Annotated in this window: 58 protein-coding genes, 1 pseudogene and 1 riboswitch (2 of these 60 running past the window's edge); of the genes and pseudogenes, 29 read left to right on the forward strand and 30 right to left on the reverse strand. The window is 61.0% G+C overall.

Features of this window, described 5'->3' with window-relative positions:
- From ftsY to rpoH, 4 genes are all read left to right on the forward strand, one after another.
- A protein-coding gene (gene ftsY, locus AC3WQN_RS04360; protein WP_103398802.1) for a signal recognition particle-docking protein FtsY crosses the window boundary here: on the forward strand, positions 1-37 show its 3' portion. It extends 1,571 nt beyond the left edge of the window; 37 of the gene's 1,608 nt are visible here — the last part of the coding sequence; its start codon lies beyond the left edge, outside the window; its stop codon occupies positions 35-37.
- Positions 37-708, forward strand: a complete 672-nt coding sequence (gene ftsE / locus AC3WQN_RS04365) for a cell division ATP-binding protein FtsE (RefSeq protein ID WP_103398803.1) — start codon at positions 37-39, stop codon at positions 706-708. The genes ftsY and ftsE overlap by 1 nt, the downstream gene beginning before the upstream one ends.
- Positions 705-1,727 (forward strand): permease-like cell division protein FtsX, encoded by a 1,023-nt coding sequence (gene ftsX, locus AC3WQN_RS04370; protein ID WP_103398804.1) that lies wholly within the window; start codon positions 705-707, stop codon positions 1,725-1,727. Before ftsE ends, ftsX begins: the two co-directional genes overlap by 4 nt.
- Before the next feature lie 112 nt (positions 1,728-1,839).
- Entirely contained in the window at positions 1,840-2,694 is an 855-nt protein-coding gene (gene rpoH / locus AC3WQN_RS04375; RefSeq protein ID WP_095146057.1) for an RNA polymerase sigma factor RpoH, read from the forward strand.
- A gap of 180 nt (positions 2,695-2,874) precedes the next feature.
- Here rpoH and mtgA read toward each other — a convergent pair whose 3' ends face one another.
- The gene (mtgA, locus tag AC3WQN_RS04380; RefSeq protein WP_103398861.1) at positions 2,875-3,597 is read right to left on the reverse strand and encodes a monofunctional biosynthetic peptidoglycan transglycosylase; all 723 of its coding nucleotides are present in this window, start codon (positions 3,595-3,597) and stop codon (positions 2,875-2,877) included.
- Between the two features lie 75 nt (positions 3,598-3,672).
- On the opposite strand from mtgA, the gene AC3WQN_RS04385 reads away from it, so the two are divergent.
- From AC3WQN_RS04385 to trmB, 4 genes are all read left to right on the forward strand, one after another.
- A complete protein-coding gene (locus tag AC3WQN_RS04385) occupies positions 3,673-4,044 on the forward strand; it encodes a DUF423 domain-containing protein (RefSeq protein ID WP_095081545.1) in 372 nt (123 codons plus the stop codon).
- Between the two features lie 90 nt (positions 4,045-4,134).
- Positions 4,135-4,335 (forward strand): sulfur carrier protein ThiS, encoded by a 201-nt coding sequence (gene thiS, locus AC3WQN_RS04390; RefSeq protein WP_050562648.1) that lies wholly within the window; start codon positions 4,135-4,137, stop codon positions 4,333-4,335.
- Positions 4,336-4,547: 212 nt separating this feature from the next.
- Positions 4,548-5,342: a thiazole synthase gene (locus AC3WQN_RS04395; protein ID WP_008019974.1), complete on the forward strand. Its 795-nt coding sequence runs from the start codon at positions 4,548-4,550 to the stop codon at positions 5,340-5,342.
- 9 nt (positions 5,343-5,351) lie between these two features.
- Positions 5,352-6,077, forward strand: a complete 726-nt coding sequence (gene trmB, locus AC3WQN_RS04400; RefSeq protein ID WP_095146062.1) for a tRNA (guanosine(46)-N7)-methyltransferase TrmB — start codon at positions 5,352-5,354, stop codon at positions 6,075-6,077.
- A 146-nt stretch (positions 6,078-6,223) separates the two neighbouring features.
- Here the strand turns inward: trmB and AC3WQN_RS04405 are convergent, their stop codons facing one another.
- The 10 genes from AC3WQN_RS04405 to AC3WQN_RS04450 form a co-directional block, all read right to left on the reverse strand.
- A complete protein-coding gene (locus tag AC3WQN_RS04405; RefSeq protein ID WP_103398805.1) occupies positions 6,224-6,547 on the reverse strand; it encodes a DUF3392 family protein in 324 nt (107 codons plus the stop codon).
- A gap of 9 nt (positions 6,548-6,556) precedes the next feature.
- Positions 6,557-7,762 (reverse strand): radical SAM family heme chaperone HemW, encoded by a 1,206-nt coding sequence (gene hemW / locus AC3WQN_RS04410; RefSeq protein WP_103398806.1) that lies wholly within the window; start codon positions 7,760-7,762, stop codon positions 6,557-6,559.
- On the reverse strand, positions 7,759-8,355 hold the full coding sequence (gene rdgB, locus AC3WQN_RS04415; protein WP_095081538.1) for an RdgB/HAM1 family non-canonical purine NTP pyrophosphatase: 597 nt from the start codon (positions 8,353-8,355) through the stop codon (positions 7,759-7,761). Before rdgB ends, hemW begins: the two co-directional genes overlap by 4 nt.
- Positions 8,352-8,786, reverse strand: coding sequence for a DUF4426 domain-containing protein (locus AC3WQN_RS04420; protein ID WP_103398807.1), 435 nt, complete (start codon positions 8,784-8,786; stop codon positions 8,352-8,354). The genes rdgB and AC3WQN_RS04420 overlap by 4 nt, the downstream gene beginning before the upstream one ends.
- 25 nt (positions 8,787-8,811) lie before the next feature.
- Positions 8,812-9,432: a methionine biosynthesis protein MetW gene (gene metW, locus AC3WQN_RS04425; RefSeq protein WP_095081535.1), complete on the reverse strand. Its 621-nt coding sequence runs from the start codon at positions 9,430-9,432 to the stop codon at positions 8,812-8,814.
- A gap of 7 nt (positions 9,433-9,439) precedes the next feature.
- A complete protein-coding gene (metX, locus tag AC3WQN_RS04430; RefSeq protein WP_103398808.1) occupies positions 9,440-10,579 on the reverse strand; it encodes a homoserine O-succinyltransferase MetX in 1,140 nt (379 codons plus the stop codon).
- A 230-nt stretch (positions 10,580-10,809) separates the two neighbouring features.
- Entirely contained in the window at positions 10,810-11,103 is a 294-nt protein-coding gene (locus AC3WQN_RS04435; protein ID WP_103398809.1) for a DUF167 domain-containing protein, read from the reverse strand.
- The gene (locus tag AC3WQN_RS04440; RefSeq protein WP_095146073.1) at positions 11,103-11,690 is read right to left on the reverse strand and encodes a YggT family protein; all 588 of its coding nucleotides are present in this window, start codon (positions 11,688-11,690) and stop codon (positions 11,103-11,105) included. Before AC3WQN_RS04440 ends, AC3WQN_RS04435 begins: the two co-directional genes overlap by 1 nt.
- 24 nt (positions 11,691-11,714) lie before the next feature.
- Positions 11,715-12,533 (reverse strand): pyrroline-5-carboxylate reductase, encoded by an 819-nt coding sequence (proC, locus tag AC3WQN_RS04445; RefSeq protein WP_103398810.1) that lies wholly within the window; start codon positions 12,531-12,533, stop codon positions 11,715-11,717.
- A 34-nt stretch (positions 12,534-12,567) separates the two neighbouring features.
- Positions 12,568-13,266 carry a YggS family pyridoxal phosphate-dependent enzyme gene (locus AC3WQN_RS04450; protein WP_103398811.1) on the reverse strand — a complete coding sequence of 233 codons (699 nt, stop codon included), beginning with the start codon at positions 13,264-13,266 and terminating at the stop codon, positions 12,568-12,570.
- Between the two features lie 56 nt (positions 13,267-13,322).
- Here AC3WQN_RS04450 and AC3WQN_RS04455 point away from each other — a divergent pair, with 56 nt between their 5' ends.
- Positions 13,323-14,357 (forward strand): type IV pilus twitching motility protein PilT, encoded by a 1,035-nt coding sequence (locus AC3WQN_RS04455; protein WP_103398812.1) that lies wholly within the window; start codon positions 13,323-13,325, stop codon positions 14,355-14,357.
- Positions 14,358-14,483: 126 nt separating this feature from the next.
- Here the strand turns inward: AC3WQN_RS04455 and AC3WQN_RS04460 are convergent, their stop codons facing one another.
- Positions 14,484-15,101: a C40 family peptidase gene (locus AC3WQN_RS04460; RefSeq protein WP_103398813.1), complete on the reverse strand. Its 618-nt coding sequence runs from the start codon at positions 15,099-15,101 to the stop codon at positions 14,484-14,486.
- A gap of 249 nt (positions 15,102-15,350) precedes the next feature.
- Here AC3WQN_RS04460 and AC3WQN_RS04465 point away from each other — a divergent pair, with 249 nt between their 5' ends.
- Positions 15,351-15,770 (forward strand): NINE protein, encoded by a 420-nt coding sequence (locus AC3WQN_RS04465; protein ID WP_095081518.1) that lies wholly within the window; start codon positions 15,351-15,353, stop codon positions 15,768-15,770.
- A gap of 141 nt (positions 15,771-15,911) precedes the next feature.
- Here the strand turns inward: AC3WQN_RS04465 and AC3WQN_RS04470 are convergent, their stop codons facing one another.
- The 7 genes from AC3WQN_RS04470 to gshB form a co-directional block, all read right to left on the reverse strand.
- Positions 15,912-17,183, reverse strand: a complete 1,272-nt coding sequence (locus AC3WQN_RS04470) for a dihydroorotase (RefSeq protein WP_103398814.1) — start codon at positions 17,181-17,183, stop codon at positions 15,912-15,914.
- Entirely contained in the window at positions 17,180-18,184 is a 1,005-nt protein-coding gene (locus AC3WQN_RS04475) for an aspartate carbamoyltransferase catalytic subunit (protein ID WP_095146083.1), read from the reverse strand. Before AC3WQN_RS04475 ends, AC3WQN_RS04470 begins: the two co-directional genes overlap by 4 nt.
- Before the next feature lie 26 nt (positions 18,185-18,210).
- Positions 18,211-18,714 carry a bifunctional pyr operon transcriptional regulator/uracil phosphoribosyltransferase PyrR gene (pyrR, locus tag AC3WQN_RS04480; RefSeq protein ID WP_103398815.1) on the reverse strand — a complete coding sequence of 168 codons (504 nt, stop codon included), beginning with the start codon at positions 18,712-18,714 and terminating at the stop codon, positions 18,211-18,213.
- Positions 18,715-18,794: 80 nt separating this feature from the next.
- Entirely contained in the window at positions 18,795-19,232 is a 438-nt protein-coding gene (gene ruvX, locus AC3WQN_RS04485) for a Holliday junction resolvase RuvX (protein WP_103398816.1), read from the reverse strand.
- Positions 19,232-19,801, reverse strand: a complete 570-nt coding sequence (locus AC3WQN_RS04490) for a YqgE/AlgH family protein (RefSeq protein WP_103398817.1) — start codon at positions 19,799-19,801, stop codon at positions 19,232-19,234. Before AC3WQN_RS04490 ends, ruvX begins: the two co-directional genes overlap by 1 nt.
- A 100-nt stretch (positions 19,802-19,901) precedes the next feature.
- Positions 19,902-20,801: an energy transducer TonB gene (locus AC3WQN_RS04495; RefSeq protein WP_103398818.1), complete on the reverse strand. Its 900-nt coding sequence runs from the start codon at positions 20,799-20,801 to the stop codon at positions 19,902-19,904.
- A gap of 237 nt (positions 20,802-21,038) precedes the next feature.
- On the reverse strand, positions 21,039-21,992 hold the full coding sequence (gene gshB / locus AC3WQN_RS04500) for a glutathione synthase (protein WP_103398819.1): 954 nt from the start codon (positions 21,990-21,992) through the stop codon (positions 21,039-21,041).
- Between the two features lie 261 nt (positions 21,993-22,253).
- On the opposite strand from gshB, the gene pilG reads away from it, so the two are divergent.
- From pilG to trhA, 10 genes and pseudogenes are all read left to right on the forward strand, one after another.
- Positions 22,254-22,658, forward strand: a complete 405-nt coding sequence (pilG, locus tag AC3WQN_RS04505) for a twitching motility response regulator PilG (RefSeq protein ID WP_095081507.1) — start codon at positions 22,254-22,256, stop codon at positions 22,656-22,658.
- 58 nt (positions 22,659-22,716) lie between these two features.
- On the forward strand, positions 22,717-23,082 hold the full coding sequence (gene pilH / locus AC3WQN_RS04510; protein ID WP_095081505.1) for a twitching motility response regulator PilH: 366 nt from the start codon (positions 22,717-22,719) through the stop codon (positions 23,080-23,082).
- Between the two features lie 10 nt (positions 23,083-23,092).
- A complete protein-coding gene (locus tag AC3WQN_RS04515; protein WP_103398820.1) occupies positions 23,093-23,632 on the forward strand; it encodes a chemotaxis protein CheW in 540 nt (179 codons plus the stop codon).
- Positions 23,633-23,688: 56 nt separating this feature from the next.
- A complete protein-coding gene (locus AC3WQN_RS04520; protein WP_103398821.1) occupies positions 23,689-25,749 on the forward strand; it encodes a methyl-accepting chemotaxis protein in 2,061 nt (686 codons plus the stop codon).
- 38 nt (positions 25,750-25,787) lie between these two features.
- Entirely contained in the window at positions 25,788-31,691 is a 5,904-nt protein-coding gene (locus AC3WQN_RS04525) for a hybrid sensor histidine kinase/response regulator (RefSeq protein WP_103398822.1), read from the forward strand.
- Entirely contained in the window at positions 31,684-32,139 is a 456-nt protein-coding gene (locus AC3WQN_RS04530; RefSeq protein ID WP_103398823.1) for a chemotaxis protein CheW, read from the forward strand. The genes AC3WQN_RS04525 and AC3WQN_RS04530 overlap by 8 nt, the downstream gene beginning before the upstream one ends.
- Before the next feature lie 207 nt (positions 32,140-32,346).
- Positions 32,347-33,456, forward strand: a complete 1,110-nt coding sequence (locus tag AC3WQN_RS04535) for an RHS repeat-associated core domain-containing protein (RefSeq protein ID WP_103398824.1) — start codon at positions 32,347-32,349, stop codon at positions 33,454-33,456.
- Between the two features lie 90 nt (positions 33,457-33,546).
- Positions 33,547-33,811 (forward strand): annotated as a pseudogene (locus AC3WQN_RS04540) (chemotaxis protein CheW); the annotation flags it as partial.
- On the forward strand, positions 33,792-33,959 hold the full coding sequence (locus tag AC3WQN_RS04545; RefSeq protein ID WP_158248594.1) for a hypothetical protein: 168 nt from the start codon (positions 33,792-33,794) through the stop codon (positions 33,957-33,959). The pseudogene AC3WQN_RS04540 and the gene AC3WQN_RS04545, both read left to right, overlap by 20 nt.
- 198 nt (positions 33,960-34,157) lie before the next feature.
- Positions 34,158-34,775 carry a PAQR family membrane homeostasis protein TrhA gene (gene trhA / locus AC3WQN_RS04550; RefSeq protein WP_103398825.1) on the forward strand — a complete coding sequence of 206 codons (618 nt, stop codon included), beginning with the start codon at positions 34,158-34,160 and terminating at the stop codon, positions 34,773-34,775.
- A gap of 35 nt (positions 34,776-34,810) precedes the next feature.
- Here the strand turns inward: trhA and AC3WQN_RS04555 are convergent, their stop codons facing one another.
- On the reverse strand, positions 34,811-35,725 hold the full coding sequence (locus tag AC3WQN_RS04555; protein ID WP_103398826.1) for a LysR family transcriptional regulator: 915 nt from the start codon (positions 35,723-35,725) through the stop codon (positions 34,811-34,813).
- Between the two features lie 107 nt (positions 35,726-35,832).
- Between AC3WQN_RS04555 and AC3WQN_RS04560 the strand changes: the two genes are divergently transcribed.
- The 3 genes from AC3WQN_RS04560 to AC3WQN_RS04570 are packed head-to-tail and all read left to right on the forward strand — an operon-like array spanning position 35,833 to position 38,386.
- Positions 35,833-37,074, forward strand: coding sequence for a D-amino acid dehydrogenase (locus AC3WQN_RS04560; protein ID WP_103398827.1), 1,242 nt, complete (start codon positions 35,833-35,835; stop codon positions 37,072-37,074).
- A gap of 28 nt (positions 37,075-37,102) precedes the next feature.
- On the forward strand, positions 37,103-37,453 hold the full coding sequence (locus AC3WQN_RS04565; protein WP_103398828.1) for a RidA family protein: 351 nt from the start codon (positions 37,103-37,105) through the stop codon (positions 37,451-37,453).
- 30 nt (positions 37,454-37,483) lie between these two features.
- Entirely contained in the window at positions 37,484-38,386 is a 903-nt protein-coding gene (locus AC3WQN_RS04570; RefSeq protein WP_103398829.1) for a transporter substrate-binding domain-containing protein, read from the forward strand.
- A 31-nt stretch (positions 38,387-38,417) separates the two neighbouring features.
- Here AC3WQN_RS04570 and AC3WQN_RS04575 read toward each other — a convergent pair whose 3' ends face one another.
- A complete protein-coding gene (locus tag AC3WQN_RS04575; RefSeq protein WP_103398830.1) occupies positions 38,418-39,137 on the reverse strand; it encodes a 16S rRNA (uracil(1498)-N(3))-methyltransferase in 720 nt (239 codons plus the stop codon).
- Positions 39,138-39,345: 208 nt separating this feature from the next.
- Entirely contained in the window at positions 39,346-40,752 is a 1,407-nt protein-coding gene (locus tag AC3WQN_RS04580; RefSeq protein ID WP_103398831.1) for an adenosylmethionine--8-amino-7-oxononanoate transaminase, read from the reverse strand.
- A 301-nt stretch (positions 40,753-41,053) separates the two neighbouring features.
- Here AC3WQN_RS04580 and AC3WQN_RS04585 point away from each other — a divergent pair, with 301 nt between their 5' ends.
- Both AC3WQN_RS04585 and AC3WQN_RS04590 read left to right on the forward strand, forming a co-directional pair.
- Positions 41,054-41,605: a cytochrome b gene (locus tag AC3WQN_RS04585; RefSeq protein ID WP_103398832.1), complete on the forward strand. Its 552-nt coding sequence runs from the start codon at positions 41,054-41,056 to the stop codon at positions 41,603-41,605.
- A 31-nt stretch (positions 41,606-41,636) separates the two neighbouring features.
- The gene (locus AC3WQN_RS04590; protein WP_103398833.1) at positions 41,637-42,233 is read left to right on the forward strand and encodes a YceI family protein; all 597 of its coding nucleotides are present in this window, start codon (positions 41,637-41,639) and stop codon (positions 42,231-42,233) included.
- Between the two features lie 68 nt (positions 42,234-42,301).
- Here the strand turns inward: AC3WQN_RS04590 and rhlE2 are convergent, their stop codons facing one another.
- From rhlE2 to ahcY, 5 genes are all read right to left on the reverse strand, one after another.
- On the reverse strand, positions 42,302-44,161 hold the full coding sequence (rhlE2, locus tag AC3WQN_RS04595) for an RNA helicase RhlE2 (RefSeq protein ID WP_103398834.1): 1,860 nt from the start codon (positions 44,159-44,161) through the stop codon (positions 42,302-42,304).
- A 227-nt stretch (positions 44,162-44,388) separates the two neighbouring features.
- Positions 44,389-45,204 (reverse strand): substrate-binding periplasmic protein, encoded by an 816-nt coding sequence (locus AC3WQN_RS04600; protein ID WP_103398835.1) that lies wholly within the window; start codon positions 45,202-45,204, stop codon positions 44,389-44,391.
- 33 nt (positions 45,205-45,237) lie between these two features.
- Positions 45,238-46,332: a hypothetical protein gene (locus AC3WQN_RS04605; protein WP_103398836.1), complete on the reverse strand. Its 1,095-nt coding sequence runs from the start codon at positions 46,330-46,332 to the stop codon at positions 45,238-45,240.
- 85 nt (positions 46,333-46,417) lie between these two features.
- Complete coding sequence (gene metF, locus AC3WQN_RS04610) at positions 46,418-47,263, reverse strand: methylenetetrahydrofolate reductase [NAD(P)H] (RefSeq protein WP_095081480.1); 846 nt, start codon at positions 47,261-47,263, stop codon at positions 46,418-46,420.
- A 158-nt stretch (positions 47,264-47,421) separates the two neighbouring features.
- Positions 47,422-48,831: an adenosylhomocysteinase gene (gene ahcY / locus AC3WQN_RS04615; protein WP_103398837.1), complete on the reverse strand. Its 1,410-nt coding sequence runs from the start codon at positions 48,829-48,831 to the stop codon at positions 47,422-47,424.
- A gap of 22 nt (positions 48,832-48,853) precedes the next feature.
- Positions 48,854-48,956: riboswitch (S-adenosyl-L-homocysteine riboswitch) on the reverse strand.
- Positions 48,957-49,153: 197 nt separating this feature from the next.
- Between ahcY and AC3WQN_RS04620 the strand changes: the two genes are divergently transcribed.
- Positions 49,154-49,558, forward strand: coding sequence for an acyl-CoA thioesterase (locus AC3WQN_RS04620; protein ID WP_020295316.1), 405 nt, complete (start codon positions 49,154-49,156; stop codon positions 49,556-49,558).
- 75 nt (positions 49,559-49,633) lie between these two features.
- Here the strand turns inward: AC3WQN_RS04620 and AC3WQN_RS04625 are convergent, their stop codons facing one another.
- Positions 49,634-50,803, reverse strand: a complete 1,170-nt coding sequence (locus AC3WQN_RS04625; protein ID WP_103398838.1) for an MFS transporter — start codon at positions 50,801-50,803, stop codon at positions 49,634-49,636.
- 195 nt (positions 50,804-50,998) lie between these two features.
- Between AC3WQN_RS04625 and AC3WQN_RS04630 the strand changes: the two genes are divergently transcribed.
- Together AC3WQN_RS04630 and AC3WQN_RS04635 are read left to right on the forward strand one after the other, a co-directional pair.
- The gene (locus AC3WQN_RS04630; protein WP_103398839.1) at positions 50,999-51,832 is read left to right on the forward strand and encodes an EamA family transporter; all 834 of its coding nucleotides are present in this window, start codon (positions 50,999-51,001) and stop codon (positions 51,830-51,832) included.
- A 35-nt stretch (positions 51,833-51,867) separates the two neighbouring features.
- The gene (locus tag AC3WQN_RS04635; RefSeq protein ID WP_103398840.1) at positions 51,868-52,251 is read left to right on the forward strand and encodes an MAPEG family protein; all 384 of its coding nucleotides are present in this window, start codon (positions 51,868-51,870) and stop codon (positions 52,249-52,251) included.
- Between the two features lie 77 nt (positions 52,252-52,328).
- Here AC3WQN_RS04635 and mltA read toward each other — a convergent pair whose 3' ends face one another.
- Positions 52,329-53,501 carry a murein transglycosylase A gene (mltA, locus tag AC3WQN_RS04640; RefSeq protein WP_103398841.1) on the reverse strand — a complete coding sequence of 391 codons (1,173 nt, stop codon included), beginning with the start codon at positions 53,499-53,501 and terminating at the stop codon, positions 52,329-52,331.
- Between the two features lie 127 nt (positions 53,502-53,628).
- On the opposite strand from mltA, the gene AC3WQN_RS04645 reads away from it, so the two are divergent.
- A complete protein-coding gene (locus AC3WQN_RS04645) occupies positions 53,629-54,078 on the forward strand; it encodes a c-type cytochrome (RefSeq protein WP_103398842.1) in 450 nt (149 codons plus the stop codon).
- A 78-nt stretch (positions 54,079-54,156) separates the two neighbouring features.
- On the opposite strand, the gene AC3WQN_RS04650 is transcribed toward AC3WQN_RS04645, so the two are convergent.
- Positions 54,157-54,465, reverse strand: the 3' portion of a protein-coding gene (locus AC3WQN_RS04650; protein WP_103398843.1) for a DUF1090 domain-containing protein. The gene runs 87 nt beyond the window's last position; only the last 309 of its 396 coding nucleotides appear in the window; its start codon lies beyond the right edge, outside the window; it ends in the stop codon at positions 54,157-54,159.

Here is a 54,465-nt window from a genome sequence, read left to right on the forward strand (position 1 = left end):
CTTTGTCCAGGCACTGTTTGCCGAGCGGGAGCGTTAATGATTCGTTTCGAACAGGTCGGTAAGCGCTACCCGAACGGTCACGTCGGCTTGCATGAGCTGAGCTTTCGAGTCCGTCGTGGCGAGTTTTTGTTTGTAACCGGTCACTCCGGGGCCGGTAAAAGTACCCTGTTGCGGCTGTTGCTGGCCATGGAACGCCCAACCTCAGGCAAGCTGCTGCTGGCCGGGCAGGACCTGTCGACCATCAGCAACGCGCAGATCCCGTTCCTGCGTCGGCAGATCGGCGTGGTGTTCCAGAACCACCAGTTGCTGTTCGATCGCACGGTGTTCAACAACGTCGCCTTGCCGCTGCAGATTCTGGGCTTGTCCAAGGCAGAGGTCGCCAAGCGCGTGGATTCGGCCCTGGAGCGTGTGGCGTTGTCGGACAAGACCGACCTGTACCCGGGTGACCTGTCTACCGGTCAGCAACAGCGTGTCGGCATCGCCCGTGCCATCGTCCATCGCCCGGCCCTGCTGCTGGCGGACGAACCGACCGGTAACCTCGACCCGCGGCTGGCGGCGGAAATCATGGGTGTCTTTGAAGACATCAATCGTCTGGGCACCAGTGTGCTGATCGCCAGTCACGACCTGGCGCTGATTGCCCGCATGCGTCATCGCATGCTGACCTTGCAACGTGGCCGATTGATCGGCGACGGGGAGGCCGCGGTATGAGTGCTACCCGCAGTCCGAAGGTTTCCGAGCGAGTGGCCCCGAAGGCCGCCGATCCGCAACCGCAAAAGAATAACCGCGACGAAGACGATGGCCCGGACTTCAAGACCTTGCTGCATGCCTGGATTGAAAGCCATCGCGCCAGTCTGCTCGACAGCCTGCGCCGCCTGGGCAAGCAGCCGATTGGCAGCTTCTTCACCTGCCTGGTGATGGCGGTTGCCCTGAGTTTGCCGATGGGCCTGTCACTTTTGCTGAATAATGTCGAGCGCCTGGGCGGCTCCTGGCAGCGTGCGGCGCAAATCTCGCTGTACCTGCAACTCGATGCCAGCGCCAGCGAAGGCGAGCAACTGCGCGAGCAGATCAATGCCCTGCCAGGCGTGGCCGAGGCCGAGTACATCGGTCGCGAGCAGGCGCTGGAAGAATTCCAGCAGCAGTCGGGTCTGGGTGAAGCGCTCAAGGAATTGCCGGAAAACCCGCTGCCTGGCGTGGTGCTGGTGACGCCGAAGGAGGTCGACAAAGCGGCGCTTGAAGCATTAAGACAAAGACTTTCCGAGATGCCAAAGGTACAACAGGCACAACTTGATCTAGTCTGGGTCGAGCGTTTGGCGGCGATACTCAAGCTGGGCGAGCGGTTTGTCTTCGGTCTGACCGTGTTGCTGGTTTCTGCATTACTTTTGGTGATAGGCAATACCATTCGTCTTCATATTGAAAACCGCCGCACCGAGATAGAAGTGATTAAACTGGTCGGCGGCACTGACAGCTATGTGCGCAGGCCTTTTCTGTACATGGGGGCGCTGTATGGCTTCGGCGCGGGGATCCTTTCCTGGGGTGTCCTGGCATTCGGCCTCAACTGGCTGAATGACGCGGTAACAGGGTTGGCTGGCCTGTACGGCAGTAATTTCGCACTGGCCGGGGTGCCGGTAGCCGATGGTCTGTCTCTCTTGCTAGGTGCGGTGTTGTTGGGGTATATCGGTGCGTGGATTGCGGTGGCACGCCATTTGAGAGAGCTTGCCCCGAAGTAGTGTCTTTTTGCTTGTATGTCCTTTCAGCGTGTAGGGGAACTTGTCCTTCGGTTTCCGGTCAATTTTCGCAGTGCTGAACTGCACGAGTTATGTGAGTCGGAGGTTTTTTCGTATGACCACTTCTTTGCAACCTGCTTATGCTCTGGTCCCAGGCGCGAACCTGGAGGCTTATGTGCACACGGTGAACAGCATTCCATTGCTGACACCGGAGCAGGAGCGTGAACTGGCCGAGAGTCTCTACTATGAGCAGGATTTGGGGGCGGCTCGGCAGATGGTGCTCGCCCACCTGCGTTTTGTTGTACATATTGCCCGCAGCTATTCCGGCTACGGCCTGGCCCAGGCTGACCTGATCCAGGAAGGCAACGTTGGCCTGATGAAAGCGGTCAAGCGCTTCAACCCGGAGATGGGTGTGCGCCTGGTGTCTTTTGCCGTGCACTGGATCAAGGCGGAGATCCACGAATTCATCCTGCGCAACTGGCGCATCGTGAAAGTCGCAACCACCAAGGCCCAGCGCAAACTGTTCTTCAACCTGCGCAGCCAGAAAAAACGCCTGGCATGGCTGAACAACGATGAAGTCCATCGCGTGGCTGAAAGCCTCGGCGTGGAGCCGCGGGAAGTGCGCGAGATGGAAAGCCGGCTGACCGGCCACGACATGGCGTTTGACCCGGCTGCCGAAGCGGATGACGACAGCGCATTCCAGTCGCCGGCCAACTATCTGGAAGACCACCGGTACGACCCGGCGCGTCAACTGGAAGACGCCGACTGGAGCGACAACTCCACCAGCAACCTGCATGAGGCGCTGGACGTGCTGGACGACCGCAGCCGCGACATTCTCTACCAGCGCTGGCTGGCCGAAGAGAAAGCCACGCTGCACGACCTGGCGCAGAAGTACAACGTGTCGGCCGAGCGTATCCGTCAGCTTGAAAAGAGCGCGATGAACAAGCTCAAGCTGTCGATTGCCGCGTAACGTTCCTGCCGGCAATAAAAAACGCCCCAATCACTGATCGGGGCGTTTTCGTTTGTGGTATCTGATCGTTCTCACACTCTGCGTGGTAACGCATCTGGTGACGCTCCGCGTCACAGCTCGACGCAGAGCGTCGAAGGCGGCTTTCCCACGCAGAGCGTGGGAATGATCAGCCGGAAGGACTTATTGAGACCACGGTGCCCGGCGCGAGTCGTTGAGCCCCAGCAGGTAACTGTCCCCACCCAGTTGACTCATCTGCCGCCGAATCCAGCCGGCACGGCGTGCGACATAGCTGCTCGGATGGCTGGCGCTCCAGACCCGTGGGTTAGGCAGTACCGCGGCCAGCAGGCTGGCTTGCTGGCGGTTCAGTGAGCGGGCGCTGACGCCAAAGTGATGCCGTGCGGCCGCTTCGGCGCCAAACACGCCCTCATCCCACTCCACGCTGTTGAGGTACACCTCGAGAATCCGCTGCTTGGGCCAGAAGATTTCGATCAGTGCGGTAAACCAGGCTTCCAGGCCCTTGCGCAGCCAGCTGCGACCCGACCACAGGAACAGGTTCTTGGACACTTGCTGGCTCAGGGTGCTGGCGCCGCGGATCGAACCGCCGCGTTCGTTGTGGGCAAAGGCGGCCTGTATGGCGCCAAAGTCAAAGCCCCAGTGTTCGGGAAACTTCTGGTCTTCGCCGGCCATGACCGCGACCTTCAGGTCGTCGGAGATATTTTCCCACGGCTCCCAGTCACGTTGCAGGTCAATGGGCTCGCCGTCGAACCAGGATTCGATCTTGCGCTCGACCATCAGCGTGGTCCCCGGTGGCGGGACAAAGCGGAACACCAGCACCAGCAATACGCTGCCGCCCACGAACCAGAGCAGGACTTTCGCGAAGCGTTGGAGAAATATACGCAGCATAGATGATGGCTTGGCCGAACCCGTCGAGCCGGCCATTATACAGACCCTGCCCAATGAATCTGACTGGAGTTCCTCATGCTGCGTGGCTTTTTGATGTTGGCCGCTTTCTTCGGTTTTACCGGCGTCGCCCTGGGTGCATTTGCCGCCCATGGCCTCAAGGGCCGCCTGAGCAGCGAATACCTGGCGATCTTTCATACCGGTGTCACCTATCAGTTGGTACACACCCTGGCGTTGCTGGGTGTCGCACTGCTGGCCACGCAGATTCCCGGACGGTTGATCACCTGGGCGGGCGTCTCGTTTGCCCTCGGAATCCTGTTGTTTTCCGGCAGCCTGTACCTGTTGACGCTTACGGGTGTCGGCAAGCTGGGCATCGTCACGCCCTTCGGTGGCCTGGCCTTCCTGGCTGGCTGGGTTTGCCTGGGGCTTGCCGCCTGGCGCCTGGGCTGACTTGCGAGTCCATTTCAAGACGAATGGCTTGGGTCGGCCTGACTGATCGGGCTAGAATGCTGGCCCCTAAAAATGATGGCGGCATCCGGCATGCGCATTCAGTTGAACGGCGAATCCTTTGAACTGCCCGACGGTGAAACCGTTGCGGCCCTGCTGACCCGTCTGGACCTGACCGGACGCCGGGTGGCGGTCGAACTCAACCTGGATATCGTCCCGCGCAGTCAGCATGCAGACACCGCGTTGAACGACGGCGACAACGTCGAAGTGGTGCACGCCATCGGCGGCGGCTAGCCGCCAAACACTGTGAAAACTGCTGCGTGCTGGGCGCCTTCGGCGCACGCAAGAAATACTGCGTTAAAAACAGGCTCGGAATGCTCATTTACAACCCGTAAACTCCGCTTCCTCGCCTGTTTTTGCCTTGTCTTTCCTTCGCTCGCGACGTTTTCACAGCGTTTGGTTTATAAGGAATTCTGCAAGAACCTCACCCCTACAGAGGATTTCCCATGAGCATCGTTCGCAGCGACAAGCCTTTCGTCCTGGCCGGTCGTACTTACCAGTCGCGTTTGCTGGTCGGTACCGGCAAGTACCGTGACATGGAAGAAACCCGCCAGGCCATCGAAGCCTCGGGTGCCGAGATCGTCACCTTCGCCGTGCGCCGCACCAACCTTGGCCAGATCGAGGGCGAGCCGAACCTGCTCGAAGTGCTGTCGCCGGATCGCTACACCTTCCTGCCGAACACCGCCGGTTGCTATGACGCCATCGAAGCCGTGCGCACCTGCCGCCTGGCCCGTGAGCTGCTCGATGGCCATAATCTGGTGAAGCTGGAAGTGCTGGCTGACCAGAAAACCCTGTTCCCCAACGTGATCGAAACCCTCAAGGCCGCCGAAACGCTGGTCAAGGAAGGCTTCGACGTGATGGTCTACACCAGCGATGATCCGATCATCGCCCGTCAATTGGCGGAAATCGGCTGTATCGCGGTGATGCCGCTGGCCGGTTTGATTGGCTCCGGTCTGGGCATCTGCAATCCGTACAACCTGCAGATCATCCTGGAAGAAGCCAAGATTCCGGTGCTGGTGGATGCCGGCGTCGGTACTGCTTCCGACGCCACCATCGCCATGGAACTGGGTTGTGATGCCGTGCTGATGAACTCGGCCATTGCCCACGCCCAGCAACCGGTCATGATGGCTGAAGCCATGAAACACGCCATTGTGGCAGGTCGCCTGGCCTACCTCGCCGGGCGTATGCCGAAAAAACTCTATGCCAGCGCCTCCTCGCCGCTGGATGGTCTGATCAAGTAAGAGCCATTGATGACTGAATCGAACGACACGCCAATCCAGACGGAAGAAGGCGAAGAGCGCCAACACCGCCGCATCAAGAGTTTCGTGATGCGCGCCGGGCGCATGACCGAAGGCCAGCAAAAAGGCCTGGAGCAGGGCACGCCGCTGTTCGTCCTGCCACTGGCCGATGCGCCGGTGGATTTTGACCAGGTGTTCGGTCGCTCGGCACCGCGCTCGCTGGAAATCGGCTTCGGCATGGGCCATTCGCTGCTGGAAATGGCCGCGGCTTCGCCGGACCAGGACTTCATTGGCGTTGAAGTACACCGTCCGGGTGTCGGCGCGCTGCTCAATGGCGTGCTGACACAAGGCCTGACCAACCTGCGGGTCTACGATTGCGATGCGATCGAAGTGCTCAACCGTTGCGTGGCGGACAACAGCCTGGATCGCCTGATGCTGTTTTTCCCGGACCCGTGGCACAAGAGCCGTCACCACAAGCGTCGTATCGTTCAGGCGTCGTTCGCTGAGCTGGTGCGCAGCAAGTTGAAGGTTGGCGGTGTGCTGCACATGGCCACTGACTGGGAACCGTACGCCGAGTACATGCTGGAAGTGATGAACGTTGCGCCGGGTTATCGCAACCTGGCCGAAGACGGCAAGTGCGTACCGCGCCCGGCCGAACGCCCGATCACCAAGTTCGAACGCCGTGGCGAGCGTCTTGGGCATGGCGTGTGGGATTTGAAGTTCGAAAAGCAGTCGTAAGCTACACGCAATACAAAATGTGGGAGCGGGCTTGCTCGCGAAGGCGGTCTAACAGTTAACAGAGATGTTGAATGTTATGGCCTCATCGCGAGCAAGTCGGATCGCCGCACCGCCGCTCCCACATTTGTTTCGTGTGTACTCAAGAGTCAGCGGCGGTCAGCGACCACGCCAATCAACACCAGCACCACCAGCAACACCGGTGCCAGGCTGTAGTTGTTGAACTGACTCAAGCCCTTGACGATCAAGGGCGTGGCGTAGATCAGGGCCGCACCGCTGCCGATCACGCACAGCAGGGCCATCATCGGCACGCGCAAGGCGCCCGCGATGTTGCCCAGGCGTTGCTCGACCCAGCCTTTGAAGTCCGCGCCAAACAGCACCAGCAAACACCCCACCAATGCCAGAGCGATTTCTGACAGATTTCCGCGACTCCAGTGAGACACGGTGGCGAGTAGGTCGAGTACCAAATCCATTCGATTTCCTTATGTCAGAAAGTTCTGCAACAAGTCATTGAGGAACAGTTGTCCGCGCATCGTCGCCGCCAGACGTGACGGTTCGACCTGCAACAAGCCACTTTGTTCGGCCTCTCGCCGGCCTTCGGCAAGGCTTTCCAGGGTCAGCCCGGTGCGCTCCGGATACAGTCGCGCCTCCACGCCCTCGGTCAGGCGCAGGGCGTTCATCAGGAACTCGAACGGCAACTCGTCATTGGTCAGGGCTTTCTCGCCCGCCTGGAAGCTCTTGGCCGGGTTGAGGTAGTCCTTGGGCAGGCGAGTCTTCCAGGTGCGCACGATGCGCCCGTCCGGATGGCTAAGCTTGCCGTGGGCGCCGGCGCCAATACCGATGAAGTCGCCGAAACTCCAGTAGTTGAGGTTGTGCCGCGCCGCTCGACCGGGTTGGGCGTAGGCCGAGACTTCGTACTGCGCGTAACCGTGTTCGGCCAACAGCGCCTGGCCAGCCTCCTGAATGTCCCACAGGGTGTCGTCTTCCGGCAGCGTCGGCGGCTGGTTCCAGAACACCGTGTTCGGTTCCAGTGTCAGCTGATACCAGGACAGGTGGGTCGGGTTCAGGGCGATGGCCTGGCGCAGGTCGCCCAGGGCGTCCTCCAGGGACTGGTCGGGCAAGCCGTGCATCAAGTCCAGGTTGAAGTTGTCGAACCCGGCCTGACGGGCCATGCCGGCGGCACGTACCGCTTCATCGCCGTTGTGGATTCGTCCCAGGGCCTTGAGTTTCTCTTGCTGGAAACTCTGGATACCGATCGACAAGCGATTGATGCCCAGCGCCCGATAGGCGACGAACTTCTCTTGTTCGAAGGTGCCCGGGTTGGCCTCCAGAGTGATTTCGATGTCGCTGGCGAACGGGATGCGTTGCTCCACGCCTTTGAGCAGTCGACCCAGCGCCTGGGCGCTGAACAGGCTGGGCGTGCCGCCGCCGAAGAAGATCGAGCTCAGCTCGCGGCCATACACGGCATGCAGGTCCTGGTCGAGGTCGGCCAGCAGGGCGTCGACGTACTCTTGTTCCGGCAGCACGGGGCTGGCGGTGTGGGAGTTGAAGTCGCAATAAGGGCATTTGCGTACGCACCACGGGATGTGGATGTACAGCGCCAGGGGCGGCAGTGTTGGCAGCGCGGTCCGTGACGAGGGTGCGGCGCCGCCGAAGATCAGCGGCGACGCGGTGGGGTCGTGGGTCATTTCAGGCTCAGGCGTTGGCGCAGCAATTCCATTGCGCGGGCGCGGTGGCTGAGCTGGTTCTTCTCGGTCGGGCCCAGTTCGGCGCTGGAGCAGTCGCGCTCCGGGACCCAGAACAGCGGGTCGTAGCCAAAGCCGTGTTCGCCGCTGGCCTGGGTCAGGATGCGCCCGTGCCACAGGCCTTCGCAGAGAATCGGCAGCGGGTCATCGGCGTGACGCACCAGCGCCAGCACACAGACGAACTGTGCGCCGCGCTCGGCTTCAGGCACATCCTTGAGCGCATCGAGCAGCTTGGCATTGTTGGCCGCATCGCCCTGGCCGTCGGCATAGCGCGCCGAGTAGATGCCCGGCGCGCCGCCGAGGAAATCCACCGCCAGCCCCGAGTCGTCGGCCAGCGCCGGCAAGCCGGAAATACGTGCCGCATTACGGGCCTTGAGGATGGCATTCTCGACGAACGACAGGCCGGTCTCTTCAGGTTCGACGCTGCTGAACTCGCCGATCGAGCGCAAATGCACCGAGTCGCCGAGCATGGCCTGGAGTTCCTTGAGTTTGCCGGCGTTGTGGCTGGCCAGTACGAGTTGCGTGAAGTTGATCATTGGCCAGGGAAGAGCTCTTGGTTGAAATTGATGGTGTTGATTTTGTCGCCGGTCTGCACCTTGATGTCAAAGGTGCGGGTTTCCTGCTGGTCCACCGGGTACTGAGCGATGTAGTAGACCGCGCCTTGTTCGGTGATTTGCTTGAACTTCAGCGTCACGCTCTGGCTGGTCAGGTCTTTCACGGTGCCGGTGACGCTGGCGATCATCGGCTTGCCGTCCTTGATCACCGAGACGTTGATCACGCCCTGGTTCTTGCTGCGGACCAGTTCGGCGCCTTTGGCGATGTCGGGTGTCAGGTAGGTGGAGTTGAAGGTGTTGTAGTGCACCGTCACGTCACCGAAGGTTTCCTGGCGTTCGCCTTTGATGACGTCGGCTGCCATGGCGCTGACGCTCAGGCAGGCTGTAACTAGAAAAAGAGCTAGACGACCCATGATCGTTCTCCTCGAAATGTCCGGATTAAACCGCTACCTGGTGATCCTGCAGGCCAGGACTGCTGACGCGGTAGATGCCAATCTCACCTAATAGATTAGGCCATAGCTTACTGGCCCACCCGTGGCGGTGTTGTTGATCGACGGCAAGCCGATCGATGACGCGGGCCTCTCGTTCGCGACACAGCGCTTCAAAGTCTTCGAACGTGCAGAAGTGGATGTTTGGCGTGTTGTACCAGGTGTACGGCAAAAACTCCGAAACCGGCATCCGGCCCTTGCTCGCCAGGTACCAGCGGCAGCGCCAGTGACCGAAGTTGGGGAAGGTGATGATGCACTGACGGCCGACCCGCAGCATCTCGTCGAGGATCTTGTCCGGGTAATGCACGGCTTGCAGGGCCTGGGTCATGACCACGATGTCGAAACTGTTGCTGGCAAAGTTGCCCAGGCCCTTGTCCAGGTCCTGTTCGATGACGTTGATGCCCTTGGCGATGCACTCGGCAATGTTGTCCGGGTCGTTTTCCAGGCCGTAGCCGGTGACTTGCTTGTGGTCGCGCAGCCAGGTCAGCAGCTCGCCATCACCGCAACCGAGGTCGAGCACGCGGCTGCCGGCGGGGATCCATTCCTGGATGATTTCCAGATCAGCTCTCATGGCTTTCTCACACCGTAATTCGGTTCATGTAGTTACTGAACGCCTGCAAGTAGCGCGGGATCGGAATCAGGAAGGCGTCGTGGCCTTGCGGAGCGTCGATCTCCAGGTAGCAAACGTCTTTCCTGGCCGCCATCAGCGCGTCCACCAGTTCCCGCGAGCGGGCCGGGGAGAAGCGCCAGTCGGTGGTGAAGGACATCACGCAGAAGCTGGCCTTGGCCCCGGCGAAGGTTTTCGCCAGGTTATCGTCGAAGTTCGCCGCCGGATCGAAGTAATCCAGCGCCTTGGTCATCAGCAGGTAGGTATTGGCGTCGAAACGCCCGGAGAACTCTTCGCCCTGATAACGCAGGTAGCTTTCGACCTGGAACTCGACACTGTGAAAGTCGTAGTTGAGCTTTTCACTCTTGAGGCCGCGGCCGAATTTTTCGCCCATGGAGTCGTCGGACAGGTAGGTGATATGCCCGACCATCCGCGCCAGCATCAGCCCGCGCTTGGGAATCACCCCGGCTTCCTGGAAGGAGCCGCCGTGGAATTCGGGGTCCGTGAGGATCGCCTGGCGCGCCACTTCGTTGAAGGCGATGTTTTGCGCCGACAATTTGGGGGCCGAGGCAATCGCCAGGCAGTGGCGGATACGATCGGGGTAGGTGATGCTCCATTGCATCGCCTGCATGCCGCCCAGGCTGCCACCGATGACGGCAGCCCATTGTGCGATGCCGATGCGGTCCGCCAGGCGCGCCTGGCTGTGGACCCAGTCTTCCACGGTCAGCACCGGGAAGTCGGCACCGAATGGCTTGCCGGTGTCCGGGTTGGTGCTGCTCGGGCCGGTGGAGCCGTTGCAGCCGCCGAGGTTGTTCAGGCTGACAACGAAGAACCTGTTGGTGTCGATCGGCTTGCCGGGGCCTATGCAGCTGTCCCACCAACCGGGCTTGCGGTCGTCAGGGCTGTGGAAACCCGCGGCGTGATGATGGCCGGACAGGGCGTGACAAATCAGCACGGCGTTGCTCGCCGTGGCGTTCAGCGTGCCGTAGGTTTCATAGATCAGGTCATAGGCTGGCAAGGAGCGGCCGCAGGCAAGGGCCAGGGGCTCGCTGAAGTGCGCCACCTGGGGCGTCACCAGGCCAACGGAATCGGCGGGAAAGGCAGTTGGCATCGACCCTGCTCTCGTTGAAATGAGGCGTAAGTCTAAAGACCGCTGTGGCCAGCGGCAAGCAAAGGCCGGGGCTGATTTTTTCTCGGTGTACCTGTGGCGAGGGAGCTTGCTCCCGCTGGGGTGCAAAGCGCCCCCAACAAAGCTAATGCGGTCATTCAGAATGAACTCGGCGATAGTTTTTAGGGCTGCTGCGCAACCCAGCGGGAGCAAGCTCCCTCGCCACATTGAGGTCAGGTCGGGCGCACCAGGTCCGGTAAATCCGGCAGCTTCTTCGGCGAGCAGATTCGCACCCGTTTCTGCCGGTTCAGCTCCCCGCTGATCAAGCTGACCTGGCTCTTGGACACCCCAAACGCCTTGGCCAGAAACGCCATCAGGTAGGCGTTGGCCTTGCCTTCAACCGGCGGGGCGGTGAGGCGGATCTTCAGGCGATCACCATGCAGCCCGGCGAAATCATCGCTACGGGCCGCAGGTTGCAGGTGGCACTCAAGGATCAGGTCATCGCCGTCCCAGCGAAAGTAGCTCATCAGATCAGCCCGAGCAGCCCCTGCGGCATGAGGGCATAGTACGCAAGGCGTGGGATCAGCCAGCTTTGCAGCAACTGGATCACGATAAACGCGAAGATCGGCGAGATGTCGAGACCGCCCAGGTTCGGCACGAGGCGGCGGAACGGGGCGAGTACCGGCTCAGTAATCTGCATGACCAGCTCTGCGCCAGGATTGTGGCTCCCTGGGGCTACCCAGGACAGAATCACACTGATGATCATCGCGTAGAACAGAATATTCAGAAACAGCGAGAAAATGGCGATCAGTGCCCAAGGCACTAAAAACAACCAGTCGATCTGGAAGCCTTTGAGCAGCAGGATGACCGCTATCAGCACCATCTGCACGATCAGCGCTAATACAAGTGACGACATGTCGAGCCCGAACATGCTCGGGATTACCCGGCGCAGGGGCTTGAGCAGCGGTTGAGTAGCTTTGACGGCGAACTGGCAGAGCGGGTTGTAAAAATTCGCCCGAACCAATTGCAGGATGAAGCGCAACATCACGATCAACAGGTACAGGCTGCCCAAGGTTTTAATTACGAAAATGGCAGCATCATTGAGTCCGAGCATTATTGATTCCTTTGTAAGAGCTGATTAGCGACCCAGTTGTTCGGCCATTTCGGCCGAGCGGTGTGCCGCAGCACCCAGTGCGCTTTCGACCAGCGCTTCGAAGCCGCCGGCCTGGAAAGTCTTGATTGCTGCTTCCGTGGTGCCCGCAGGCGAAGTCACGCGACGGCGCAGTTCGGCGGCATCGACGTCACTGGCAACCGCCATGTGGGCGGCACCCAGCGCGGTCTGCAAGGTCAGTCGGGCGGCGGTTTCCCGTGGCAGGCCGAGTTTCTCGCCGGCCGCGGTCATGGCTTCGATCAGCAGGAAGAAATACGCCGGGCCGCTACCGGATACGGCGGTGACCGCGTCCAGTTGCTGCTCTTCGTCGAGCCACAAGGCGATGCCGACCGCCGACAGCAGCTCTTCGGCTTGCTGGCGTTGCTCGGCGCTCACTTCGCCCGTGGCGTACAAACCACTCACGCCCTGGCGCAACAGCGCCGGGGTGTTGGGCATGCAGCGCACGATCGGCTGGGCGCCGAGCCAGCGGGTCATGCTGGCGCAGGTGATCCCGGCCGCAATCGACACCACCAGCTGATTCGGCGCAAGGCTTGGTCGCAGGGCTTCGCACACGGCTTTCATCGCCTGGGGCTTGACCGCCAGCACCACCACGTCAGCACCCTGGACGGCGTCAGCGTTGTCGGCAAATACGTCGATGCCGTGCTCGGCGTTCACCCGTGCGCGGGTTTCGGCGCCGGGATCGCTGGCGCGGATCCGGGCGGCATCCAGACCTTTGGCGCGCAGGCCACCAATCAGGCTGGCGGCCATGTTGCCGGCACCAATAAAGGCAATACGAGTCTTGCTCATGACAGGTCCTTATAGAGAGGTGAGTCAGCCACGGTCATGGCTGGCCATAATCGCGGGCACCAAACAGGGCCGTACCGATGCGGACCCAGGTAGCACCCTGGGCAATGGCCGACTCCAGGTCGTGGCTCATGCCCATGGACAGTGTATCGAGTGGCAGATTGAGGCGTTCTTGCAGGCTGTTGTTCAGTTCGCGAACGGCGGCAAAGGCCGCGTCCTGCTCGGCGCGATCATCAGTCGGCTCCGGGATCGCCATCAAACCGCGCAATCTCAGGTGCGGCAGGGCACTGATGGCGCTGGCCAGCTGCGGCAAGTCGGCGGGGGTGCAGCCAGACTTGCTGGCCTCGCCGCTGACGTTGACCTGAATACAGATGTTCAGGGGCGGCAGGTCGGCAGGGCGTTGTTCGGACAGGCGTTGTGCAATTTTCAAGCGATCCACGGAATGCACCCAAGCGAAGTTCTCGGCGATAGCGCGCGTCTTGTTCGATTGAATGGGGCCGATGAAGTGCCAGGACAAGGGCAGGTCAGTCAAATCCTGCTGCTTGCTTAGGGCTTCCTGCAGATAATTCTCGCCAAAGTCCCGCACGCCGGCGGCGAAGGCTTCGCGCACCGCCTCGCTGGGCTTGGTCTTGCTGACGGCCAGCAGCCGGACACTCTGTTCGACGCGGTGCGCGGCCTGTTCCGCCGCGCGGATGCGCGCAGCTACCTGTGAAATATTGTCTGCTATCGTGGACATTCAAGGGACGCCGGCAGTCTGAGGTTCGCGGCATTCTACTGGAATTGAGGGGTTCAATGGATATCACGGAACTGCTGGCGTTCACAGCCAGGCAGGGCGCATCGGACTTGCACCTGTCGACCGGGTTGCCTCCGATGATCCGGGTGGATGGCGATGTGCGGCGCATCAACCTGCCGGCCCAGGATGCAAGGCAGGTCAATGAACTGATCCGCGCCATCATGAGTCAACAGCAGCAGGCCGAGTTCGAGCAGGTGCTGGAGATCGACTTTGCCTTTGAGGCATTGGGTGTGGCGCGTTTTCGGGTCAATGCCTTCCATCAGCATCGCGGGCCCGGTGCGGTATTTCGCAGCATCCCGGAAAAAGTGCCGAGCCTGGACGAGCTTGGCATGGGGGATGTGTTTCGCCGTATTGCCGAACTGCCACGGGGATTGGTGCTGGTCACCGGGCCTACGGGGTCCGGCAAGTCGACCACCCTGGCCGCGATGATCGATCACCTGAACAGTCACCGGCATCAGCACATCCTGACCATCGAAGACCCGATCGAATTCGTCCACGAGCCGCGCAAATGCCTGATCAATCAGCGTGAGGTCCATCGTGATACCCGCAGTTTCAGTGCGGCGCTGCGCTCAGCCCTGCGAGAAGACCCGGACGTGATCCTGGTGGGCGAAATGCGTGACCCGGAAACCATTCGCCTGGCGCTCACGGCTGCCGAAACCGGGCACCTGGTGTTTGGCACGCTGCACACCACCTCGGCCGCCAAGACCATCGACCGGGTCGTGGATGTGTTTCCGGGCGCGGAGAAGGCCATGGTCCGTTCGATGCTCGCCGAGTCGTTGCAGGCGGTGATTTCCCAGGCGCTGATCAAGAAGGTCGGGGGTGGCCGGGTGGCGGCTCACGAAATCATGCTTGGCACCTCGGCGATCCGTAACCTGATCCGTGAAGACAAGGTGGCGCAGATGTACTCGTCGATTCAGACCAGCGGATCGTTGGGGATGCAGACCCTGGACATGAGCCTGAAGGCGCTGGTGAACAAAGGCCTGATCAGCCGCGAGCATGCGCGGGAAAAGGCGCGGTCACCGGAAGGTTTTTGAGCAGCGGGTGCGGATCTGTGGCGAGGGAGCTTGCTCCCGCTCGAGTGCGCAGCGCTCGTAGGTTTTTGGGGCCGCTTCGCGACCCAGCGGGAGCAAGCTCCCTCTCCACAATGATCTTGCGTTCAATTAGCGCTGGGCGATGCGCATGGTGTTCGGCTCTTTCGGCAGAACCCGCTTGGCAACCACGTAGTGGCTGTTCCAGTACGGTTTGTTCAAGGTGTCGATGGACACCGACTTGCCGCGACGTGGCGCATGGATGAAGCGGTCGTTGCCCAGGTAGATGGCAACGTGGTTCACCCGGCGGCTCTTGAGCTTGAAGAAAATCAGGTCGCCGGGTTTCAGGTCCTTGCGCTCGACTTTCAACCCGTGGCCGCTGGCCATGGCATTGGAGGTGCGTGGCAGATCTATCTCGGCGACGTCATTGAAGGCGTATTTCACCAGGCCGCTGCAATCAAAGCCTTTACTTGGGCTGCTGCCGCCCCAACGATAAGGCGTACCGAGCACGTTCACCGCGCGGCTCAATACATCGCTGCTCTGCTTGGGCGCCATGGGCGGAACCATGTTGGCCTTGCTCAGTTGAGTCGGGCTTTTTACCGAATGTTTGTTTTTGCTGGTAGCGGCAGAAACATGAGATTTAGGGGTGTAACCATTAACGCTCGGAAGACGTTGCTCACGATTGGTGGCGTGGGCGGCCAGTGGCAGTAATAGGCAAATGGTTAGCCATGTCTTGAAAAATGGACGCATTAGGCAGGGCTCGTATAAGTTAGCGCGCAACTTTATAACAGCTTTTTTGTCCGTTCCGAGGCCGCTGGTCGATTCAATCTGGCGGTCAAACGCGGTAAAGACGCGGCAAACTGACGCAATTGTCGGACAGAAGTCAGGTGTTACAAGGCCTGGACGGAAGTGACGGTAGCATTTGCCATACGTCGGTCGCCTGTAAAAAAGTCACAAAGAATTCAAGAATATTTATCTATCGCGTGCTTCGAGGTCTTTATGAACACCTATCAACAGCCTGCAATGCATCAAGATACGCACAGCAAGGTCATCGGTTACCTGCTGTGGATTTTCGGATTCACCGGCGCCCATCGCTTCTATTACGGCAAGCCCGTGACCGGGACGATCTGGTTTTTCACCTTCGGCTTGCTGGGGATTGGCTGGCTGATCGACTTGTTCCTGATCCCGGCCATGGATCGCGAAGCGGATCTGCGTTTTACCGCAGGGCCGATCGAATACAACGTTGCCTGGATTCTGCTGACATTTCTCGGCGTGTTCGGTTTGCACCGGATGTATCAGGGGAAATGGATCAGCGGATTGCTGTACTTGTTGACGGGTGGTTTGTTCTTGATTGGGGTGCTGTACGACTTCTGGACGTTGAATGACCAGGTCTCGATCCGCAACGCGCAGAGTCGTTAAGCAGGTGGAGTAGGAGCGAGCGTGCTCGCGATGGACGTTAACGATAACGCGTGTTTTCTGATTAAACGCGTTGCGCTTGAGTTCATCGCGAGCACGCTCGCTCCTACACGTTGCCCCCTCACTACTGGAGGGGGCAGCCCCTCAAGCCTGGTGGCTGATCCGGCCGTCCACCAGGGTATAGCGCACCACGCCCGGCAGGCTGTGGCCGATAAACGGGCAGTTTTCACCCTTCGACAGCCAGTTCTCGCCCGCCACGGTAGACGCGGCAGGGTCAAACACCACCAGGTCCGCCTGAGCACCCACCGCCAGCTTGCCCGCGGGCAGGCGCAGGGCCTCGGCCGGACCGGCGCTAAAGCGGGCGAGCAGGGTCGGCAGGTCGAGCAGGCCGTCTTCCACCAGGGTCAAGGCCAGCGGCAACAGCAGCTCAACACTGCTTATGCCTGGCTCGGTCGCACCGAACGGCGCCAGCTTGGCGTCGCGCTCGTGGGGTTGGTGATGGCTGGAGATCGCTTGCACCACCCCGGACTTCACTGCGGCACGCAGGCCATCGCGGTCAGCGCGGGTGCGCAGCGGCGGTTGCACGTGATACAGGCTGTTGAAGTCGATCAGCGCCTCATCGGTGAGGATCAACTGGTACAGCGCCACGTCGGCCGTCACCTTCAACCCCCGGGCCTGCGCCTGGGCAATCAGGGCCACGCCGCGAGCGCTGGTGAGCTGGCTGAAGTGCGCACGCACGCCGGTCTGCTCCACCAACAGCAGATCACGGGCCAGGGCCACGGTTTCAGCGGTTTCCGGAATCCCCGGCAAACCGAGGAAGCTGGCGGTCGGTCCTTCGTGAGCCAGGCCACCTTCGGCCAGGTCATGATCCTGAGAGTGGAAGATCACCGTCAGGTCGAAGGTGGCCGCGTATTCCAGCGCCCGGCACAGGGTGCGGGTGTTGCGGAAACTGTCCAGGCCGTTGCCGAACGCCACGCAGCCGGCATCGCGCAGGGCAATGAGTTCTGCAAGCTGTTCGCCATCCAGGCCTTTGCTCAGTGCGCCAATCGGGAACACCTTGGCGTTGCCGGCCTCGCGGGCGCGGTCGAGGATCAGTTCGGCCACGGCCGAGGTGTCCAGCACCGGCTTGGTCCGTGGCGGACAGCACAGGCTGGTGACCCCGCCAGCCGCCGCGGCACGGGTTTCACTGGCAATCGTGCCTTTGCGGCTGTAGCCCGGTTCGCGCAGGGCGACGTTCAGGTCGACCAGGCCGGGGGCGACCACCAGGCCTTGAGCCTCGATGGTTTGAGCCGCGACGAAACCGGCAGGCGCGGCGCCAATGGCGACGATCTTGCAGGCTTCGATGTGGATATCGCTGACTTGATCCAGGCCACTGCTTGGATCGATGACGCGGGCGCCGAGAATGCTGAGCTTCACTGGGCGTTCTCCTGCTCGAATTGGCGCTGGGCAGTTTGCCCGCTCATGGCCATGGACAACACGGCCATACGAATGGCGATCCCGTAGGTCACCTGATTGAGAATCACCGAGTGCGGACCATCGGCCACCGCCGATTCAATCTCCACCCCGCGGTTGATCGGCCCCGGGTGCATGACGATGCAATCCGGTTTGGCGCCGGCCAGGCGTGCAGTGGTCAGGCCGAACAGGCGGTAGAACTCGCCTTCGCTCGGCAACAGGCCACCGGTCATGCGTTCACGCTGCAGGCGCAGCATGATCACCACGTCGACGTCTTTCAGGCCTTCGGTCATGTCGGTGTAGACCTTCACGCCGTATTGCTCGATGCCGATCGGCAGCAGGGTTTTTGGCGCGATCACGCGGATGTCCGGGCAACCGAGGGTTTTCAGGGCCAGCATGTTCGAGCGGGCAACCCGCGAGTGCAGGATATCGCCGACGATGGCCACCGAGAGGTTTTCGAAGCTGCCTTTGTGCCGACGGATGGTGAGCATATCGAGCATGCCCTGGGTCGGGTGGGCATGACGGCCGTCACCACCGTTGATGATCGCCACTTGTGGGCAGACATGCTCGGCGATGAAGTGCGCGGCGCCGGAGTCGCCGTGCCGCACGACGAACATGTCAGCGGCCATGGCTTCCAGGTTGCGCAGGGTGTCGAGCAGGGTTTCGCCCTTGCTCGCCGACGAGGTCGACACGTTCAGGGTGATCACGTCCGCCGACAGCCGCTGGGCCGCCAGTTCGAAGGTGGTACGGGTGCGGGTGGAGTTTTCGAAGAACACGTTGCATACGGTCTTGCCGCGCAGCAACGGGACCTTCTTCACTGCCCGGGCGCCGACTTCAAGGAACGAGTCGGCGGTGTCGAGGATTTCCGTCAACAGCTCACGGCGCAGGCCGTCGAGCGAGAGGAAGTGGCGCAGCTGGCCCTGATCATTGAGCTGCAGCGGGCGCTTGGTGTCTGGAGGCGTCATCGCAATGGACTCTTTAAAAGGGCGAATTAAAGGGCGAGGTCTTGCAGTTCAAGCTTGAGTTCCGGCCCTGACAGCTTGACCCGTTCATGGGGCGGCAGGGTCAGCGTGGCGCCGACAACATCCGGGCTGATGGGCAGTTCACCGGCGTCCAGGTCCAGCAGGCAGACCAGGGTGACGCTGGCCGGGCGGCCGTAATCGAAGAGTTCGTTCAGGGCGGCGCGGATGGTCCGGCCGCTCATCAGCACGTCATCGATCAGCACCAGGTGCTGGCCCTCGATCTCGAACGGCAGCTCGGACGGGCGCACTTGGGGGTGCAGGCCGTTCTGGCTGAAGTCGTCACGGTAGAAGGAAACATCCAGGGTGCCCAATGGCGAATCGCTGCCAAGCGCTTCGAGCAAGGCCTGAGCGACCCACACGCCACCGGTGCGAATACCGATGTAGCGCGGTTCGCTGATGCTGCGATGTTCAAGGTGGGCCTTGAGGTCGATCGCCATCTGGCTGATCAGTTCGGCGGGATTGGGCAGGCTCATGGTTGCTCCTTCTTGGACCCGGGCCGGTACAGGCTGATGTGGCCCGGGTTGTAGCTAAGAGAGACGCTTGTCGCGGCTCTTCAGGATTCGAACAATGCGGTGTTTTCGTCGAGCCAGCCTTGCAGCAGCAGCGCGGCGGCGATGGCATCGACGGGGTTGTCGCGGTAGCTGCCTTTTTGTCCGCCGCGCACCAGGCGTTCGCCCTTGGCTTCGAAGGTGGTCAGGCGTTCATCGTGGGTATAAAAGGGCAGGTTGTAGCGGCCATTGAGGCGGCGGGCGAACTTCTCGGCCCGCAGGCACATGTCGCTGGGCGTACCGTCCATGTTCAGCGGCAGGCCGACCACCACGGCGTCGGGCTTCCATTCCTTGATCAGGGCTTCGACCTGACTCCAGTCGGGAATGCCGTTCTGTGCCTTCAAGGTGCACAGCTCGCGGGCCTGGCCGGTAATCACCTGGCCAACGGCAACGCCGATCTGCTTGGTACCGTAGTCAAAGCCGAGTATCAGACGCAGGGCCATCAGGCGTGTCCCGCCTGGCTGATCAGCAGGCTGAGGTTGACGCCCAGGTGCTTGGCCGCCGCTTCCAGGCGCAGTTCGCTGCTGGTATTGAACAGGATGTCGGCATCGAACGGGCAGGTCAGCCAGGCATTGTTGGCCAGTTCGGCCTCCAGCTGGCCGGCTTCCCAGCCTGCGTAGCCGAGGGCGATCAGGCTTTTGGCCGGGCCAACGCCGTCAGCGATGGCAAACAGCACATCCTGGGACGTCGACAACGCCAGGCCGTCGAGTTCGACGGTGGCCTGGTACGTCTGGCCGATGGGGTGCAGGACAAAACCGCGATCGGTCTGCACCGGGCCACCGGTGAAAATCGGTACGTGCTGGCACAGTACGGGGGGGGCGATGTTCGGGCGCAATTGCTCAAGGACGTCCGCCAGGGTCAGGTCCTGTGGACGGTTGATGATCAGACCCATGGCGCCATTGGCCGTGTGCTCGACGATGTAGGTCAAGGTATGCGCAAAGTTCGGGTCGGCCATGTGTGGCATGGCGATCAGGAAGTGATGCTTGAGGTAGCTGGGGCTGACGTTCTTCATGTGCGCTAGTGTGGCGTTGGAGGGGCAAACTGACAAGCTGGGGATGCGCAGGAAATGCCCAAAACCCGGCAATGACACCGATCCGATGTGGGGGCAGTGTTCAATTACTCGACAACCGGTCTCCACGGGCAAACTTCCACGTGCGGATGATTTCCAGCCGGTCGATGTCCGACAGATCGCCGGTAAAGGGGGCAAAGGGCGCCGCCAGGCGAACGATGCGCTGCGCCGCCTGATCCAGCAGCGGCTGGCCGGAGGACTCCAGCACCAGCACTTCGTACAGCGAACCGTCGCGATTGATCGAAACCATCAGGCGCAGATTGCCGTAGATCTGCTTGCGCCGTGCTTCGTCCGGGTAGTTCAGGTTGCCGATGCGTTCGACTTTCTTGCGCCATTCGTCCTTATACCAGGCGCCCTTGTCGCGCATGGTGGACGCGGCATTGAGGCGGTGGATGCGCGGGCGCTTGGCGTAGAGCTGTTGTTCGTTGACCAGTTCCGCTTCCAGGCTGGCGATGTCGCTGGACAGCTGCGCGCTGTCGAACGTCGGCGTCACTACCTTGGGGGACGGAGCGGTCTTGATTTCTTCTTTTTTGGTCGGCGCCTTTTTCGGTGCGGGCGCAACCGTGGTCACCGCCGCCTTGGGCGCGGCCTCCGGCACTTGAGGCTTGGGCACGGGCGGTGGCGTGACTTTTTGCACCTTGTTGTCCTGGAAGGGCGCGACCTCGGTGGTCTTGGGAATCGCCTTTTTATCCAGGGTGCCACTGCCTTGCTGATTCTCCTGGGCCAGGAAATCGGCTTTTTGCGGTTTGGTTTCGCTTTTGAAGGTGGCGAGGGTGATTTCCAGGGTTTTGCTGACCTGCTGGGGCTCGACCAGGGTGAAGCCAACGCCGAGCAGCAGGGCCAGGTGAATCAGCGCCGCGAGAAACAGGGTAAATCCAAGGCGATCGGCCGGGCGCACGCCGCGGTGGGCGAGTTCGGGTGGCAGATCGGATGGAAGGGTCATGGCAAGTGGCCTGTGTGGTTGGTTCTGTTAGTCAACTTCGGCGCCAGTGGCCCATATCCTGCGTTGCTGTTCCTCGCCATAGCGGGCTATGACTCGTCACAGCTCCTTGGCTCTGGGCTGCTGGCATCCGAATTTGAACTAACGAACTAACCGTACAGGCCACTAGAAAACCAACATCGCGTGTTTCACAGGCCGCGCATGATAACGCAATGTTGGTTGCCCCTTGGGTGTTCTGTATCAGCGGGCCTTGAGCTTCTGATCAATGGCCGCCATCAGCATCTCGCCGATGTTGGTGCCAAACGCATTGTCGATTTCGCGAATGCAGGTCGGGCTGGTGACGTTGATTTCGGTCAGGTGCTCGCCAATCACGTCGAGGCCGACGAACAGCAAGCCCTTTTCACGCAGGGTCGGGCCGACTTGTGCGGCGATCCAGCGATCCTTGTCGCTCAGCGGGCGGGCTTCGCCACGGCCACCAGCGGCCAGGTTGCCCCGGGTCTCGCCGGCAGCGGGAATCCGCGCCAGGCAATAATCCACAGGCTCGCCGTCGATCATCAGGATGCGCTTGTCGCCGTCCTTGATCGCCGGCAGGTAGGCTTGGCCCATGATCTGCTGAGTGCCCATCGCGGTCAGGGTTTCAAGGATCACTGACAGGTTCGGGTCGCCCGCGCGATGCCGGAAGATCGAGGTGCCCCCCATGCCGTCCAGCGGCTTGAGGATCACATCGCCATGCTGGGCGGCGAATTCGCGCAGCACGTCGGCACGACGGCTGACCACGGTCGGCGGCGTGCACTGCGGGAACAGCGTGGCGAACAGTTTTTCATTGCAGTCGCGCAGGCTCTGCGGTTTGTTGACCACCAGCACGCCCGCCCGCTCGGCTTGCTCGAGCAGGTAGGTGGAGTACACGAACTCCATGTCGAACGGCGGATCCTTACGCATCAGGATCACGTCCAGATCGCTCAGCAGTGCATCGGTCTCGGCTTCCAGCTCAAACCATTTTTCCGGGTTGGCGAAGACTTTCAGTGGACGCATGCGCGCGCGCGCTTCGCCTTCGCCCTGATACAGGTCGCGCTGCTCCATATAGAACAGCTCCCAGCCACGGGCCTGGGCCGCGAGCAGCATGGCCAGCGAACTGTCCTTCTTGTAGGCAATGTTGGCGATTGGGTCCATGACAATCCCGACGCGAACGCTCATGGGTTTTTCCTCGAAAATGGGGTGGCCCCTGATCTGGGGTAGAAACGGGGTTCAAAATGGCATGAAAAAGTGGCGTCAGAGTGGCGCTGAGTGTGTTCCCGGTCAAGGAAAAACCACCACGCCGGCCGGCCGATAGATTGGAGTGGGAGACTGTGCTAAAAAGACTGGCATGTCGCGCTGGCCCTTGAACATCAAGGGTTTCGGACCACCGGTCACCGGCTAACGGACAAACTGATTCGCAAAGGCGATGGTAGAGCAACTATGGCACAGCATCCCAACGCCCTGAAGGTCATGGTGATCGACGATTCGAAGACGATTCGCCGCACCGCTGAAACATTGCTGCGCAATGCCGGTTGCGAGGTGATTACCGCCATTGACGGTTTTGATGCCCTGGCCAAGATTGCCGATCACCATCCCGGGATCATTTTTGTCGACATCATGATGCCCCGCCTGGATGGCTATCAGACCTGCGCTTTAATTAAGAACAACAGTGCGTTCAAATCCACGCCAGTGATTATGCTGTCGTCCAAGGACGGTTTGTTCGACAAGGCCAAGGGGCGGATTGTCGGTTCCGATCAGTTTTTGACCAAGCCGTTCAGCAAGGAAGAACTGTTGAGCGCGATCCAGGCCCATGTACCGGGGTTTGCCGCCGATTTGCCGCAGTAGGACACGCACAGTGACGCTCGGCCAACGGGCCCTGCGTCGATAAAAAATGGGGAAGACCATGGCACGTATTCTGATCGTCGATGATTCGCCGACTGAAATGTACAAACTGACCGGCATGCTGGAAAAGCACGGTCACGAAGTGTTGAAAGCGGAAAATGGCGCCGACGGCGTGGCGCTGGCCCGTCAGGAAAAACCCGACGCGGTGTTGATGGACATCGTCATGCCCGGCCTCAACGGGTTCCAGGCGACTCGCCAGCTGACCAAGGACCCGGAAACCGGACACATTCCGGTGATCATCATCACCACCAAGGATCAGGAGACCGACAAGGTCTGGGGCACCCGCCAGGGCGCCAGGGATTACCTGACCAAGCCGGTGGACGAAGACACCCTGATCAAGACGCTGAACGCCGTACTGGCGGACTGACGGCTGAGCCATGGCCGAGTCGCTGACTGCCTTCGAGCTGTTGCTGCAGATCGACCAGCGCTGCCGCCTGCTGGCGGCTGACCTGCCGTCCCAACCCACCCGCAAGCACGGCTGGAGCGGGATCGGCTTTCGTCTGGGCGAGCGCTGGTACGTGGCCCCCATGGGGGAAGTCAGCGAGGTGTTGCATGAACCACGCTTTACCCAGTTGCCCGGGGTCAAGTCGTGGGTCAAGGGCGTGGCCAACCTGCGCGGGCGCTTGTTGCCGCTGATGGACCTGTGCGGGTTCTTCGGTGAGGAGTTGTCGGCCCAGCGCAAGCAGCGGCGGGTGCTGGTGGTGGAATACAACGAGGTGTTCGTCGGGTTGCTCGTCGACGAGGTGCTGGGCATGCAGCATTTCGATCAGGCACGGTTCGAGCCGGTTTCACCCAGTACACAAGAGGGGCCGGCGGGGATGTTCATCAAGGGCCGGTTCGAGCGCGAGCAACGCTGGCAAGTTTTCAGCCCGTTCGCCCTGGCGCAGTCACCACGATTCATGGACGTGGCCCTGTAATCCAGGTGGATTTGCTGGCAGGTTTCACAAGGGTGTGGGTCAACAGGCGAAGATCGATGATAAAACCAAACACAGGCACCTCTACCGAAGGGTCGCGCAGTCGCTCGCAAATCATTGCGCTGTTCATCGCGTTGATTGTGTTCATCGTGCTGTTGTTCGCCAACTTCGCCTACCTCAACACGCAGGCCTCCTACGACAAGCAATACATCGGCCATGCCGGCGAACTGCGGGTGCTGTCACAGCGCATCGCCAAGAATGCCACGGAAGCTGCCGCGGGCAAGGCCGCCGCGTTCAAGCTGCTCAGTGATGCGCGCAACGACTTTGCCCGACGCTGGGGGTACTTGAAGAAAGGCGACCCGAACACCGGCCTGCCGCCAGCGCCGTCGGCGGTACGCCCGCAAATGCGCGCCGTGCAGTTGGACTGGGAGCGCCTGCTGAAAAACACCGACGCGATCCTCTCCAGCGAACAGACCGTGCTCTCGCTGCACCAGGTGGCCGCGACCCTGGCTGAAACCGTGCCGCAGTTGCAGGTCGAATACGAGAAAGTGGTCGAGATCCTTCTGCAACGCGGTGCACCGGCCGCCCAGGTGGCCATGGCCCAGCGCCAGTCGTTGCTCGCCGAACGCATCCTCGGTGCAGTCAACACAGTGCTGGCCGGCGATGAAAATGCCCAGCAGGCGGCCGATGTGTTCGGGCGTGACGCCGCGCGCTTCGGGCAGGTGCTCAATGGCATGCTCCAGGGCAACCCGGCACTCAAAGTCAGCCAGGTCGAAGACCACGACGCCCGGGCACGCCTGACCGAAATCTCCGAACTGTTCGAGTTCGTTTCCGGTTCCGTCGATGAAATCCTCGAAACCTCACCGGAGCTGTTCAAGGTCCGGGAGTCGGCGAGCAACATTTTCAGCCTGTCGCAAACCTTGCTCGATGAAGCCTCGCACCTGGCCAGCGGCTTTGAGAACCTGGTCGGCGGGCGCTCCACCGATACCATCGGCGGCTACGTGCTGGGCCTGTTGGCCTTGATGTCGATCATCCTGATCGGCCTGGTGATGGTCCGTGAGACCAACCGCCAGTTGCGCGAAACCGCCGAGAAGAACGAGCGCAACCAGAACGCGATCATGCGCCTGCTCGACGAGATCGAAGACCTGGCCGACGGCGACCTGACGGTGACGGCCTCGGTGACCGAAGACTTCACGGGCACCATTGCCGACTCGATCAACTACTCGGTCGATCAGTTGCGCGACCTGGTGGCGACCATCAACCTGACGGCGGGCCAGGTGGCCGCCGCGGTGCAGGAAACCCAGGCCACGGCGATGCACCTGGCCCAGGCTTCGGAGCATCAGGCGCAGCAGATCAGCGAAGCCTCGACCGCGATCAACGACATGGCCCAGTCCATCGACCAGGTGTCGGCCAACGCCGCCGAGTCCTCGGCGGTGGCCGAGCGCTCGGTGGAAATTGCCAACAAGGGCAACGAGGTGGTGCACAACACCATCCACGGCATGGACAACATTCGTGAACAGATTCAGGACACGGCCAAGCGCATCAAGCGCCTGGGCGAGTCGTCCCAGGAGATTGGTGACATTGTCAGCCTGATCGACGACATCGCCGACCAGACCAACATCCTTGCGCTCAACGCGGCGATCCAGGCCTCCATGGCCGGCGATGCCGGGCGCGGTTTTGCGGTGGTAGCCGACGAAGTCCAGCGGCTGGCCGAACGCTCCTCGGCGGCCACCCGGCAGATCGAAACCCTGGTACGGGCGATTCAGACCGATACCAACGAAGCGGTGATTTCCATGGAACAGACCACCACCGAGGTGGTACGTGGCGCGCGTCTGGCGCAGGATGCCGGAGTGGCCCTGGAAGAAATCGAAGGCGTTTCCAAAACCCTCGCGGCGTTGATCCAGAGTATTTCCAACGCGGCGCAGCAGCAGACGACTTCGGCAGGACAGATTTCCTTGACGATGAACGTGATCCAGCAGATCACCACGCAAACGTCGTCGGGCTCCACGGCCACCGCCGAGAGCATTGGCAACCTGGCAAAAATGGCCAGTCAGTTACGGCGCTCGGTGTCCGGTTTTACCTTGCCGGCGCAGCCTGCGCGCAGCACTGACAACGCCTGAACAAGGCCTGTCGGGAACGAACTTTGACTGGAGTGGTTATGGGTGATCGGCACGACTATGTGGCCCTTGAGTGGGTCAAGGGCGAAATTGCCGAAACGCTGAAACAGGCCTACTTTGCCCTCGACAATCTGGTCGAGGACCCGCAGGCCATGCACGCGCTCGAAGAGTGCCTGACAGACATACATCAGGTTCACGGCAGTTTGCAGATGGTCGAGTTCTACGGCGCGGCCTTGCTCGCCGAGGAAATGGAACAGCTGGCCGCCGCCTTGCTGCGAGGTAGCGTGAGCCATCGTCAGGAGGCCATTCGCCTGCTGCAACAGGCCCTTGGCCAGCTACCGATCTACCTGGATCGCGTGCACAGTGCCCGCCGCGATTTGCCGTTGGTGGTGTTGCCACTGATCAATGACCTGCGCAGCGCCCGTGGCGAAAGCCTGTTATCGGAAACCAGCCTGTTCAGTCCGCAACTGCAGGATCTACCGGCGCTGGATGATGCGCAGTTGGCGCTGCTTGCGCCCGAGGACTTGCCGAACGTCCTGCGCAAGGTGCGGCAAATGCTGCAGATGGGCTTGGTCGGTTTGCTGCGCGAACAGGACGATGGGACCAATCTCGGTTATCTGGCCAAGGTCTTCAGCCGTCTTGAGGCACTGTGCGGCGATGCTCCGCTCAGCCCCCTGTGGCAAGTGGCTTCGGCCCTGGTCGAAGGCATGACCGACGGTCGCATCGGCAACAGCCCGGCACTGCGCAGTTTGTTCAAGGAAGCCGACAAGGAGTTCAAGCGCCTGCTTGAGCAAGGGATGCCGGGCATCAATCAGCCCGCCCCGCCTGAACTGCTCAAGAGCCTGCTGTTTTATATCGCCAAGGCGCAGTACCCCAGCGCACAGATGCAAACCCTGAAAGATCGTTACGGACTCGATGATGCCTTGCCTGACAGTGCCGTGGTCGATGAAGAGCGCGCACGCCTGGCCGGACCTGACCGTGACGCCATGCGTTCGGTGCTGGCCGCGCTGTGCGAGGAACTGGTGCGGGTCAAGGAGCGCCTGGACCTGTTCGTGCGCAGCGACCGTCAGCACACCTCGGACCTCAACAGCTTGTTGGCTCCGTTGCGGCAAATCGCCGACACCTTGGCGGTGCTCGGTTTCGGTCAGCCGCGCAAGGTCATCATTGATCAACTGGCGGTGGTCCAGAGTCTGGCGCAGGGCCAGCGCGAACCGAACGACGCGATCCTGATGGACGTCGCCGGCGCCTTGCTCTATGTCGAGGCGACCCTGGCCGGCATGGTGGGCATTGTCGAGGAAAGCCGCGAAGAGAGTCGCTTGCCAACCACCGACCTGACCCAGATTCACCAGATCGTTATCAAGGAAGCCCGGCTCTGCCTGCAGCAGGCCAAGGACATGATCGTTGACTACATCGACGCCGAGTGGGACCGGCAGCTGTTGCAACCGCTGCCAGCCTTGCTGACCCAGGTCCGGGGGGCGCTGGCGATGATCCCGCTGAGCCGTGGGGCGAGCCTGCTGGAAGCCTGCAACAGCTACATTCGCGAACATCTGTTGGTGGATCAGGCCCCGCCGCACTGGCAGCAGCTCGACAGCCTGGCCGATGCCATCACCAGCATCGAGTATTACCTGGAGCGCTTGAACGAAGACCCGCAAGCCCTCGGTGAGCAGTTGCTCGATGTAGCCGAGCAAAGCCTGGCGGCGCTCGGCTATTTGCCCTGCGACGTTCATGTGCCGGTGCTCGATGAGGTACTCGACTCCGACGACCCGCACCTGATGGCGGATCTGCAGGCGCTGTCCGACCCTCAGACCGTGCAGTCGCTGGCCGACGTGCTGGCCAGCCCGGTGTCGGCCGTCAACCCGCCGGCCCTGATAACGCCGGGCAGTCTGCTGCCGCCGCCGAGCGACGAAGCACCGGTGGATGACGAGCTGCGGGAAGTGTTCCTCGAGGAGACCGACGAGGTGCTGGACATCCTGCGCGAGTACTTGCCGCGCTGGTCGTCCAATCCCGATAGCACCTCGGCCCTGAGCGAATTGCGGCGGGCGTTCCACACCTTGAAAGGCAGTGGGCGCATGGTTCGCGCACTGGTACTGGGTGAGCTGGCCTGGGCCGTGGAAAACCTGCTCAATCGGGTGCTGGAACACAGTGTCGAACCCGCTCCACAGGTGCAGGACCTGTTGCGTGACGTGTTGCAACTGCTGCCGGAACTGGTGGCCGAGTTCGCCGGCAATGCCCAGCGCCAGCGTGACGATGTCGACCGCCTGGCCGCCCGAGCCCACAGTCTGGCCAGGGGGGCTGTGGCCTCGGATCCGGGTGCGGTCTCGGCCGACCCGCAATTGCTGGAGATCTTTCGCAACGAAGCGCAAAGCCACCTCGCCAGTCTCAACCGCTTTCTCGACCAGGCCGCAGAACATGTGCCCCTGCAGGCCAGTGACGAATTACAGCGCGCGTTGCACACCCTCAAGGGCAGTGCATCGGTGGCCGGCGTACTGCCGATTGCCGAGCTGGCGGCGCCACTGGATCAGTTGGCCCGCGAGTACAAGGCGCACCTGATTGCACTGGACCTGGATGAGGTCGAGTTGCTGCTGGAGGCCGAGGGGTTGTTGCGCCAAGGCTTGAAGCAGTTGAAGAACGACCCGCTGCAGGCCATTCAAGGTGCACAAGGGTTGATCGAACGCACCCGGGCACTGCTTGCCGAACGCCTGGAAGCCGTACTCAACTCCCCGAACACGGGCCTTCGAATCAAGCGTGATCCGCAGCTGATCAATAACTTCCTGGCCCAGGGCATGGATATCCTGCTGGATGCCGAAAGCCTGTTGAAACGCTGGCAGCAGCATCCCGGCGAACGACAGGAACTCAGTGCGTTGCTGGATGAGCTGACCACGCTGGGAGAGGGCGCCCATCTGGCCGATCTGCACCCGGTGGATGAGCTGTGCGAAGCCTTGCTCGACCTTTACGGCGCGGTGGAAGAAAGCAGCCTTGCCGTCAGCGAGCGGTTTTTCTTCGAGGCGCAAAGTGCTCACGAAGCCTTGATCAACATGCTCGACGAACTGGCCGCCGGCCAGGAAGTCAGCCATCAGCCGGCGCGGGTGCGCGCCCTGCGTGATTTGCTCGGTGAAGGCCTTGATCCTTCCTCCTTGGGCCTGATTCGTAGCGAGGGTGGCCGCACCCTGAGCATCACCGAGCTGGGTAGCGCCATGTCCGGGCTGGAACAGGACCCGGCTGCGGCGCTCGACACCGATGATGAAATGGTCTCGATCTTCCTCGAAGAGGCCGTGGATATTCTGGACAGTGCCGGGCAAGCCTTGCAGCGCTGGCTGGCTGACCCTGAGAACGGCGCGCCCTTGTCGTCGTTGCAGCGCGACCTGCATACCCTCAAGGGGGGGGCGCGGATGGCCGAGGTCGGGCCGGTTGGTGACTTGGCCCATGAGTTGGAAAGCTTGTATGAGGGGCTGGTGGATCGGCGTTTCAGCTACAGCGCCGAGCTGGCGCTGTTGTTGCAGCGCAGCCACGACCGCCTGGAGCAACTGCTGGAGCAACTGCACGAGCAGCAGCCACTGGGTGATTGCACGGCGCTGATCGAGGCCATTGAGCAGTGGCGCCAACACAGTGTTGGCCCCGTCGAACCGGACGAGCCTGCGCTTGCACAGGATGCGGCGAATCACGATCCGGAATTGCTGGAAATCTTCCTCGAGGAAGGGTTCGACATCATCGACAGCTCCGGTGCGGCGTTGACGCGTTGGCAGGCGGACCCGCAAAACCGTCAGGAAATGGAAACCCTGCTGCGCGACCTGCACACCCTCAAGGGCGGTGCGCGGATGGTCGAAATCGCCCCGATTGGCGACCTGGCCCATGAGCTCGAATTTTTATACGAAGGCCTGTCGACCGGTCTGCTACAGGCCACTACCGAGCTGTTCGGGTTGTTGCAGCGCAGTCATGATCGACTGGCACAGATGCTCGACGCCTCCCGTGCCGGTCAGCCGGTGCAACCGGCCGAGAGCCTGATCGAGGCCATCAAGGGCTTCAGTCACCCGATCGCGGGCGAGCATTCGGCGAAGGTGGTCGAGGCGGTGCCGGTGAACAAGCCCGAGCCGCCCGTGCCGCAAGCGGAGACCGGCGCCGACATGGTCAAGGTGTCCGCCGAACTGCTCGACGACCTGGTGAATCTGGCCGGGGAGACTTCGATCTTTCGCGGGCGTATCGAACAGCAAGTCAACGATGCCCGAGTGACCTTGGGCGAGATTGAAACCACCCTCGAGCGCATGCGCGATCAACTGCGGCGCCTGGACACCGAAACCCAGGGACGGATTCTCAGTCGGCAGCAGGTCGAGGCCGAGCGGTTGGGCTACGAAGAGTTCGATCCGCTGGAAATGGACCGCCACTCGCAGTTGCAGCAGCTGTCGCGGGCGTTGTTCGAGTCCGCCTCCGACTTGCTCGACCTCAAGGAAACCCTCGAGCGGCGCAACCAAGACGCCGAGAACCTGCTGCAGCAGCAGGGGCGGATCAACACCGAGCTACAGGAAGGCCTGATGCGCACGCGCATGGTGCCGTTCGAGCGCATGCTGCCACGCCTCAAGCGCATCGTGCGGCAGGTCTCCAGCGAGTTGGGCAAGGACGTCGAGTTCGTCGTCGGCAATGCCGAGGGCGAGATGGACCGCAATGTCCTGGAGCGCATGGCCGCACCGCTGGAGCACATGCTGCGCAACGCCGTCGACCATGGCCTGGAGTCCGCCGAGGTGCGCCGCGCCGCCGGCAAGCCCGAGAAAGGCCTGATTACCCTGGACCTGTCCCGTGAGGGCGGGGACATTATTTTCGATATCCGTGACGACGGTGCCGGCGTGCCGCTGGACGCTGTCCGACGCAAGGCGATCAAGCGAGGCCTGCTCGCCCCCGACAGCGACATCAGCGACCGTGATGTGTTGCAGTTCATTCTGCAGCCCGGGTTTTCCACGGCCGAGAAAATCACCCAGATCTCCGGGCGTGGTGTCGGCATGGACGTGGTCCACGAGGAGGTGCGGCAACTGGGTGGTTCGATGAGCATCGACTCGACCGCTGGCAAAGGTGTGCATTTCCGCATTCGCCTGCCGTTCACCGTCTCGGTCAACCGGGCCTTGATGGTGCAGTGTGCTGAGGATCAGTACGCCATCCCGTTGAACACCATCGAAGGCATCGTGCGCGTGCTGCCCAACGAGCTGGATGCTCACTACCAGCTTGATCCGCCTCAGTACGAGTACGCGGGGCAGCGTTACGAGCTGTGTTATCTGGGCGAGTTGCTGAAAACCAGTGTCCGCCCGAAACTCCTGGGCCAGAGCCTGCCGTTGCCGGTGCTGCTGGTGCAGTGCAACGAGCGGCATATCGCGGTACAGGTCGACGCGACGGCGGGGACCCGGGAGATTGTGGTCAAGAGTCTCGGCCCGCAGTTTGCCGCGGTGCAGGGCTTGTCCGGCGCGACCATTCTTGGCGACGGCCGGGTGGTGCTGATTCTCGACCTGTTGGCACCGTTGCGGGCGATGCAGGCGCACGTACCGGCACAGCAACGGCGGCCGTCATCCAGCGCTGAGACAGAGCCCCAGCGTTCGATGCTGGTGCTGGTGGTCGATGACTCGGTCACCGTGCGCAAGGTCACCAGCCGGCTGCTGGAACGCCACGGCATGAACGTACTGACCGCCAAGGACGGGGTGGACGCCATGCTGGTGCTGGAAGAGCACATGCCCGACCTGATGCTGCTGGACATCGAAATGCCGCGCATGGACGGCTTCGAAGTGGCCATGCAAGTGCGCAACGACCCGCGCTTGCAGCACCTGCCGATCATCATGATCACTTCTCGCACCGGTCAGAAGCACCGCGACCGGGCGATGGCCATCGGCGTCAATGATTACCTCGGCAAGCCGTATCAGGAATCGATGTTGCTCGAAAGCATCGCCTTATGGAGCAAAACCCATGCTTGAACACCGCTCCAGCCATCTCATCGGGCTGTTGTTGTCCCTGGCCGATCGTACGTTGATCCTGCCCAACGTCGCGGTGGCCGAACTGATCGACTACCAACCCGGGACCTTCGACCTCGACTCGCCGCCCTGGTACCTGGGGCAGGTGAACTGGCGTGACCGCAAGATCCCGCTGCTGAGCTTCGAATCGGCCTGCGGCCAGAAAACCGTCATCGGCGAGCGCGCGCGCATCGTCGTCCTCAACACCCTGAGCGGCCGGCCGAACCTCAAGTTCATTGCCTTGCTGGTTCAAGGCATCCCGCGCTCCTGCAAGCTCGACAGCCAGTTGAGCTACGTCGACGTGCCGCTCTGCGCCCTGGAAAAGGCGGCGGTACAAGTCGCTGACCAGGTGGCAAAAATCCCCGATTTGCTGGCGCTGGAGGAGTTGCTTGTGACTGCCGGGTTGACTTGACCGGGCCCATCGCGAGCGGGCTTGATTCAGCCGTCGATAACATACAGTTGAACGGATACAGGGTTCACACAATTTTCGAGTATGTTAATTCGTTCGATTTCCCAACACCTTAAGGCTGCTGTACCTATCAGTTCTGATAGTAGACAAGTCCAACGCGATCAACGATTCTGGAGGTCGTGCATCCAAGGGTTCAAGGGAGCTCCTACAATGCTTCTTCAACAGGATTCTATTTGCTGTCGTTATGAATATGATCCGTTGGATCGTCTTGTTGGCTTGAAACCTTTGGAGAAAGAGGGGTGCCAGCGTTTCTATTGCAATGGCCGGCTGGTTACAGAGATCCAGGGACTTTCTCAATGCTCGATAGTGCAGCAGGGTGATCAACTGTTAGCGCAACAGTTGCGTCAGGGTGAAAGTGTGCAAACTGATTTGTTGGTCACGGACAGGCTGCGCTCGGTAATGCGCATAATGGGCAAGCGCCTGCAACATCCAATTACCTACACGCCTTATGGTCATTTGCACCCGGAAAGCGGATTGACCAGTATGCTGGGTTTCAATGGTGAACGGCGCGACCTCTTCACAGGATGTTATCTGTTGGGTAATGGATATCGAGCATTTAATCCAGTGTTGATGCGTTTTAATAGTCCCGACAGTTTGAGTCCGTTTGATAAAGGTGGGTTAAATCCATACGCCTATTGTTTGGGGGATCCAGTAAATAGGAGTGATCCAACGGGGAATGTTGCATGGTTTAATTTAACTACACGTCAAGTAAATCACTTGTCTGCAGCTGCGCGAGCAAAAGGTAATTCTTTTCAGGGCATTTTCCCAGGAGTGAAATACTCCGATCAAGGAGTAAGTGGGGATTTGAGTCGTGGGCAGCAAGTAAAGCTTTCGAAATTGAGGCGGGATTACGTAGCGAAGTCGATTGATCATAAGGGTTCTGGGGGTGGACCTAAGAAACTTAAAATTCTTTCCGGCGAGGTTATTCGCGAGTATGCAGACGAGCTGGAGATGGCTCCGGGGCTGCGTAGGTTTATGGAGGGGTTTGTTCCATCCAATAGATATAGTTTGGAGGAATTTTCAAAATTACGAAAAGAATATGGGGTTATTCCTGATTTGCCTGATGGGTTTGGCTCATTTAACAAGCAACACGAGCTAAGAGTAGAAGTGCACAAGCAAATTCAACATCTTGCCTACTATGCGACACAAGTCAAAATTAGCTTTTCTCCGTCTAAAATGACTGACCTACAGCATGGGCTTCCTTATTGGGAACGCAGGGGGATTGCCGATCAAATGGATGATATCAGGCTGTTTCGGTGATTAGCGTTTTACTACTCTGAGCGTAATGATCTGTCTCCGTGCTTGATTGATACCACACACCCAACGCTCCTAAGGTAGCTCCACGACAGCAAACCCTTGATCGGTGAACGTGCCCGCATCGTCATCCTCAACACCCTGAGCGGACGGGCCAACCTCAGGTTCCTTGCCCTGCTGTTCCAGGGCATCCCGTGCAAGCTCGACAGCCAGTTGAGCTACGTCGACGTGCCGCTGTGTGCATTGGAACAGGCAGCGGTACAAGTCGTCGATCAAGTAGCAAAAAATCCCCGACTTGCTGGCGCTGGATGCGTTGGTGGGGACGGGATTGCTCGTGGAGCATGGAATTTCTCGCGCTTAATCCGACGCTCTATACCCCTGAGGACTGGGCCGGCAAGTTGGTTGCGGGCAACAGCTCCGTGCTGCAGGTCGCGCAACAGGAAAAGATCAACTTGTTGGGTGAAAACCCTTTGGCGCTACAGCCGATTGGGGCAATGCTGTTCAGGTAAGTGAACGCGGAGCTTTGTAGGAGTGAGCTTGCTCGCGATGAACTCAAAAACAATGCGCTATTCAGGCAGTACGCGTCATCGTTAACGTCCATCGCGAGCAAGCTCGCTCCTACAAAAAAGCTCCGCGTTCACCTAACTGAACTGCGATGTCGGCCTTGGCCTTGCACGCTGTTTTTGTGATTTCGAGGTGAGAGGCCCATGTACCACGGAGAAAGATTCAACGCCTGGAGCCATTTGTTCGGGGCGGTTGCGGCGTTTGTCGGGGTGGTCTGGTTGTTGGTGGTGGCCAGTCTCGATGGCAGTCCCTGGAAGATCGTCAGCGTGGCGATCTACGGGGTGACCTTGCTGGTGCTGTACAGCGTGTCGACGGTCTATCACAGCGTGCGCGGACGGGCGAAGGTGATCATGCAGAAGGTCGATCATCTGTCGATCTACCTGCTGATTGCCGGCAGCTACACGCCTTTTTGCCTGGTGACCCTGCGCGGACCCTGGGGCTGGTCGCTGTTCGGGATTGTCTGGGCGCTGGCGGTGATCGGCATGCTGCAAGAGATCAAGCCGCGCTCCGAGGCGCGGATCCTGTCGCTGGTGATCTACGCGGTGATGGGTTGGATCGTGCTGGTGGCGGTCAAGCCGCTGATTGCCGCACTGGGCACCACGGGGTTCGCCTGGCTGGCGGCCGGCGGAGTGTTTTACACCGTCGGCATCATTTTTTTCGCCCTCGACAGCCGGTTGCGCCATGCCCACGGGATCTGGCACCTGTTTGTGATCACCGGCAGTCTGCTGCATTTCGTGGCGATTGCGCTTTATGTGATCTGATTGCTGGGGGCAGGGACCGCGTTTTCGCGGCGTAACTACGCCCGCCCGACCAACCTGTCCAGTTGCTCCTGCGCGCGGTTGCTGAAGATCGTCAGTAGCTCGTTCAGGGTGTGCGGTGGCGGTTCTGTCGCGCGGGTCACCGCGTACAGGGTGATCGGCAGCGCCGGCGCCAGTGGGCGGATGGCTGTAGTCCCGGGCGAGGCGCCCAGGGCGGTGAAGGGATCGATCACGGTCAGGCCGGCCCCGGATTCAACCATCGCCCTGGCCAATGAATACGTCTGCACCGCGATGCTGATCCGGGGTGGCGGCTCGACGGCCTTGAGGTAACTGTCGAGCCGGGCCGACAGTGGATCGGCACTGGATAGCCCGATCAGCGGCGCATCGGCCAGGGCCTGCAGCGGCAGCGGCTGGCCTTCTTCTTCCAGGGGCCAGTAACCGGCCGGCGCCAGCGCCACCAACACCCCGCTGGCCAGCGCCTGGGCCTTGAGTCCCGGGTGATCGGGCAGTTGCAGGGTCAGGGCGACATCGATTTCACGCATCAGCAGGTTTTGCACCAACTCGCGACTGTGGGCGCTGGACAGCTCGCAGGCGATCTCCGGATATCGTTGCGTCCACTCATGGATGGCCGGGGGCAACAACGACAGGGCCAGGGCCGGGGTCGCGCCGATCCGCAGACTGTGGCCCGGCTCGCGGCGCAGGCTCTGGGCCAGGCGTCGAACCCCTTGCAGGCTTTCGGTGACCTTGTCGACCTCACGCTCCAGTTCCAGCGCCTCCGGGGTGGCCTGGAGTTTGCCGCGTACCCGCAGAAACAGCGGGAAACCCAGGTGCTGCTCGGCGTGTTGCAGCACCTTGGTCACGGCGGGTTGGGAGACGTGCAGCAATTGCGCGGCAGCGCTGACCGAGCCGGTCTGGCGGATGGCCTGGAAAATTTCGATGTGGCGAAGGCGCATGGCGAGTCCATAACCTTTGTTTATGGGATGACCATCTTTATTCATTGTTCGGCGCCTGTCACCTGGCTCTAACCTCGGGCTCGTCTCAACCACGATTAAGGACTGACATGGCTCAGCGTGTATGCATCATCGGCGGCGGCGTAATCGGCCTGGCAACGGCCTACGCACTGGTGCGCGATGGCGTTGAGGTGACCCTGGTCGAGGCGCGGGATTCGTTGGGCAGCGAAACCAGCTTTGCCAATGGCGGCCAGTTGTCCTACCGCTACGTGGCGCCCCTGGCCGATGCCGGCGTGCCGTTGCAGGCCATTGGCTGGATGCTGCGCGGTGACTCACCGTTGAAGCTGCGTCCACGCTTCGACCCGGCGCAGTGGCGCTGGATGGCGTCCTTCCTGGGGGCCTGCCGTTCCTCGGTCAACCGCGCCAACGCAGCCCATCTGTTGCGCCTGGCGTTGTTCAGCCAGTCCACCCTGCAAACCTGGCGCGACGCCGATGCCCTGGACGGTTTCCACTGGCGGCGTAACGGCAAGCTGGTGACCTTCCGCCAGGCTGCCAGTTTTGAGCATGCCCGCCACAAGCTGGCCGACCCCCAGCAACAACAGGTGCTGTCGCCCGCCGAGTGCGCCCGCCTGGACCCGGCACTGGCCGATGCACCCTTTGTTGGTGCGATCTACACCCCGGATGAGGAAGTCGGTGACTGCCATGGCTTTTGCCAGCAACTGGCGGCGCGTTTACGGGCCTCAGGCCGTTGCGAGTTCCGTCTGGGCCAGGCCGTGACCGGCATTCGCCAGGCCAATGGCGTGGTGAGCGCAATCGAACTGGGGGATGAAGTGCTGCCAGTGGAACATCTGGTAATCGCCGCTGGCCATCGCAGTCCACTGCTGGCGCTGCCTGGGGTGCACCTGCCACTGTATCCGCTCAAGGGTTATAGCCTGACCGTGCCGATCGGCGCCCAACACCGGGCTCCGGACCTGAGCATCACCGACTATGACCGCAAGATCGTCTACGCCCGCATTGGCGAGCAACTGCGGGTGGCGGCCATGGTCGACATCGTCGGTTTTGACCCGGCGCTGGACCCCAAGCGCCTGGCCCTGATCAAACGCCAGGCGCGTGACACCTTTGCCAATGCCGGCGACTACGAGCAGGCCATCGAGTGGGCCGGCATGCGCCCGGCGACCCCTAACGGCGTGCCGCTGCTGGGCGCAACGGCGTATTGCAACCTGTGGCTTAACCTCGGTCATGGCGCCCTGGGTTTCACCCTGGCCTGCGGCAGCGCGCAGTTGCTCAGTGAGCTGATCGGCCAGCGCCGCCCCTCCATTGACCTGCAGGGCTTTACGCCCCGTGCGGCCTGAAACCATTACCCAAGAGAAGGACTATCCGATGACCATCAGCCGTATCCAGACCAATCCACGCTTGTCCGCTGCCGTGACCTTTGGTGACCTGGTGTTTCTCTCCGGCCAGGTGCCGGGTGATGCCAGCGATGCCGCTGGCCAGACTCGCCAGGTGCTGGAAAAAATCGACGCGCTGCTGGCCGAGGCGGGCAGCGACAAGGATCATCTGCTCAGCGCGACCATTTACCTGAAGGATATCGGTGAGGATTTCGCGGCGATGAATGACGTCTGGTCTGCCTGGTTGTCGCCTGGCCAGGCACCGAGCCGCACGACCTTGCAGGCCGAGCTGGCCCGCCCGCAGGTGCGAGTCGAAATCAGCGTTATCGCGGCCCGCCGCTAAGTAATCCATCACCCACAACGGAGAATAACAATGCAAAAAATCACGTTGCTCGGCTGCACCTTAGGCGTGTTGCTCGGCACTCAAGTGCAGGCTGAAGAAGCCCCGCTGGGCCCCACCCTGAGCAAGATTGCCAGCGCCAACAGCATTACCCTGGGTTATCGCGATGCGTCGGTACCGTTCTCCTACGTGGGTGATCACTCGGGTCAACCGATGGGTTACTCGGTGGACCTGGCGAGCAAGATAGTCGAGCGTGTGCAGCAGAAGCTCGCGGTGCCCAAGCTCCAGGTGAAATACAACCTGGTGACCTCGCAAACCCGCATTCCGCTGGTGCAGAACGGCACGGTCGACCTGGAATGTGGCTCGACCGGCGTGACCGCTGAGCGGCAAAAGCAGGTGGCGTTTTCCTACGGCTTTATCTATGTCAAAGGCCAGTTGCTGACCGCCAACGACAGTGGGGTCAAGAGCTTCGCCGACCTGCGCGGCAAGAACGTGGTGACCACCGCCGGCACCACCAACGAGCGCTATCTGAAGAGCTACAACGTCGACCACAAGATCGACATGTTCGTGATCAGCGCCAAGGATCACGGCGAAGCCTTCCAGATGCTGCAATCGGGTCGGGCGGCGGCGTTTTACATGGACGACGCGTTGCTCTATGGCGAGCGCGCCAAGGCTCGCGATCCGCACAAGTGGGTGGTGGTCGGGGAAGAGCAGTCGCGGGAAATCTACAGCTGCATGGTGCGCAAGGACGATCCGCAGTTCCTCGCACTGGTGAATTCGACACTGGGCGAGCTGTACAGCTCAGGGGAAATCAACGGGATCTACCAGCGCTGGTTCGAACAGCCGATCCCGCCAAAAGGCTTGAACCTTGAGTTCCCGATGACCAGCGAACTCAAGGCGATCATTGCCAAGCCGACGAGTGATCCGGTGCAGTGATTTTCAGATCAAGAGATCGCAGCCTGCGGGCTTAGAAGTCGCCCCATAGCTGTTGTGCTACCGCCAGCGCCACTACCGGCGCAGTTTCGGTGCGCAACACGCGAGGGCCGAGGCGTGCGGCGTGAAAACCGCCAGCCTTGGCCTGCTCCACTTCGGCGTCCGACAAGCCACCTTCGGGGCCGATCAGAAATGCCAGGGTCGCGGGTTTGGCGTGGCTGGCCCATGGCTCTGCCACCGGGTGCAGCACCAGTTTCAGCTCGGCCGGGACCTGCTTGATCCAGTCTGCCAGCAGCATCGGCGGATGGATCACTGGCACCCGCGAGCGCCCACATTGCTCGCAGGCGCTGATCGCGACCTGGCGCCAGTGCTGTAGGCGTTTGTCGGCGCGTTCGTCCTTGAGCCGCACTTCGCAGCGGTCACTGAAGATCGGCGTGATTTCACTCACCCCCAGCTCCGTGGCTTTCTGAATCGCCCAATCCATTCGCTCACCCCGGGACAAGCCTTGGCCCAGGTGAATCTGCAGCGGCGACTCGATTTGCCCGGCGAAACTTTCCGTCAACGCTACCCGTACACGCTTCTTGCCGACTTCTGCCAGGATGCCGCGAAATTCCTGGCCAGAACCGTCGAACACTTGCAGGGCATCGCCTTCGGCCATGCGCAGCACGCGGCTGATGTAATGCGCCTGGGCCTCGGGCAATTCATGCTCGCCGAGGCTCAAGGGGGCGTCGATAAAGAAGCGGGACAGTCTCATTTCTGTTCTCTGTAAAAAGTCGGATGTAGCTTGACACTGATTTGCGGGAACGGGTTTTTGTGGCGAGGGAGCTTGCTCCCGCTCGGCTGCGAAGCAGCCATAACCCGGCGGATGCGTTTTAACCGGTGAAACACGGTTGCAGGTTTTGGGGCCGCTTCGCGCCCCAGCGGGAGCAAGCTCCCTCGCCACAGTGGGTCATCGACAGGGCTTAACCCGGATCACGGAACCCCGGATGGAAGTCCTTCGGCACGGCCACGCTGATGCTGTCGCGGGTGGCGATGTCGATGCCTTCGCTGGCGACCTCGGCGAGGAAGTCGATCTGCTCGGGGGTGATCACGTAGGGCGGCAGGAAATACACCACGCTACCCAGCGGGCGCAACAGCGCACCGCGCTCCAGCGCATGCTGGAACACTTTCAGGCCACGGCGTTCCTGCCATGGGTAGGCGGTCTTGCTGGCCTTGTCCTGGACCATTTCGATGGCCAGTACCATGCCAGTCTGGCGCACCTCCGAGACGTTAGGGTGGTCCACCAGGTGCGCGGTGGACGAAGCCATGCGCTGGGCAAGGGCCTTGTTGTTCTCGATGACGTTGTCGTGTTCGAAGATATCCAGGGTCGCCAGCGCGGCCGCACAGGCCAGCGGGTTGCCGGTGTAGCTGTGGGAGTGCAGGAAGGCGCGCAGGGTCGGGTAGTCATCGTAGAAGGCGCTGTAGACGTCGTCGGTGGTGACGCAGGCCGCCAGCGGCAGATAGCCACCGGTCAGGGCCTTGGACAGGCACAGGAAGTCCGGACGGATACCGGCCTGTTCACAGGCGAACATCGTGCCGGTACGGCCGAAACCGACGGCGATTTCGTCGTGGATCAGGTGTACGCCGTAACGGTCGCAGGCTTCGCGCAGTAGTTTCAGGTACACCGGGTGATACATGCGCATGCCGCCCGCGCCCTGGATCAACGGTTCGATAATCACCGCCGCGACCGTGTCGTGGTTTTCCGCCAGGGTCTGCTCCATCGCGGCAAACAGGTTGCGCGAGTGTTCTTCCCAGCTCATGCCCTCGGGGCGCAGGTAGCAGTCGGGGCTCGGCACCTTGATGGTGTCCAGCAGCAGGGCCTTGTAGGTTTCGGTGAACAGCGGCACATCGCCTACCGACATCGCGGCCATGGTCTCGCCGTGGTAGCTGTTGGTCAGGGTGACGAAGCGCTTTTTGTTCGGCTGCCCGCGGTTGAGCCAGTAGTGGAAGCTCATTTTCAACGCGACTTCGATGCACGACGAGCCGTTATCGGCGTAGAAGCACCGGGTCAGGCCTTCCGGAGTCATTTTCACCAGGCGCTCGGACAGTTCGATCACCGGCTGATGGCTGAAGCCGGCAAGGATCACATGTTCCAGTTGATCCACCTGGTCCTTGATCCGCTGGTTGATCCGCGGGTTGGCATGGCCGAAAACGTTGACCCACCAGGAGCTGACTGCATCGAGATAACGTTTGCCTTCGAAGTCTTCGAGCCACACGCCTTCGCCGCGCTTGATCGGGATCAGCGGCAGTTGTTCGTGGTCTTTCATCTGGGTGCAGGGATGCCACAGGACCGCGAGATCGCGCTGCATCCACTGATTATTCAGGCCCATTTTCATTCTCCTCGAGACGGCTCGCTTGTTTCGCGGGCAAACAGTCGCGCAAGCCTATGCAATGAAAGGGATGCGGACAACCTATTGTGGCTTTTTCACGTGTTTGCATTGACGAGCCGGCGGCGTCCGGGGGCACGCCTGGTGTGTCGGGGAGAGAAGCTTGCCACGGCGTTAATCTTTCCTTAACCATCCTGTTGCAGGCTCTTGATCGTTTTTCTCGATATTTCAAAGCGAAATTTTCGGCTTTAAATCGATAGATAACTCGATAGTCTTGGTCGCAGTTTTTTACAGGATTTGGGCAATGCAGCTACGTAACTCTTCTTCCCGATATGGTTGGGTCAGTATTTTCCTGCACTGGAGCGTAGTGCTGGTCGTTGTCGGTCTATTTGCGCTGGGCTTGTGGATGGTCGGGCTGGATTACTACAGCACCTGGCGCAAAGACGCGCCCGACTTGCACAAAAGCATCGGTCTGGTGCTCTTCGCGGTCATGGTATTGCGGGGGCTCTGGCGCTTTCTCAGCCCGCCACCGCCGACTCTGGCCAGCTACGACCGCATGACTCGCCTCGGCGCCAAGCTGGGTCACGGGTTTCTATACCTGGGCCTGTTCGGCGTGATGATTACCGGCTACCTGATTTCCACCGCAGACGGTGTCGGGATTCCGGTGTTTGGCCTGTTCGAAGTCCCTGCCTTGATTTCCGGTCTACCGGACCAGGCAGACATAGCGGGTGTGATTCATTTTTATCTGGCCTGGGCGCTGGTTGTTTTTTCCGGCCTCCATGCACTGGCTGCATTGAAGCACCACTTTATCGATCGTGATGTGACGCTGACCCGAATGCTGGGTCGCAAAGCCTGATGTTCAACCTCGACTCCAAGGAATAGAAAGCATGTTGAAAAAGACTCTCGCCGCTCTGGCAATTGGTACTGCAGTATTGTCGGCAGGTCAGGTGATGGCCGCGGACTATGTGATCGACAAGGAAGGCCAGCACGCCTTCGTTGATTTCAAGATCAGCCACCTGGGTTACAGCTACATCACCGGTACCTTCAAGGACCTGGATGGCAAGTTCAGCTTCGACGCGGCCAAGCCGGAAGACAGCAAGATCGAAGTCAACGTACGCACTGGCAGTGTGTTCACCAACCATGCCGAGCGTGACAAGCACATCACCAGCAAAGACTTCCTGGATGCGGGCCAGTTTGCTGATGCCAAGTTCGTCTCCACCAGCGTCAAGTCCACCGGCAAGAACGCGGATGGCAAGGAAACCGCTGACGTGACAGGCGACCTGACCCTGCTGGGCGTGACCAAGCCGGTGGTGGTCAAGGCCACCTTTCTGGGCGAAGGCAAGGATCCATGGGGCGGCTACCGCGCGGGCTTCGAAGGTACCACCCACATCAAGCGTAGCGATTTCGGCAAGCAGAAGAATCTGGGCCCAGCTTCCGACGCGGTCGAGTTGTACATCACGTTTGAAGGCGTGAAAGCGAAGTAATTTTCGCGGCTACAAAAAAAACGCCCCGGATCGCAAGATCCGGGGCGTTTTTCATGGTGCTTGAAAAATCAGCGGTTGCGGGTCAGCAACGCAGGTTTTTCGCCGCGTGGACGGCTTGGCAGTTGATCGAGCTGCTCAGGTGTCGGGAAGCGATCGCTCTTGGACTCCTTGTGAATGATCTTCGGCGCCGGGCCGCCGCGCGGGTTTTGTACCGCCGGTTCCTGGCGCGGCTGGTCGTCACGGGCCGGACGACGAGTGCGCGAGTCTTCGCGGCGGGCCTGGCCGTCACGAGGGGCGCCGCTACGCGGGCCGCTGCGTTTGGCCGGCGGAGTACCGGTGGTGCCGCCGCTGCTGTTGCGTGGACCGTTCTGACGGCCTTGCGGTTGACCCGTACGCGGAGCACCTGCGGCTGCGCCTGCACCTTGTGCCGGAGCGCCCGGACGACGTCCACGGCCCTGGTTTTTCGGTTGCTGAGGCACGTAGTCGACACGGTTACCGAAGTTGTCGATATCGTCGTCAAGGAACTCGTCCGGTGCGCGATCAGCGGCGGCGCGTGGAGCGGGGCGCTGCTGTTCACGGGCTGGAGTGCCTTCGCGCGGCTTCTGCGCAGGGCGCTCGCCACGGGTGGCGGCCGGTTTTTCCTTGCCGCCCTTGTCCTTGCCCTTGTCCTTGCGACCGCCACCACCGCCGTTCGGACCGTCGCCGCGAGGGCCACGTGGGTTGCGCGGGTTACGCACATCCGGACGCTCGCGTACTTCAGGTTTTTCCGCTTCTACGGTACTGGCGTCAAAACCCATCAGGTCGCCATCGGCGATTTTCTGCTTGGTCATGCGCTCGATGCTTTTCAGCAGTTTTTCTTCGTCCGGTGCTACCAGCGAGATGGCCTCGCCCGAACGACCGGCACGGCCGGTACGGCCGATACGGTGCACGTAGTCTTCGTCGACGTTCGGCAGTTCGAAGTTGACCACGTGTGGCAACTGGTCGATGTCCAGGCCGCGTGCGGCGATGTCGGTGGCCACCAGGATGCGCACTTCGCCGGCCTTGAAGTCAGCCAGGGCTTTGGTACGGGCATTCTGGCTCTTGTTGCCGTGGATCGCCACGGCGCTCAGGCCGTGCTTGTCCAGGTACTCGGCCAGGCGGTTGGCGCCGTGCTTGGTGCGGGTGAAGACCAGTACCTGTTCCCAGGCGCCCGCGGTAATCAGGTGCGCCAGCAGCGAACGCTTGTGGCTGGCAGGCAAGCGGAAGACCCGTTGCTCGATGCGCTCGACCGTGGTGTTCGGCGGCGTGACTTCGATGCGCTCAGGGTTGTGCAGCAACCTGCCGGCAAGGTCGGTGATGTCCTTGGAGAACGTTGCCGAGAACAGCAGGTTCTGGCGTTTGGCCGGCAGGCGGGCGAGGACCTTCTTCACGTCATGGACAAAGCCCATGTCGAGCATGCGGTCGGCTTCGTCCAGTACCAGGATTTCCACGTGGGACAGGTCGACGCTGCCTTGGCCGGCCAGGTCGAGCAAGCGACCCGGGCAGGCAACCAGCACGTCAACGCCACGGGCCATGGCCTGAACCTGCGGGTTCATGCCAACGCCGCCAAAGATGCAGGCGCTGACGAACTTGAGGTCGCGGGCATAGAGCTTGAAGCTGTCATGCACCTGGGCGGCCAGTTCGCGAGTCGGGGTCAGGACCAGTACGCGCGGTTGGCGCGGGCCGTGACGCTGGGATTTGTCCGGGTGACCGTTGGGAAACAGGCGTTCCAGAATCGGCAGGGCGAAACCGCCGGTCTTGCCTGTGCCTGTCTGTGCCGCGACCATCAGGTCGCGACCTTGCAACACGGCGGGAATGGCCCGCTGTTGCACCGGAGTAGGCTGGGTGTAGCCGGCGGCTTCGATGGCGCTGACTAAAGCCTCGGAGAGACCGAGGGAAGCAAAGGACATGAGTAATCCTGTTTTTAGTTAGGGCTTGGCCCAATGGGATAGTCTTGCCTGGCGCGAGTGGCGTTTGAGAGAAGCGCAATCGCGTCCGGTCCTGCTGGGGTCTGAAGGCTCAACTTCGAGTGCTCGCGCGGGCTGGAAAGCTGCGCTGTAGCGATGTCGAGAGGCCTTAAACAGTCCCGAGCGTCCGGGCGTAAGCCTGGCGGGAAGGCCGGAGTATAACAGAGCAATCAGTGTGCGCTGCTTTCCTGCTGCTCAACGGTTTTTTCATTGCCCGCTTGCGGCGTCGCCAACTGGGTTGCGGGGGCGGGTGTTGCGCCATAGCGCGCGCTGAGCTGGGCGTAGGCCGGTTCGCGCTTGAAGCGCTTGAGTTCGGCGCCGAAGCGCTGCACCAGCAGATCCATGCCCGCATTGCGGCGTACGGCCAGATACTGGCTTTCGTGACTGATAATAGTCGGGCTTTCGCTGATCTGATCGCGCAGGTTCAGGCTGTCGAGCAGGGTCTGGCCCACCCGGCGGTCGGTGATCAGCAGGTCGATGCGCCCGCGCGCCAGCTTGCCGAAATTGGCTTCATGGGTCGGCGCCGGTTCGCGGGTGAACAGCGTCGACTCGCGAAAGTCCTGGCTGTACAGATAGCCGGGTGAGGTGCCGATGGTCAGGCCACGCAGGTCTTCCAGGGTGCGGAAGGGGTGAGGGCGGGCATTGGCGTAGAACATCACGAATTCGACTTGCGACAGCGGCTCGCTGGGGTAGAGCAACGTGGCGTCACGCTCATTGCTGTGAAAGATGTCCAGCGCACCGTCGGCCAGCCCTTGGTCGAGCATTTGCAGGCAGCGTTTCCAGGGCAGGAACTGCCATTGCACTTCGATGCCCAGGCGCTGGAAGACAATCGCCGTGGTTTCATAATCCAGCCCACGGGCCTGGCCGTTTTCTTCGTAGACGTAGGGTGCCCAGGGCTCGGTGACGATGCGCAATTTTTCCGCCCGGGCGGTAAGGCTCAGGCAAACAAAAAGTACAGCTGTCAGCAGTTGGGCAATGACGGGCATCGTTTGAGATTACGACGAGAGGTAGTGAAATAGCTAGCCTGAGGCAGAGTCGCCTTTTGCCTGCATCAGATGTAGGTAAATGGCGTTTCTTCGTTGGCCGAGCACCAGTCGATTGATCGGGTGGTTGAACCAGCGTTCCAGTTGGTGGCTCTGAAGCGGTCGTTTCAAGCGCTTTTCGAGGTTGTCACGGGCCTTTTCCCACCAGACGGGCGTGCATGCCTGATCAAACGGATTGGTGTGACGGTAGCAGCCGTAGAGGATTTCGCGCATGAATTGGCGCTGTTGCCGGGGCAAGGCCAGGGTAATGATTTTGTAGGCCAGGCGCTGCAATGTGGGCGGGCGAGGCAGGGTGGCCGTCACCAGGCCGGTTTCATCCAGGGCGAAAGCGCTGGTCGGGTCAGCCTCGTGCTTGTCCAGCCAGGCCTTGATCTTGGCGCGAAACAGTTCCTTGCGGCTCCAGTAATGATGGATCAGGTCGGGGCATTCGCGCACGTTCCGGGTGCGGTAGGCGGCCACCGAGAGGCAGAACTCTTCAAGGGTATAGGCGCCCTGGGCCAGGGGATACAACTCGTCCATCAAGGCGATCGAGTGATCGAGGACATCGGCATCCGCACGCTCAAGCCCGATCACCCCGGAGTTCAGCAAGGGCATCTGGTCGTCTGCCAGTTGTCGTTGTTGCAGCAGCGTGGCCAGGGTCTGGTAAAGCCGGGTTTGCCGGTTGGCGCCATACGGCATGCCCAGCGTGTTGCACAGCAACGTGCCGGGTTCGATGCGCCGGAACAGCTCCAGTGGCGAACAATGGAAAAACGTGTCGGTGTCGATCAGCAGTGCCCGTTCTGATTCGCGCAGCACCTGTCGCATGACCACATGCTTGGCGCGGAAGTGATAGCCGTGGGGGGCAATCCAGCGTTGACGGGTGCTTTCGTCCAGCTCGCGGATACGCACCGGCAAGTCACGATAGGGCGCGGGGTTATCCGTGAACACCTGGATGTCGAGTGCTTCGTCCGGCGTTTTTCGCATTCCCGCCAAGGCGCTGGCGATGCTGAAGACCGCTTCCTGGTGGTAGGTGCTTGCCCCGTAAACCAGATAGATCAGTTGGGGGGTGGGGGCTGGATGAGGTATCGACATCTACTACGTTTTACCCTGGTGATATGACAAATAAAAAAAGGCCCTGGTTTTCGCCAGAGCCTTGTTCCTGAAGACGATGCCGGTGTCAGCGCGGCAGCTTCAGGTTGTTCCAGACAGCTAGGCTAGGCTCAGCCTGGTTCAGGGTATAGAAATGCAGCCCTGGTGCGCCGCCCTGCAACAAACGTTCACACATTTGCGTGATCACCTGTTCACCGAAACCCTGAATGCTCTGGGTGTCGTCGCCGTAGGCTTCCAGTTGCTTGCGGATCCAGCGCGGGATTTCCGCACCGCAGGCGTCGGAGAAGCGTGCCAGCTTGCTGTAGTTGGTGATCGGCATGATGCCCGGCACGATCGGGATGTCCACGCCCATGGCCCGTACACGCTCGACGAAGTAGAAGTAGCTGTCGGCGTTGAAGAAGTACTGGGTGATCGCACTGTCGGCGCCAGCGTTGGCCTTGCGCACGAAGTTGGTGAGATCGTCTTCGAAGTTGCGCGCTTGCGGATGCATTTCCGGGTAGGCGGCGACTTCGATGTGGAAATGATTGCCGGTCTCTTCACGAATGAATTCAACCAGGTCATTGGCATGGCGCATTTCGCCGCTGGCCATGCCCATGCCCGAAGGCAAGTCACCGCGCAGGGCGACGATGCGCTTGATGCCGGCAGCCTTGTACTCGCTCAGCAGGCCGCGCAGGTCGGCTTTGCTGTCACCCACGCAGGACAAGTGCGGAGCGGCAGGGATTTTGACTTCGCTTTCAAGCTGCAGCACGGTGTTGAGGGTGCGATCACGGGTCGAACCGCCAGCGCCATAGGTGCAGGAGAAAAAGTCGGGGTTGTAGCCGGCCAGCTGACGGGCAGTGGCGATGAGCTTTTCATGCCCAGCATCGGTCTTGGTCGGGAAGAACTCGAAGCTGTAGCGACGATCTTGGGACATGGGAATACCCTTGGAAACTCATAAGACGGACGCTGGCCCCCTGTAGGAGCGAGCTTGCTCGCGAAAAATATCAAGGCAACGCGTTTATCCAGACAGCACGCGTTATCGTTAACGTCCATCGCGAGCGAGCTCGCTCCTACACAGGAAGAGCCGGCCTATCAGTAGCGATAAGCGTGCGGCTTGAACGGGCCTTCGACGGTCACGCCGATGTACTCGGCCTGTTGCTTGGTCAGTTGAGTGACCACGCCACCGAAGCCGCGGACCATTTCCAGGGCCACTTCTTCGTCGAGTTTCTTCGGCAGTACTTCAACGGTCAGGCGCTCGGCTTTCTGGGCTGGCGACAGGTCGGCGTACTTCTGGCCGAACAGGAAGATCTGGGCCAGTACCTGGTTGGCGAACGAGCCGTCCATGATGCGGCTTGGGTGGCCAGTGGCGTTGCCCAGGTTAACCAGGCGGCCTTCGGCCAGCAGGATCAGGTAGTCGTCGTTCTGTGGGTCGAAATCGCCAGCACCGGTACGGTGGATCTTGTGAACCTGTGGCTTCACTTCTTCCCATGCCCAGTTCTTGCGCATGAAAGCGGTGTCGATTTCGTTGTCGAAGTGGCCGATGTTGCAGACAACAGCGCGCTTCTTCAGGGCCTTGAGCATGTTGGCATCGCAAACGTTGACGTTACCGGTGGTGGTCACGATCAGGTCGATCTTGCCCAGCAGCGCTTTGTCGATGCTCGCTTCGGTACCGGTGTTGATGCCGTCGATGAACGGCGAAACCAGTTCGAAACCGTCCATGCAGGCTTGCATGGCGCAGATCGGGTCGACTTCGGAGACCTTGACGATCATGCCTTCCTGGCGCAGGGACTGGGCCGAACCCTTGCCCACGTCACCGTAGCCGATGACCAGCGCTTGCTTGCCGGACAGCAGGTGGTCGGTGCCGCGCTTGATGGCGTCGTTCAGGCTGTGACGGCAGCCGTACTTGTTGTCGTTCTTGCTCTTGGTCACCGAGTCGTTGACGTTGATGGCCGGGATTTTCAGCTCGCCCTTGGCCAGCATGTCCAGCAGGCGGTGTACGCCAGTGGTGGTTTCTTCGGTCACGCCGTGTACGCGGTCCAGAACCTGCGGGTACTTCTTGTGCAGCAGCTCGGTCAGGTCGCCGCCGTCGTCGAGGATCATGTTGGCGTCCCATGGCGCGCCATCCTTCAGGATGGTTTGCTCCAGGCACCACTCGTACTCTTGTTCAGTCTCGCCTTTCCAGGCGAAAACCGGGATGCCGGCAGCGGCGATGGCGGCGGCAGCCTGGTCCTGGGTCGAGAAAATGTTGCAGGACGACCAGCGCACTTCGGCACCCAGGGCAACCAGGGTTTCGATCAGCACGGCGGTCTGAATGGTCATGTGGATGCAGCCAAGGATCTTCGCGCCCTTGAGCGGTTGCTCGGCGGAATACTTGTTGCGCAGACCCATCAGGGCTGGCATTTCGGATTCAGCGATGATGGTTTCGCGACGGCCCCAGGCAGCCAGGGACATGTCGGCGACTTTGTAGTCGTTAAAATCTGCAGGCGTGATAACAGCGCTCATGAAGAGCCTCCATTCGTAAGTATGCGAATGGGCGCCGTTGTGCGTTTAAAGTCTGGCTACTCAAAGCCAGGCAACGCCCCATCCGAGCCTGACAGGTCGAACCTGCTGCAGCGCCCCTCGGACAGGTGGCGGGAAAACGGTAGCAATCGAAGATGACCGTTTTGAAACGGAGGCGATTATAACGAGCCCCGCCGATCTTCCAAAGGGTTTCTGTCGCCCAAATGAAGATCTCTATCGCGACCATAGTCCAAGGCCCATGGAGCCTGACTGCCCGGTCTGCCATGATGACCGGCATCAATCGGCAAGACGGTCAGGAGCGAGCATGAATTTCCACACCCGCAAATGGGTAAAACCCGAAGACCTCAACCCCAACGGCACACTGTTCGGCGGCAGCCTGTTGCGCTGGATCGATGAAGAGGCGGCGATCTATGCCATCGTTCAGCTGGGCAACCAGCGCGTAGTGACCAAGTACATTTCCGAAATCAACTTCGTCAGCGCTTCGCGCCAGGGCGACATCATCGAACTGGGCATCACCGCCACCGAATTCGGTCGTACCTCGATCACCTTGACGTGTGAAGTGCGCAACAAGATCACCCGCAAAAGCATCCTCACCGTGGAGAAGATGGTCTTCGTCAACCTGGGTGAAGACGGCCTGCCCGCACCGCACGGCCGCACCGAGATCAAGTACGTCAAGGACCAGTTCCAGGATGACGCCGCGGTCGAATGATGGCGGTCGTTATGGCGAGGGAGCAAGCGCCCTCGCCACAGGGTTTTGCTTCGCTGCATGGACCCGGCGAAAGGCTCAGCCGGGGACCGTTGCCGTCGCAGCACGGCGACGTTGCAGGTAGATAAAGAACAGCGCCGTCAGCACGGTCAAGCCGCTGACCAGGGCACCGGTCCACGGCAAGTCGGCCAGGTTGGCACCGCTGGCCACCACCAGCCCGCCGATCCAGGCGCCTGCCGCGTTACCGAGGTTGAAGGCGCTCTGGTTCAGGGTTGAACCCAGGTTCGGCGCTTCATGGGCCTGGTCGATGATCAGCAGTTGCAGGATCGGGCACAGCGCGAAGGCAAAGATCCCCCACAGCACCAAGGTAATGGCCGCCGGGATGACCGAGTGGCTGGTCTGGCTGAAGGCGGCCAGGACTACGACCACCGCCAGGGCCATGCCCACCAGTGAAGGCAACAAGCGGCTGTCTGCCAGGCGTCCGCCGAGCATGCTGCCAGCGGTCAGGCCGACACCGAACAACAACAGCATGACGGTGACGCCATGGGGGCTGACACCGGTGATGTCCTGCAGGATCGGCGCGATGTAGGTGAACACGCTGAACAGGCTGGTGGACGCCAGCACGCTCATGCCCAGCGCCAGCAGCACGTTGGCCTTGCCCAGCACTTTGAATTCACTGGCCAGGTTGGCCTTGTCCATGGCGATTGCCTTGGGCAACCAGAGCCATTGGGCGATGGCGGCAATCACGCCGATCACCGAGACCGCCCAGAAGGTGGAGCGCCAACCTGCGTATTGCCCCAGTGCCGTGCCCAGCGGCACACCGAGCACGTTGGCCAGGGTCAGTCCGGTGAACATCATCGCGATCGCCTGGGCCCGCTTGTTGGGAGCCACCAACCCGGCGGCCACCACCGAACCGATGCCGAAGAACGCGCCATGACACAGTGCGGTGATCACCCGGGCCGCCATCAGTGTGCTGTAGTTCGGCGCCAGGGCGCAGAGGATGTTGCCGAGGATGAACATCAGCGTCATGCCCAGCAGTGTGGCCTTGCGCGGCATGTTGGCGGTGCCGACCGCGAGGATAGGTGCACCGAACACCACGCCCAGGGCATAGCCGGTGATCAGCAGCCCGGCGTCGGGAATGCTGACACCCAGGTCGCGGGCGACATCGGGCAGCAAGCCCATGATGACGAATTCAGTGGTGCCGATGCCGAAGGCGGCAACAGCCAAAGCAAGCAAGGCCAGTGGCATGCGCAAGGTCTCTGTCGTTAGTCTTGACGCTCTGATCAGGCAAACGCATGCCGGCTCCCTGATTCGGTGTCGAGTCGGGTAGCAGCGGAATTTTTTTGGAATAAGTTATGTGCGCAAGTGAGTGCAGCGTGGTCGATTGCAGTATAAACAGCTGCTGATCTATGGCGAATCAATTCTATCGAGCAAGGAGGCGACGTGCTGGCGACGGTTCTGGTTCTGGTGGCGGCGCTGTTGCACGCGGCCTGGAACACCCTGATCAAATTCAGTGGTGAGCGACTATTGGTAGTGGCCTGCATGGACAGCGTGGCGATGCTCTTCGTCGCGCTGATGTTGCCCTTCGTGAACCTGCCACCCTTGGCGATCTGGCCGTGGATCCTGGCCTCGGCGGCGTTCGAGTTGCTCTATCGCTATTTGTTGATCCAGGCCTACCGGGTGGGCGACCTGGGGTTGGTCTACCCGTTGATGCGCGGGTTGTCGCCGTTGGTGGTGCTGGCACTGACGCTGATCTTCGCCGGTGAAGTGCTGACCACTCAACAAATCTTCGGCATTCTGCTGATCCCGTTCGGCATGCTCTGTCTGCTGTGGCAGGGCGGTGGTGGCGAGCGGTTACCCTGGTCGATGCTGCCGGTGGTGGCGTTGATTGGCCTGTGCATCGGCTGCTACACCTTCATCGATGGCCAGGCCCTGCGGCGCTGGTCGCATCCACTGGATTATCTGGTGTGGGTCACGCTGCTCAGTGCCTGGCCGTTCCCGCTGCTGGCGCTGGTGCGCAAGCGTCCTGCGTTCTTGCTGTTCTGGCGCGAGCAATGGCGGTTGGGGCTGGCGGTCGGATTCTGTGTGCTGTTCAGCTACGCTCTGGTGCTGTGGGCCATGCAGTTGGGGTCGATTGCCGAGGCGGCGGCACTGCGCGAGATCAGTGTGATCCTGGTGGTGCTGTTCGGCATGCGTTACCTGAAAGAACCATTTGGCAGGCCACGGCTGCTGGCCTGTGGGCTGGTGCTGATGGGTATGCTGGTGATGAAGTTCTGAGCGAATGATCGTAAAACTTAAAAAAGGAACCCGTAATGACTGTTGCTCTGTGGTGCATTTTGATCGCGATTTTCCTGCCGTACCTGTGTATTGGCATCGCCAAGGTCGGGGGCGGGTACCGGCTTCGGGACAATCATGACCCACGGTCCTTCCTGGAAACCCTGGACGGCTTCGCCAAACGGGCTCACGCGGCCCAGCTCAACAGTTTTGAAGTCACGCCGGCATTTGCCGCCGCGGTCATCGTCGCTCATCTGGCCGGCAACGCGGAGCTGGTGACCATCAACGTGCTGTCGGTGCTGTTCATCACCAGTCGCCTGCTGTACATCATTTGCTACCTGGCGGATTGGGCGATCCTGCGTTCGCTGGTGTGGTTTGTCGGCATGGGGCTGATCATCAGTTTCTTCTTCGTATCGATCTAAAGTAACGCGCGGGTGTTGTTGCCGTCGCTGCCGCGGCCTGTGTCTTCGAACGCAGGCTGCGGCAGGATGGCGGCTACTTACTTGGCGTCAGTTACTTGCGGCAACTGTGGCAACGCCACGCCTTTTGGCCATAGCATCCAGATCTGACCTTGTTGTTTCATGTCGCCGGCCAGTTGCCCGGCTGCATCGCCCGTGCCCCAGAACAGGTCGGCTCGCACTTCGCCGGTAATTGCTCCGCCGGTATCCTGTGCGGCGACTGGACGCACCAGCGGGGTGCCGTCAGGCCGGGTGGTGGATAGCCACAAGAGGCTGCCCAGCGGGATTACCTTGCGATCCACCGCCACGCTGTAACCCGATGTCAGCGGCACATTCAGCGAGCCGCGCGGGCCTTCGTTGCTCTCCGGGTTGCGGGTGAAGAACACGTAGCTCGGGTTGCTGCCCAGCAGTTCCGGGATGCGTGTCGGGTGGGCCTTGGCCCAGGCGCTGATGGCACCCATGGTCACGTCTTCTTTTTTCAGCTCGCCCTGATCCACCAACCAACGGCCGATCGGCCGATACGGATGACCGTTCTGGTCGGCATAGGCAATGCGCAGTTGGCGGCCATCTTCGAGCTGAATGCGACCCGAGCCCTGGATCTGCAGGAACTGCAGGTCCATCGGGTCGGTCAACCAGGCCAGTGTTGGCGCCTTGACGCCTTGGGCGCCGATGGTGGCGGCATCGTCGTAGGGCTTGAGTACTCGCCCTTCCAGTCGGCCACGCAGGCGCTTGCCCTTGAGTTCCGGGTAAATGCTGTCCAGAGAGACGATGATCATGTCCTCCGGTATGCCGTAAACCGGCACATTGGCCACCGACGTTTGCGTCAGGCTGCCTGGGTACACGGGTTCGTAGTAGCCGGTGATCAAGCCATTGGCATTGCCGCCCGAGGAACGCAGGCCATAGACCTGCAGGTGCTCCTTGAGGAAGGCGCGGATCGCCTCGGCGTTTTGCGGCACGTTGGCGGCTGCCGCGCAGGTGGCCCCCCAGACCGGATCGGCTTTCAAGCGGGTGCAGGCGCTGCGCCATGAGCCGAAACCGGCCAGCAGGTCGTTATCGGACACCGCTGGCAAGGCGTCCCAGGTCGCGCTGGAGTAGGTGGCGATGGCGTGGGTTTGTGGCTTGGTATGATCGCCACCGTTGCAACCGGCAAACAGGGCGATCATCGGGAAGGTCCAGAGCAGGCTTTTGCGCCAGGCCTTGTAACGGCTGTTCATGCGGTGCTTCCTGTGACGGATTCCGGAGCGCTCAAGCGCTCGGGCAACCCTTATTGTTAATAGGGCTATTGGTCTTTGCGAATGAGGCGAGGATACTGGCCACCGATTTCCGTGACCTTGAGCCACCATGACTCTCAAAAGACTTTCTGTTGTATTGCTGGCCTGCCTGACGCTGTCCGCCTGTGGCGGTGTCGATCCGAACTCGCCGCTGGGCCAGCGCAAGGCGATCTTCAAGCAAATGCTCAAGACCGGCGAAGACCTGGGTGGCATGCTGCGTGGTCGCATCCCGTTCGACGGGCCTAAATTTGCCGAGGGCGCCGTGAAGCTCGATGCGTTGTCCCGTGAGCCGTGGAAGCATTTCCCACAGGTTCGCGAAGAAGACCACACCAGCGCCAAGGATGAGGTCTGGCAAAAGCAGGCGCGCTTCCAGGACATGGCCCGCGCGCTTGAGGCCGCCACCGGTGAGTTGGTGATCGCCAGCCAGGTGCAGCCCTACAAGGCCAGTAATCTGGGCCCTGCAGTGCAGAAAGTCGAAGACGCCTGCAGTGCCTGCCATAAAGAGTTTCGTGATCACTGAGTCCAGAGTCTTCGCAGGTTGACGGTTCACGCTGATGTGCAGGCGCTGGCAAGCCGGCTCCTGCACGTGTGATCCGAATTACTTGTCCAGTTCTTCCAGCGCCTGCTGCAGTTCCTTGCGGGATTCGGCGAGTTTGTCTTTGCGTTTGTTGATCTTCTCCGGATCGCCTTTTTTCATGGCCTTGTCGAGGTCGGCCTGGCGTTGGCTGACTTCGTGCTTGGCGTCCAGCACCTTGTTTTCGCGCTCTTTCTTCAGCGAGGCATCGGTGCAGTGCGTGGTCACTTCGCTCAGGGCCTTTTCCAGGCCGGCCAGTTGCTCGGCATTACCCTGGGCCTTGGCCTGTTCAATCTGGGTGCTGATGGACTGGCGCTTGGCTGCGCAGCCAGT

The organism is Pseudomonas sp. FW300-N1A1 (genome assembly GCF_058789115.1).

Coding starts and splice junctions, on each gene's coding strand:
- ftsE (WP_103398803.1), top strand. CDS start 37: ATGATTCGTTTCGAACAGGTCGGTAAGCGCTACCCGAACGGTCACGTC.
- ftsX (WP_103398804.1), top strand. CDS start 705: ATGAGTGCTACCCGCAGTCCGAAGGTTTCCGAGCGAGTGGCCCCGAAG.
- rpoH (WP_095146057.1), top strand. CDS start 1,840: ATGACCACTTCTTTGCAACCTGCTTATGCTCTGGTCCCAGGCGCGAAC.
- mtgA (WP_103398861.1), bottom strand. CDS start 3,597: ATGCTGCGTATATTTCTCCAACGCTTCGCGAAAGTCCTGCTCTGGTTC.
- AC3WQN_RS04385 (WP_095081545.1), top strand. CDS start 3,673: ATGCTGCGTGGCTTTTTGATGTTGGCCGCTTTCTTCGGTTTTACCGGC.
- thiS (WP_050562648.1), top strand. CDS start 4,135: ATGCGCATTCAGTTGAACGGCGAATCCTTTGAACTGCCCGACGGTGAA.
- AC3WQN_RS04395 (WP_008019974.1), top strand. CDS start 4,548: ATGAGCATCGTTCGCAGCGACAAGCCTTTCGTCCTGGCCGGTCGTACT.
- trmB (WP_095146062.1), top strand. CDS start 5,352: ATGACTGAATCGAACGACACGCCAATCCAGACGGAAGAAGGCGAAGAG.
- AC3WQN_RS04405 (WP_103398805.1), bottom strand. CDS start 6,547: ATGGATTTGGTACTCGACCTACTCGCCACCGTGTCTCACTGGAGTCGC.
- hemW (WP_103398806.1), bottom strand. CDS start 7,762: ATGACCCACGACCCCACCGCGTCGCCGCTGATCTTCGGCGGCGCCGCA.
- rdgB (WP_095081538.1), bottom strand. CDS start 8,355: ATGATCAACTTCACGCAACTCGTACTGGCCAGCCACAACGCCGGCAAA.
- AC3WQN_RS04420 (WP_103398807.1), bottom strand. CDS start 8,786: ATGGGTCGTCTAGCTCTTTTTCTAGTTACAGCCTGCCTGAGCGTCAGC.
- metW (WP_095081535.1), bottom strand. CDS start 9,432: ATGAGAGCTGATCTGGAAATCATCCAGGAATGGATCCCCGCCGGCAGC.
- metX (WP_103398808.1), bottom strand. CDS start 10,579: ATGCCAACTGCCTTTCCCGCCGATTCCGTTGGCCTGGTGACGCCCCAG.
- AC3WQN_RS04435 (WP_103398809.1), bottom strand. CDS start 11,103: ATGAGCTACTTTCGCTGGGACGGCGATGACCTGATCCTTGAGTGCCAC.
- AC3WQN_RS04440 (WP_095146073.1), bottom strand. CDS start 11,690: ATGCTCGGACTCAATGATGCTGCCATTTTCGTAATTAAAACCTTGGGC.
- proC (WP_103398810.1), bottom strand. CDS start 12,533: ATGAGCAAGACTCGTATTGCCTTTATTGGTGCCGGCAACATGGCCGCC.
- AC3WQN_RS04450 (WP_103398811.1), bottom strand. CDS start 13,266: ATGTCCACGATAGCAGACAATATTTCACAGGTAGCTGCGCGCATCCGC.
- AC3WQN_RS04455 (WP_103398812.1), top strand. CDS start 13,323: ATGGATATCACGGAACTGCTGGCGTTCACAGCCAGGCAGGGCGCATCG.
- AC3WQN_RS04460 (WP_103398813.1), bottom strand. CDS start 15,101: ATGCGTCCATTTTTCAAGACATGGCTAACCATTTGCCTATTACTGCCA.
- AC3WQN_RS04465 (WP_095081518.1), top strand. CDS start 15,351: ATGAACACCTATCAACAGCCTGCAATGCATCAAGATACGCACAGCAAG.
- AC3WQN_RS04475 (WP_095146083.1), bottom strand. CDS start 18,184: ATGACGCCTCCAGACACCAAGCGCCCGCTGCAGCTCAATGATCAGGGC.
- pyrR (WP_103398815.1), bottom strand. CDS start 18,714: ATGAGCCTGCCCAATCCCGCCGAACTGATCAGCCAGATGGCGATCGAC.
- ruvX (WP_103398816.1), bottom strand. CDS start 19,232: ATGGCCCTGCGTCTGATACTCGGCTTTGACTACGGTACCAAGCAGATC.
- AC3WQN_RS04490 (WP_103398817.1), bottom strand. CDS start 19,801: ATGAAGAACGTCAGCCCCAGCTACCTCAAGCATCACTTCCTGATCGCC.
- AC3WQN_RS04495 (WP_103398818.1), bottom strand. CDS start 20,801: ATGACCCTTCCATCCGATCTGCCACCCGAACTCGCCCACCGCGGCGTG.
- gshB (WP_103398819.1), bottom strand. CDS start 21,992: ATGAGCGTTCGCGTCGGGATTGTCATGGACCCAATCGCCAACATTGCC.
- pilG (WP_095081507.1), top strand. CDS start 22,254: ATGGCACAGCATCCCAACGCCCTGAAGGTCATGGTGATCGACGATTCG.
- pilH (WP_095081505.1), top strand. CDS start 22,717: ATGGCACGTATTCTGATCGTCGATGATTCGCCGACTGAAATGTACAAA.
- AC3WQN_RS04515 (WP_103398820.1), top strand. CDS start 23,093: ATGGCCGAGTCGCTGACTGCCTTCGAGCTGTTGCTGCAGATCGACCAG.
- AC3WQN_RS04520 (WP_103398821.1), top strand. CDS start 23,689: ATGATAAAACCAAACACAGGCACCTCTACCGAAGGGTCGCGCAGTCGC.
- AC3WQN_RS04525 (WP_103398822.1), top strand. CDS start 25,788: ATGGGTGATCGGCACGACTATGTGGCCCTTGAGTGGGTCAAGGGCGAA.
- AC3WQN_RS04530 (WP_103398823.1), top strand. CDS start 31,684: ATGCTTGAACACCGCTCCAGCCATCTCATCGGGCTGTTGTTGTCCCTG.
- AC3WQN_RS04535 (WP_103398824.1), top strand. CDS start 32,347: ATGCTTCTTCAACAGGATTCTATTTGCTGTCGTTATGAATATGATCCG.
- AC3WQN_RS04545 (WP_158248594.1), top strand. CDS start 33,792: ATGGAATTTCTCGCGCTTAATCCGACGCTCTATACCCCTGAGGACTGG.
- trhA (WP_103398825.1), top strand. CDS start 34,158: ATGTACCACGGAGAAAGATTCAACGCCTGGAGCCATTTGTTCGGGGCG.
- AC3WQN_RS04555 (WP_103398826.1), bottom strand. CDS start 35,725: ATGCGCCTTCGCCACATCGAAATTTTCCAGGCCATCCGCCAGACCGGC.
- AC3WQN_RS04560 (WP_103398827.1), top strand. CDS start 35,833: ATGGCTCAGCGTGTATGCATCATCGGCGGCGGCGTAATCGGCCTGGCA.
- AC3WQN_RS04565 (WP_103398828.1), top strand. CDS start 37,103: ATGACCATCAGCCGTATCCAGACCAATCCACGCTTGTCCGCTGCCGTG.
- AC3WQN_RS04570 (WP_103398829.1), top strand. CDS start 37,484: ATGCAAAAAATCACGTTGCTCGGCTGCACCTTAGGCGTGTTGCTCGGC.
- AC3WQN_RS04575 (WP_103398830.1), bottom strand. CDS start 39,137: ATGAGACTGTCCCGCTTCTTTATCGACGCCCCCTTGAGCCTCGGCGAG.
- AC3WQN_RS04580 (WP_103398831.1), bottom strand. CDS start 40,752: ATGGGCCTGAATAATCAGTGGATGCAGCGCGATCTCGCGGTCCTGTGG.
- AC3WQN_RS04585 (WP_103398832.1), top strand. CDS start 41,054: ATGCAGCTACGTAACTCTTCTTCCCGATATGGTTGGGTCAGTATTTTC.
- AC3WQN_RS04590 (WP_103398833.1), top strand. CDS start 41,637: ATGTTGAAAAAGACTCTCGCCGCTCTGGCAATTGGTACTGCAGTATTG.
- rhlE2 (WP_103398834.1), bottom strand. CDS start 44,161: ATGTCCTTTGCTTCCCTCGGTCTCTCCGAGGCTTTAGTCAGCGCCATC.
- AC3WQN_RS04600 (WP_103398835.1), bottom strand. CDS start 45,204: ATGCCCGTCATTGCCCAACTGCTGACAGCTGTACTTTTTGTTTGCCTG.
- AC3WQN_RS04605 (WP_103398836.1), bottom strand. CDS start 46,332: ATGTCGATACCTCATCCAGCCCCCACCCCCCAACTGATCTATCTGGTT.
- metF (WP_095081480.1), bottom strand. CDS start 47,263: ATGTCCCAAGATCGTCGCTACAGCTTCGAGTTCTTCCCGACCAAGACC.
- ahcY (WP_103398837.1), bottom strand. CDS start 48,831: ATGAGCGCTGTTATCACGCCTGCAGATTTTAACGACTACAAAGTCGCC.
- AC3WQN_RS04620 (WP_020295316.1), top strand. CDS start 49,154: ATGAATTTCCACACCCGCAAATGGGTAAAACCCGAAGACCTCAACCCC.
- AC3WQN_RS04625 (WP_103398838.1), bottom strand. CDS start 50,803: ATGCCACTGGCCTTGCTTGCTTTGGCTGTTGCCGCCTTCGGCATCGGC.
- AC3WQN_RS04635 (WP_103398840.1), top strand. CDS start 51,868: ATGACTGTTGCTCTGTGGTGCATTTTGATCGCGATTTTCCTGCCGTAC.
- mltA (WP_103398841.1), bottom strand. CDS start 53,501: ATGAACAGCCGTTACAAGGCCTGGCGCAAAAGCCTGCTCTGGACCTTC.
- AC3WQN_RS04645 (WP_103398842.1), top strand. CDS start 53,629: ATGACTCTCAAAAGACTTTCTGTTGTATTGCTGGCCTGCCTGACGCTG.